Origin of the sequence: Aquabacter sediminis (assembly GCF_028863665.1) — a bacterium.
Taxonomy (GTDB): domain Bacteria; phylum Pseudomonadota; class Alphaproteobacteria; order Rhizobiales; family Xanthobacteraceae; genus L1I39.
Map to the genome: position 1 here is coordinate 1 of NZ_JARBFX010000006.1, position 56,706 is coordinate 56,706.

Annotated in this window: 50 protein-coding genes and 1 tRNA gene; 28 read left to right on the forward strand and 23 right to left on the reverse strand. The window is 67.4% G+C overall.

The features are described from left to right. The 7 genes from PV781_RS13510 to PV781_RS13540 form a co-directional block, all read left to right on the forward strand. A partial coding sequence (locus PV781_RS13510; RefSeq protein WP_489667329.1) for a coiled-coil domain-containing protein occupies positions 1 to 1,095 on the forward strand: 1,095 nt, incomplete at its 5' end. Between the two features lie 346 nt (positions 1,096 to 1,441). After that, positions 1,442 to 1,642 carry an AtpZ/AtpI family protein gene (locus PV781_RS13515; RefSeq protein WP_274776164.1) on the forward strand — a complete coding sequence of 67 codons (201 nt, stop codon included), beginning with the start codon at positions 1,442 to 1,444 and terminating at the stop codon, positions 1,640 to 1,642. Positions 1,643 to 1,703: 61 nt separating this feature from the next. Further along, positions 1,704 to 2,456, forward strand: coding sequence for a F0F1 ATP synthase subunit A (locus PV781_RS13520; protein WP_274776165.1), 753 nt, complete (start codon positions 1,704 to 1,706; stop codon positions 2,454 to 2,456). 47 nt (positions 2,457 to 2,503) lie between these two features. Further along, positions 2,504 to 2,731: a F0F1 ATP synthase subunit C gene (locus tag PV781_RS13525; RefSeq protein ID WP_209098783.1), complete on the forward strand. Its 228-nt coding sequence runs from the start codon at positions 2,504 to 2,506 to the stop codon at positions 2,729 to 2,731. A 71-nt stretch (positions 2,732 to 2,802) separates the two neighbouring features. Further along, a complete protein-coding gene (locus PV781_RS13530) occupies positions 2,803 to 3,522 on the forward strand; it encodes a F0F1 ATP synthase subunit B (protein ID WP_274776166.1) in 720 nt (239 codons plus the stop codon). 64 nt (positions 3,523 to 3,586) lie between these two features. Then, a complete protein-coding gene (locus PV781_RS13535) occupies positions 3,587 to 4,081 on the forward strand; it encodes a F0F1 ATP synthase subunit B family protein (RefSeq protein ID WP_274776167.1) in 495 nt (164 codons plus the stop codon). Positions 4,082 to 4,410: 329 nt separating this feature from the next. Continuing rightward, a complete protein-coding gene (locus PV781_RS13540; RefSeq protein WP_274776168.1) occupies positions 4,411 to 5,604 on the forward strand; it encodes an SGNH/GDSL hydrolase family protein in 1,194 nt (397 codons plus the stop codon). A 188-nt stretch (positions 5,605 to 5,792) separates the two neighbouring features. On the opposite strand, the gene PV781_RS13545 is transcribed toward PV781_RS13540, so the two are convergent. Further along, a complete protein-coding gene (locus PV781_RS13545) occupies positions 5,793 to 6,278 on the reverse strand; it encodes an Hsp20 family protein (protein WP_274776169.1) in 486 nt (161 codons plus the stop codon). A gap of 406 nt (positions 6,279 to 6,684) precedes the next feature. Between PV781_RS13545 and PV781_RS13550 the strand changes: the two genes are divergently transcribed. Next, positions 6,685 to 7,155: a hypothetical protein gene (locus PV781_RS13550; protein WP_274776170.1), complete on the forward strand. Its 471-nt coding sequence runs from the start codon at positions 6,685 to 6,687 to the stop codon at positions 7,153 to 7,155. 47 nt (positions 7,156 to 7,202) lie between these two features. Then, the gene (locus PV781_RS13555) at positions 7,203 to 8,261 is read left to right on the forward strand and encodes an alpha/beta fold hydrolase (RefSeq protein WP_274776171.1); all 1,059 of its coding nucleotides are present in this window, start codon (positions 7,203 to 7,205) and stop codon (positions 8,259 to 8,261) included. Positions 8,262 to 8,431: 170 nt separating this feature from the next. On the opposite strand, the gene hisN is transcribed toward PV781_RS13555, so the two are convergent. Both hisN and PV781_RS13565 read right to left on the reverse strand, forming a co-directional pair. Next, a complete protein-coding gene (hisN, locus tag PV781_RS13560) occupies positions 8,432 to 9,217 on the reverse strand; it encodes a histidinol-phosphatase (protein ID WP_274776172.1) in 786 nt (261 codons plus the stop codon). 1,153 nt (positions 9,218 to 10,370) lie between these two features. Beyond that, positions 10,371 to 11,261, reverse strand: a complete 891-nt coding sequence (locus PV781_RS13565) for an N-formylglutamate amidohydrolase (protein ID WP_274776173.1) — start codon at positions 11,259 to 11,261, stop codon at positions 10,371 to 10,373. A 281-nt stretch (positions 11,262 to 11,542) separates the two neighbouring features. On the opposite strand from PV781_RS13565, the gene cpdR reads away from it, so the two are divergent. After that, positions 11,543 to 11,902 carry a cell cycle two-component system response regulator CpdR gene (cpdR, locus tag PV781_RS13570; protein ID WP_209098765.1) on the forward strand — a complete coding sequence of 120 codons (360 nt, stop codon included), beginning with the start codon at positions 11,543 to 11,545 and terminating at the stop codon, positions 11,900 to 11,902. Between the two features lie 125 nt (positions 11,903 to 12,027). Then, positions 12,028 to 12,102 (forward strand) — tRNA-Val (locus PV781_RS13575). 92 nt (positions 12,103 to 12,194) lie between these two features. On the opposite strand, the gene PV781_RS13580 is transcribed toward PV781_RS13575, so the two are convergent. From PV781_RS13580 to PV781_RS13595, 4 genes are all read right to left on the reverse strand, one after another. Then, positions 12,195 to 13,043 (reverse strand): SDR family NAD(P)-dependent oxidoreductase, encoded by an 849-nt coding sequence (locus tag PV781_RS13580; RefSeq protein WP_274776174.1) that lies wholly within the window; start codon positions 13,041 to 13,043, stop codon positions 12,195 to 12,197. A gap of 68 nt (positions 13,044 to 13,111) precedes the next feature. Then, complete coding sequence (locus PV781_RS13585) at positions 13,112 to 13,915, reverse strand: heme ABC transporter ATP-binding protein (protein WP_274776175.1); 804 nt, start codon at positions 13,913 to 13,915, stop codon at positions 13,112 to 13,114. Then, complete coding sequence (locus PV781_RS13590) at positions 13,912 to 14,991, reverse strand: FecCD family ABC transporter permease (protein WP_274776176.1); 1,080 nt, start codon at positions 14,989 to 14,991, stop codon at positions 13,912 to 13,914. Before PV781_RS13590 ends, PV781_RS13585 begins: the two co-directional genes overlap by 4 nt. After that, complete coding sequence (locus PV781_RS13595; protein ID WP_274776177.1) at positions 14,988 to 15,938, reverse strand: heme/hemin ABC transporter substrate-binding protein; 951 nt, start codon at positions 15,936 to 15,938, stop codon at positions 14,988 to 14,990. The genes PV781_RS13590 and PV781_RS13595 overlap by 4 nt, the downstream gene beginning before the upstream one ends. Before the next feature lie 334 nt (positions 15,939 to 16,272). On the opposite strand from PV781_RS13595, the gene PV781_RS13600 reads away from it, so the two are divergent. The 4 genes from PV781_RS13600 to PV781_RS13615 all read left to right on the forward strand — a co-directional run bounded on the left by PV781_RS13600 (position 16,273) and on the right by PV781_RS13615 (position 21,067). Continuing rightward, positions 16,273 to 18,465, forward strand: coding sequence for a TonB-dependent hemoglobin/transferrin/lactoferrin family receptor (locus PV781_RS13600; protein WP_274776178.1), 2,193 nt, complete (start codon positions 16,273 to 16,275; stop codon positions 18,463 to 18,465). A gap of 40 nt (positions 18,466 to 18,505) precedes the next feature. Beyond that, positions 18,506 to 18,835 carry a heme-degrading protein HmuQ gene (gene hmuQ, locus PV781_RS13605; protein ID WP_274776179.1) on the forward strand — a complete coding sequence of 110 codons (330 nt, stop codon included), beginning with the start codon at positions 18,506 to 18,508 and terminating at the stop codon, positions 18,833 to 18,835. 255 nt (positions 18,836 to 19,090) lie between these two features. Continuing rightward, positions 19,091 to 20,167 carry a ferrochelatase gene (hemH, locus tag PV781_RS13610; protein WP_274776180.1) on the forward strand — a complete coding sequence of 359 codons (1,077 nt, stop codon included), beginning with the start codon at positions 19,091 to 19,093 and terminating at the stop codon, positions 20,165 to 20,167. A 444-nt stretch (positions 20,168 to 20,611) separates the two neighbouring features. Beyond that, positions 20,612 to 21,067 carry an acyl-CoA thioesterase gene (locus PV781_RS13615; protein ID WP_274776181.1) on the forward strand — a complete coding sequence of 152 codons (456 nt, stop codon included), beginning with the start codon at positions 20,612 to 20,614 and terminating at the stop codon, positions 21,065 to 21,067. Between the two features lie 27 nt (positions 21,068 to 21,094). On the opposite strand, the gene PV781_RS13620 is transcribed toward PV781_RS13615, so the two are convergent. The 3 genes from PV781_RS13620 to PV781_RS13630 form a co-directional block, all read right to left on the reverse strand. Next, positions 21,095 to 21,499, reverse strand: coding sequence for a (deoxy)nucleoside triphosphate pyrophosphohydrolase (locus PV781_RS13620; RefSeq protein WP_274776182.1), 405 nt, complete (start codon positions 21,497 to 21,499; stop codon positions 21,095 to 21,097). Further along, positions 21,496 to 22,737 (reverse strand): bifunctional glutamate N-acetyltransferase/amino-acid acetyltransferase ArgJ, encoded by a 1,242-nt coding sequence (gene argJ, locus PV781_RS13625; RefSeq protein WP_274776183.1) that lies wholly within the window; start codon positions 22,735 to 22,737, stop codon positions 21,496 to 21,498. Before argJ ends, PV781_RS13620 begins: the two co-directional genes overlap by 4 nt. Positions 22,738 to 22,999: 262 nt before the next feature. Beyond that, positions 23,000 to 23,977, reverse strand: a complete 978-nt coding sequence (locus PV781_RS13630; RefSeq protein ID WP_274776184.1) for a peptidylprolyl isomerase — start codon at positions 23,975 to 23,977, stop codon at positions 23,000 to 23,002. Between the two features lie 415 nt (positions 23,978 to 24,392). Between PV781_RS13630 and rpmF the strand changes: the two genes are divergently transcribed. From rpmF to PV781_RS13645, 3 genes are all read left to right on the forward strand, one after another. Continuing rightward, on the forward strand, positions 24,393 to 24,578 hold the full coding sequence (rpmF, locus tag PV781_RS13635; protein WP_274776185.1) for a 50S ribosomal protein L32: 186 nt from the start codon (positions 24,393 to 24,395) through the stop codon (positions 24,576 to 24,578). Positions 24,579 to 24,876: 298 nt separating this feature from the next. Beyond that, the gene (locus tag PV781_RS13640) at positions 24,877 to 25,281 is read left to right on the forward strand and encodes a hypothetical protein (protein WP_274776186.1); all 405 of its coding nucleotides are present in this window, start codon (positions 24,877 to 24,879) and stop codon (positions 25,279 to 25,281) included. Positions 25,282 to 25,651: 370 nt separating this feature from the next. After that, positions 25,652 to 27,370: a GGDEF and EAL domain-containing protein gene (locus PV781_RS13645; protein ID WP_274776187.1), complete on the forward strand. Its 1,719-nt coding sequence runs from the start codon at positions 25,652 to 25,654 to the stop codon at positions 27,368 to 27,370. 136 nt (positions 27,371 to 27,506) lie between these two features. On the opposite strand, the gene phaR is transcribed toward PV781_RS13645, so the two are convergent. Beyond that, positions 27,507 to 28,103, reverse strand: coding sequence for a polyhydroxyalkanoate synthesis repressor PhaR (gene phaR / locus PV781_RS13650; RefSeq protein ID WP_274776188.1), 597 nt, complete (start codon positions 28,101 to 28,103; stop codon positions 27,507 to 27,509). A gap of 231 nt (positions 28,104 to 28,334) precedes the next feature. On the opposite strand from phaR, the gene PV781_RS13655 reads away from it, so the two are divergent. The 4 genes from PV781_RS13655 (at position 28,335) to leuB (ending at position 32,661) form a co-directional block, all read left to right on the forward strand. Beyond that, entirely contained in the window at positions 28,335 to 29,513 is a 1,179-nt protein-coding gene (locus PV781_RS13655; RefSeq protein WP_274776189.1) for an acetyl-CoA C-acetyltransferase, read from the forward strand. Between the two features lie 155 nt (positions 29,514 to 29,668). Further along, positions 29,669 to 30,391 (forward strand): acetoacetyl-CoA reductase, encoded by a 723-nt coding sequence (phbB, locus tag PV781_RS13660; RefSeq protein ID WP_274776190.1) that lies wholly within the window; start codon positions 29,669 to 29,671, stop codon positions 30,389 to 30,391. 139 nt (positions 30,392 to 30,530) lie between these two features. Continuing rightward, positions 30,531 to 31,424 (forward strand): aromatic amino acid exporter YddG, encoded by an 894-nt coding sequence (gene yddG, locus PV781_RS13665; protein ID WP_274776191.1) that lies wholly within the window; start codon positions 30,531 to 30,533, stop codon positions 31,422 to 31,424. Between the two features lie 133 nt (positions 31,425 to 31,557). Then, positions 31,558 to 32,661, forward strand: coding sequence for a 3-isopropylmalate dehydrogenase (gene leuB, locus PV781_RS13670; protein ID WP_209098729.1), 1,104 nt, complete (start codon positions 31,558 to 31,560; stop codon positions 32,659 to 32,661). Positions 32,662 to 32,912: 251 nt separating this feature from the next. On the opposite strand, the gene PV781_RS13675 is transcribed toward leuB, so the two are convergent. Both PV781_RS13675 and clpB read right to left on the reverse strand, forming a co-directional pair. Then, complete coding sequence (locus PV781_RS13675; protein ID WP_274776192.1) at positions 32,913 to 33,287, reverse strand: (2Fe-2S) ferredoxin domain-containing protein; 375 nt, start codon at positions 33,285 to 33,287, stop codon at positions 32,913 to 32,915. 302 nt (positions 33,288 to 33,589) lie between these two features. Beyond that, positions 33,590 to 36,223: an ATP-dependent chaperone ClpB gene (gene clpB, locus PV781_RS13680; RefSeq protein ID WP_274776193.1), complete on the reverse strand. Its 2,634-nt coding sequence runs from the start codon at positions 36,221 to 36,223 to the stop codon at positions 33,590 to 33,592. Positions 36,224 to 36,690: 467 nt separating this feature from the next. Here clpB and hisS point away from each other — a divergent pair, with 467 nt between their 5' ends. Beyond that, positions 36,691 to 38,193 (forward strand): histidine--tRNA ligase, encoded by a 1,503-nt coding sequence (gene hisS / locus PV781_RS13685; RefSeq protein WP_274776194.1) that lies wholly within the window; start codon positions 36,691 to 36,693, stop codon positions 38,191 to 38,193. 217 nt (positions 38,194 to 38,410) lie between these two features. Here hisS and PV781_RS13690 read toward each other — a convergent pair whose 3' ends face one another. The 3 genes from PV781_RS13690 to PV781_RS13700 form a co-directional block, all read right to left on the reverse strand. Further along, positions 38,411 to 39,334, reverse strand: a complete 924-nt coding sequence (locus PV781_RS13690; RefSeq protein WP_274776195.1) for a DMT family transporter — start codon at positions 39,332 to 39,334, stop codon at positions 38,411 to 38,413. 490 nt (positions 39,335 to 39,824) lie between these two features. Beyond that, positions 39,825 to 40,718 carry a universal stress protein gene (locus PV781_RS13695; RefSeq protein ID WP_274776196.1) on the reverse strand — a complete coding sequence of 298 codons (894 nt, stop codon included), beginning with the start codon at positions 40,716 to 40,718 and terminating at the stop codon, positions 39,825 to 39,827. A 127-nt stretch (positions 40,719 to 40,845) separates the two neighbouring features. Then, positions 40,846 to 43,506 (reverse strand): HAD-IC family P-type ATPase, encoded by a 2,661-nt coding sequence (locus tag PV781_RS13700; RefSeq protein WP_274776197.1) that lies wholly within the window; start codon positions 43,504 to 43,506, stop codon positions 40,846 to 40,848. A 396-nt stretch (positions 43,507 to 43,902) separates the two neighbouring features. On the opposite strand from PV781_RS13700, the gene PV781_RS13705 reads away from it, so the two are divergent. Beyond that, on the forward strand, positions 43,903 to 44,115 hold the full coding sequence (locus tag PV781_RS13705) for a Trm112 family protein (protein WP_209098717.1): 213 nt from the start codon (positions 43,903 to 43,905) through the stop codon (positions 44,113 to 44,115). 7 nt (positions 44,116 to 44,122) lie between these two features. After that, a complete protein-coding gene (locus PV781_RS13710) occupies positions 44,123 to 45,091 on the forward strand; it encodes an alpha/beta hydrolase (RefSeq protein WP_274776198.1) in 969 nt (322 codons plus the stop codon). A 3-nt stretch (positions 45,092 to 45,094) separates the two neighbouring features. On the opposite strand, the gene PV781_RS13715 is transcribed toward PV781_RS13710, so the two are convergent. Continuing rightward, positions 45,095 to 45,862, reverse strand: coding sequence for an MOSC domain-containing protein (locus tag PV781_RS13715; protein WP_274776199.1), 768 nt, complete (start codon positions 45,860 to 45,862; stop codon positions 45,095 to 45,097). Between the two features lie 719 nt (positions 45,863 to 46,581). Next, entirely contained in the window at positions 46,582 to 47,790 is a 1,209-nt protein-coding gene (locus PV781_RS13720) for an ABC transporter substrate-binding protein (protein WP_274776484.1), read from the reverse strand. Between the two features lie 373 nt (positions 47,791 to 48,163). Between PV781_RS13720 and PV781_RS13725 the strand changes: the two genes are divergently transcribed. Then, positions 48,164 to 48,388 (forward strand): hypothetical protein, encoded by a 225-nt coding sequence (locus tag PV781_RS13725; protein ID WP_274776200.1) that lies wholly within the window; start codon positions 48,164 to 48,166, stop codon positions 48,386 to 48,388. A gap of 10 nt (positions 48,389 to 48,398) precedes the next feature. Here PV781_RS13725 and PV781_RS13730 read toward each other — a convergent pair whose 3' ends face one another. Beyond that, positions 48,399 to 48,773, reverse strand: a complete 375-nt coding sequence (locus tag PV781_RS13730; RefSeq protein WP_209101377.1) for a DUF423 domain-containing protein — start codon at positions 48,771 to 48,773, stop codon at positions 48,399 to 48,401. A gap of 370 nt (positions 48,774 to 49,143) precedes the next feature. On the opposite strand from PV781_RS13730, the gene acs reads away from it, so the two are divergent. Continuing rightward, entirely contained in the window at positions 49,144 to 51,096 is a 1,953-nt protein-coding gene (acs, locus tag PV781_RS13735) for an acetate--CoA ligase (protein WP_274776201.1), read from the forward strand. A 137-nt stretch (positions 51,097 to 51,233) separates the two neighbouring features. On the opposite strand, the gene PV781_RS13740 is transcribed toward acs, so the two are convergent. Further along, positions 51,234 to 51,572 (reverse strand): DUF6968 family protein, encoded by a 339-nt coding sequence (locus tag PV781_RS13740; protein ID WP_274776202.1) that lies wholly within the window; start codon positions 51,570 to 51,572, stop codon positions 51,234 to 51,236. Between the two features lie 506 nt (positions 51,573 to 52,078). Here PV781_RS13740 and PV781_RS13745 point away from each other — a divergent pair. After that, complete coding sequence (locus tag PV781_RS13745) at positions 52,079 to 53,092, forward strand: sulfate ABC transporter substrate-binding protein (protein ID WP_425532399.1); 1,014 nt, start codon at positions 52,079 to 52,081, stop codon at positions 53,090 to 53,092. A gap of 495 nt (positions 53,093 to 53,587) precedes the next feature. Here the strand turns inward: PV781_RS13745 and PV781_RS13750 are convergent, their stop codons facing one another. The 3 genes from PV781_RS13750 to PV781_RS13760 form a co-directional block, all read right to left on the reverse strand. Then, the gene (locus PV781_RS13750; RefSeq protein WP_274776203.1) at positions 53,588 to 55,075 is read right to left on the reverse strand and encodes an ammonium transporter; all 1,488 of its coding nucleotides are present in this window, start codon (positions 55,073 to 55,075) and stop codon (positions 53,588 to 53,590) included. Positions 55,076 to 55,103: 28 nt separating this feature from the next. Further along, a complete protein-coding gene (locus PV781_RS13755) occupies positions 55,104 to 55,442 on the reverse strand; it encodes a P-II family nitrogen regulator (RefSeq protein WP_209101364.1) in 339 nt (112 codons plus the stop codon). A gap of 274 nt (positions 55,443 to 55,716) precedes the next feature. Beyond that, the gene (locus PV781_RS13760; protein WP_274776204.1) at positions 55,717 to 56,616 is read right to left on the reverse strand and encodes an acyl-CoA thioesterase; all 900 of its coding nucleotides are present in this window, start codon (positions 56,614 to 56,616) and stop codon (positions 55,717 to 55,719) included. Positions 56,617 to 56,706 lie beyond the last annotated feature (90 nt).

Sequence of the window (56,706 nt, forward strand, 5' to 3'; positions counted from 1 at the left end):
GAACGGCGCTCCTGGACCGAACGCGCCGGCGGCGCAGGCGCCCGGATCGCAGCGCTGGAGGCCCGCCGCGACGAGGCGCAGGCGGAACTGGACGGGCTGGCCGACGCCCCCGCCGAGATCATCCTGCGCCGCCGCCGCCTCCTGACCGAAACCGAGCAAGCAGAGGCCGGCCGCCGCGCCGCCGCCGATCGCCTCGCCGAGGGCGAGGCCGCGCTGGCCGCCGCCGACCAGGCTGCCAAGGACGCGCTCGCCGCCCTCTCGGCTGCACGCGAGGAAGCCGCCCGCTGCGAAGCGCGGCTGGAGGCCGCGCGCCAGCGGCGGGACGACGTGGCCCGCGACATCACCGATGCCCTGGACGGGCCACCCGAAACCGCCTTCACCCTCTCCGGCCTCACCGCCGATGCCGAGCCGCCGCCCCTCGACACGGTCGAGGCGGCCCTTGAGCGGGCGCGGCGGGAGCGGGACCGCCTCGGCGCGGTCAATCTGCGGGCCGAGGTGGAGCTTGAAGAAGCGGACGGGCGCCTGGAAACCCTCACCCGCGAGCGGGACGACCTGGTGGAGGCCATCCGCCGCCTGCGGTCGGGCATCCAGAGCCTGAACCGGGAGGCCCGCGAGCGCCTTCAGGCCTCCTTCGCCGTGGTGGACGGACATTTCCGCAAGCTGTTCGACACGCTGTTCGGCGGCGGCGAGGCGCAATTGGTGCTGACCGACGCGGACGACCCGCTGGAAGCCGGTCTCGACATCATCGCCAAGCCGCCCGGCAAGAAGCCGCAGACGCTCTCCTTGCTCTCCGGCGGCGAGCAGGCGCTCACCGCCATGGCGCTGATCTTCGCGGTGTTCCTGACCAACCCCGCCCCCATCTGCGTGCTGGACGAGGTGGACGCGCCCCTCGACGACGCCAATGTGGAACGCTTCTGCGTGCTGATGGACGAAATGACGCGGCTGACCGACACCCGCTTCCTGGTCATCACCCACAATCCCATCAGCATGGCGCGGATGGACCGGCTGTTCGGCGTCACCATGGCCGAACGGGGGGTCTCGCGGCTGGTGTCTGTGGACCTGCAGCACGCCGAGCGCTTACGCGAGGTGAGCTGATCGGTGCCAAGGGTTTGAGTTCACTGCCGTTTTTCGCGTGATTTCAGGCAGTTAAATCGCTCCGCGCTTTCCTTGACACTCAAATATGCCGCAACTATGGTGCCGCGCGGTTTCGGGGGGCCGTGATCGCCTGATCCACACCCGCGAAGCCGGAGTTCGTAGCATGTCGAAACGATCGGATTCCGATCCTCGGAAGACGGGCCAACGGCAAGCGGACCACGAACCAGAGGTGGGTGATCCCGGACTTGCGGATCGGCTTCAGCGTCTCAATGCCGCGCTTGACAAGGCGCGGCCAAAAGACCAATCGCAGCCGACGGGACCGCAACGCAACAACACCGCCTCGGGCATGGCTTTGGCCTTTCGCCTGGGATCGGAGTTCGTGGCGGGGACTCTGGTGGGGGCCATGATCGGCTGGGGCATCGACGCCGTCTTCTCGGTGTCGCCCTGGGGCATCATCCTCTTCACCCTGATCGGCTTTGCCGCCGGCGTGCTCAACATGATGCGCGCGGCCGGCGAGACCGGTGGAAAGAAGCCTCCGCAGGGATGAGCCCTGTAGAGGATGTGGAATTGTGGCGGCGCAAGCCGCACGGAACAGAGGCGCGTGTCGGATGAACATCGATCCGATCCACCAGTTTCAAGTGCAGCGGTACGTAGAGCTGCTGCATGTCTCGGGCGTCAGCGTCTCCTTCACCAATTCCGCCGCCTTCATGGTCGGCATCGTCGCCTCCATCTTCCTGTTTCTGACCTACGCCACCCGCGGCCGCACCTTGGTGCCGGGCCGGATGCAGTCGGTGGCTGAGATGTCTTACGAATTCATAGCCAAGATGGTCAGGGATTCGGCCGGCAACCAGGGCATGGTCTTCTTCCCCCTGGTCTTCTCGCTCTTTATGTTCGTCTTCGTGGCGAATGTGGTGGGCCTGGTTCCCTACACCTTCACGATCACCGCCCACATCGTCGTCACTGCCGCTCTTGCGCTGCTCGTGATCGGCACCGTGATCGTCTATGGCTTCTTCAAGCACGGCACCCACTTCCTCCACCTGTTCGTGCCGTCGGGCGTGCCCTCCTTCCTGCTGCCCTTCGTGGTGCTGATCGAGGTGGTGTCCTTCATCTCCCGCCCCATCTCCCTGTCGCTGCGTCTGTTCGCCAACATGCTGGCCGGCCATATCGCCCTGAAGGTGTTCGCCTTCTTCGTGGTGGGCCTGGCCTCGCTCGGCGTCGCCGGCTGGTTCGGCGCGGTGCTTCCCTTCTTCATGATCGTGGCGCTGACGGCGCTCGAGCTGCTGGTCGCGGTGCTGCAGGCCTACGTGTTTGCGGTCCTCACCTCGATCTATCTCAACGATGCGGTGCATCCGGGCCACTGAGCCCTGCCCTCATCTGAACCCTCACGTGTTTCTCAAGGAGCAGTACTATGGACGCGAACGCTGCTAAGTTCCTGGGCGCCGGTCTCGCCTGCCTCGGCATGGGTCTCGCCGGCATCGGCGTCGGTAACATCTTCGGCAACTTCCTCGCCGGCGCTCTGCGCAACCCCTCTGCGGCCGACGGCCAGTTCGCCCGCGCGTTCATCGGCGCGGCGCTCGCGGAAGGTCTCGGCATCTTCTCGCTCGTCGTCGCTCTCGTTCTGCTCTTCGTGGCCTGATCGGCACGACATAAGCGGCGGCTTCCGGGTGATCCCGGAAGCCTGATGGACGAAGGACGGACAGGCGAGCCATGACCAAGACATGGAAGCTGATAGGTGCTGCGGCTGTGACGGGAGCCCTGCTGATGGCGGGGCCGGTGACGGTGGTGGCCGGCAGCGATACTGCACCTCAGCGGGTGTGGAACACGGTGACCTCCTTCGTCGTCGCCGAAGCCCATGCGGCGGCCCCCGGCACGGGCGAACTCGCCCATGCCGTGCACGGCGAACATGGCGGGGATGGTGAGCACGGCGGCTTCCCGCCGTTCAACCCCACCCATTTCGCCTCCCAGCTGTTCTGGCTGGCTCTGACCTTCGGCGCCCTCTATTTCCTGATGAGCCGCGTGACGCTTCCGCGCATCGGCCGCATCCTGGAAGAGCGTCACGACCGGATCGCCCGCGATCTGGAAGAGGCCTCGCAGCGCCGGGCGGAAAGCGAAGCGGCCCAGGCCGCCTATGAGAAGGCCCTGGTGGAGGCCCGCAACAAGGCCAACGCCATTGCCGGTGAGGCGCGCAACCGCCTCGCCGCCGAGACCGAGACCAACCGCAAGAGCCTGGAAGCGAGCCTCGCCGCCAAGCTCGAGGAAGCGGAGCGTCGCATCGGCGCCACCAAGACCGAGGCCATGTCGCATGTGCGCGGCATTGCCGTGGACACGGCCAACACCATCGTCTCCAGCCTGGTCGGCACCACCGCCCAGAATGCGGATGTGGAGCAGGCGGTGGACGCGGCCCTCGCCCAGAAGACGGGCGCGTGATTTTCCCTGTCACCGCGTGCCGTGGGCACGGGTGACGACCTGATACCGGCGATCGAGGACTGCCATGAACGAGATGCAATTGGCCGAGCTCTGGGTGGCCATCGCCTTCCTGCTGTTCGTCGCCATCCTGCTCTATTACGGCGTCCACCGCACCATCGCCGCGGCGCTGGACAATCGCGGCGCCCGCATCGCCGCCGAGCTGGACGAAGCCCGCCGCCTCAAGGAAGAGGCGCAGAAGCTGGTGGCCGAATACAAGCGCAAGCAGCGCGAGGCGGAAACCGAGGCGGAATCCATCGTGACCGCCGCCAAGGCCGAGGCTGAGCGCCTCGCCTCCGAGACCCGCGCCAAGCTGGAAGACTTCGTCGCCCGCCGCACCCGCATGGCGGAAGAGAAGATCTCCCAGGCCGAATCCCAGGCCGTGGCCGACGTGAAGGCCGTGGCTGCGGACGCGGCGGTGAAGGCGGCCGAGCGGCTCCTCTCCGGCATCGCCCGCGACGCTTCGGTGGGTGAGCGGCTGGTGGGTTCGGCCATTGCCGATGTACGGTCGAAGCTGAACTGAGGACCATCGGAGACCTGCACCCGCAGTCTCCCCGTATCCAACGCATTTCAACGCCGTCGCGGCCCCGGCCCGGCGGCGTTTTTGCGTTTGGCCACCCGGGGGGCGCGCCCCTGCGCCCTGGAGAAACAGGAAAGAGAGGAAGCGGCCGCCTGCCGCAGTGCGGGCTCAGTCAGGCCCATGCGGCGCAGTCTGCGCCGCGCCCCTGCGGGACATCCCGTCTTGAAACCGCCGGCAAGGTCGGCCATTGCTGATGCATGACGCCCGCTGACGCCCCTGTCCCCTGCCCCTTTGCCCTGTGGCCAACTGCGGCCGCGCGCCGGATTCAGGCCGTGGCATGGGTAGCGGTGGTCGCGAGCATTCTCTTTGGCGCGGCCCTCGCTCAGGCGCAGGATTTGCGGCCACCGGGCAGCATTCCTCGTCCGCCGGCCAATGTGGGCGGCGGTGGCGGTGGCCTCTTCGGCGGCTGGAATCCCTTCGCCCCGCTCTTTCCGCCCCAGCAGCAACAGCCGCAACAGCAGGTGCAGCCCCAAGCTCCCAAGCCACCGCCCGAGCCGGAAGGCACCGTTTATTCGTCGGCCGACGAGGCCGTGCAGGGCAAGAAGCAGCCGCCCACCAAGTTTGTCCTGGTGATCGGCGACCGCATGGGCGCGCAGTTCGCCAAGGGACTGGCGGACGCCTATGTGCCCGAAAAGGGCAGCCCGGCCGTGATCGCCCGCACGGACGATGACAGCGGCTACCTGCCCGGCGAGACACCGGACATCACCGACTGGATGGCCAAATGGCCGGAGGCGGTCAATGCCGCCCGGCCGGGTGTGACGGTGGTGAGCCTCGGCGCCAACGACATTCATCCCATTCGCGACGGCGACACGCAGGTGGAGCCCTTCACCGACCGCTGGACCGAGCTTTATGGCAAGCGGCTGGACGACTTCCTCGCCGCCCTTCGGGCACGGGTCGGCAATGTGGTGGTGGTGGGTCTGGCCCCGGTGCAGAACGCAGCCACCATGGCCGATTACGAACGCCTCAACGACATCCTCAAGAGCCACGCGGCGAAGGCCGGCGTCATCTTCGCCAATGTGTGGGACGGCTTCGTGGACGAGGATGGCAAATACACCGCTTCCGGCGCGGCCGTGGATGGGCAAAGGCGACGCCTGCGCCTGAATGACGGCATCCGCTTTACCCGGGCCGGCGCCCGCAAGCTCGCCTTCTTCGCCCAGAAGGACATTTCGCGCATCCTGTCGGAAGTGGAGCAGATGCCCGACACGGGCCCCGGCGCGGATGGCACGCGAGGGCCCATGTCCCTGAACGACCGGCCGCGCTTGGGCGCCAGCGCATTGGCCGGCGGCACCACGCCGCTCCCCGCTGCGGTTCCGGCTGCGGCCACGGCCAGCGAATCGCTCCGCGCGCTGAAGGAAGGGTTGCCGGCTGCGGCACCCGCAGGGCGCGCCGATGATTTCACGTGGCCCCCGCGCACGACCGGACCGGCATCGCCCCCGGTCTCTCCCGCAAAGCCGGCGAGCCCTTAGGCCGGTCTCCCAGATCCTGCCGGTGAACACGGCGGGCTGAGCCAGTGCCCCCTTGCATGAAAAAAGCGCCCCGCTTTCGCGGAGCGCTCTCAGACGCCCGGGACCCGCGGGCGGGGACGCCTCAAGTGCCCCCTGCCTCGCGAATCAGGATCGAAGGGAGGCCGGCTCAACCGGCCTCGCGGCGCAGGTCAGGCCGCCTTGGCGTCCGTCGCCTCGGCCGCCGCCGTCACGCGGGGCGCCTCGGACGGAGCGGTGGCGATGGAGATGGTGCGGGGCTTCTTCGCCTCGGGAATGTTGCGCACAAGCTCCACGTGGAGCAGGCCATTCTCAAGGCGGGCGCCGCGCACTTCCACGTGGTCGGCCAGCTGGAACCGGCGCTCGAACGCGCGCGCAGCGATCCCGCGATAGAGGACCTGGCTGTGCTCCGCATTCTCCGCCGTGGCCTTCTCGCCGCGAAGGGTCAGGCTATTTTCCTTGCTCTCGATGGAGAGTTCGTCGGCGGTGAAGCCAGCCACTGCGACAGTGATGCGATACTCGTTCTCGCCGGTCCGCTCGATATTGTAGGGCGGATAGGTGGGCGCCGCGTCCACGCCACCGACGGTGTCGAGCAGCGAGAAGAGGCGGTCAAAGCCGACGGTGTTGCGATACAGGGGGGTCAAGTCAAAGCTACGCATGGCATATCCTCCTAAAGCGATACGCTTGGATCTGCCGGGCCCGCCGAAGCCGGACCCGGTGGGGTCGCGCCGTCTGATGACCGACGCTGTCCGGGATGTGGGAAGCAGGTGGACGGGCGTCAAGACCGGGCGAACGGCCATTTCATGAACGTCAGCTGAACAGCCTGTCCGCCCCCCATTCAGGGGCAGGGCCTATAGTCTCGCCGGCCTGCCAATCCCCCGGATGTCGGCGGGCGACCGCGACACCCTGGACGTTCGCCCCTGGCGGAGGCGCGGGCATTGATATAACCACCCGTCCTGCCAGCTTCGGGCAGGGAGGCGGAGCATGCGCACAGGCGCCGGACTTCTCACCCTCGCATTGGCCGTCAGTCTCCCGGGCTTCCAGGCTCCGGGGCCTTGCCGACAGATGAAGGACATCGTCGCAGCGGCCCATGCCTCCGGTGCCGCCCAGGCCGACGAGGCGGACTGGTACGGCCCTCCCGGCACCCTCGTGCGCATTTCCGCGCCCGAAGAACCCTTCCTGCCCATGACCTTCCCGCCTGCCGTACCGGCCGCCCCGCCCCCCGTGGCTGCCGCCCCCGCGCCTGCCCCGCTCACCCATGCGGGGGACGGTTTGTCGCGGGCCTTCTTCATGGCCCCCGCTTTGTCGCCCTATGTCACGCGCGCGGCCAGCACGCCGCCGCGCTCGCTGGGGGACATGGAGCGGCAATTGACGGCTTGGGGCTTTACCGAGATCACCAGCCTGGAGATCCGGGGCGCCAGCTATCTGTGCGAAGCCACAGGCCCCCGGCGCGAGCGCGTGCGGCTCGTGCTCGATGCGCGCTCCGGCGAGATCAGCGGCATGGAAGTGATCGGCTTCGCGAACAAGCGCTATTGAGCGCGTTTGCCGGCCGCCATGGGCGCGCTATAGGCTCTGAGCCCGCAATGTCCGTCAGGCACTCCATGCCCCAGCCGTCCGCCTCCGCAGAAACTCGACCGCTCCCCGGCGATGCAGCGGGGCCATCGGTGCTGCGCACCATTCCCGGGAGCCCTGTTCCGGCGGGGGCGGTGAGCGGCCATCTCGTCACCGCCGATTCGATCCGGATCCGTTTCGCCCATTGGCCGCCCGCGCCCGGCACGCCCTGGCGCGGCACGGTGACCGTGCTGCCCGGCCGGGCGGAATTCATCGAGAAATATTTCGATGTGGTGCGGGACCTGACCGCGCGCGGCTTCGCCGTCGCGACGCTGGACTGGCGTGGCCAGGGCGGGTCGGAGCGCCTGCTGGCCAATCCCCGGCGGGGCTATGTGGGCGACTTCCTGGACTATCAGAGGGATCTTGCCGCCTTCATGCGGCAGGTGGTGCTCCCCGATTGCCCGGCGCCGCATTATGCGCTGGCCCATTCCATGGGCGGAGCGGTGCTTCTGGACGCCCTCCTGGCGGGCCATCGCTGGTTCGACCGCGCGGTGCTCGCCGCCCCCATGCTCGCCCTCCAGCTGGGCGCCATGACCGGGACGGTGGGCGTCGTGGCGGCGGCTGGCACAGCCGTCGGACTGGGGCGCGCCTATATTCCGGGCGGTGGGGACACGCCGATCAATTTCCGGCCCTTCCCCATCAATCGCGTCACCTCCGACCCGGTGCGCTATGCCCGGGCTGCGGATTTCATCACCGCGCATCCTGAAATGGGACTGGGCTCGCCCACCTTCCGTTGGCTCGCCACAGCCTTCGCAGCCATGCACCGCGTCACGGCGCCGGAAGCGCTGCGCGCCATTCGCCTGCCGCTGCTGCTGATGGCGGGTGGAGCGGATCGCATCGTGTCCAACCGCATGGTGGAGCATGTGGCATCCCGGCTGATTGCCGGCGCCCAATTGGTGATCCCTGCCGCCAAGCACGAGCTGATGATGGAACGGGATGCCCTGCGCAGCCAGTTCTGGGCGGCCTTCGACGGCTTCATTCCGCCCACGCCCTTGCCTGGCAAGGCCGGGCCGGCCGAGCCCGTGCTCTAGGGAGCGAGGCGGTGCAGACACCGGCGTCCCTGCGCCTCGTCCCCACGCCGAGCCGCAGGCGGGCGATCTCGAGGCAGCCCGCGATTCGCCGGCCGGAGAGGTCAGGGGTCGGAGCGCATGCTGAAGCCTGATCCGGCCAGGGTGAATCAAGCCGGTCGATGACTTGCCCTCTAAGCGCCCGCGAGGAGCTCAAGGGCGGCGGCGTGAACGGCCTTGCTGCCGGCCGCCACCACCCGCCCCCCTTTGGTGGCGGGCTCGCCCTCCCAGGTGGTCACCACGCCGCCCGCGCCTTCGATGATGGGAATGAGGGCGACGATGTCGTGATTCTTCAGGCCGCTCTCGATGACCAGGTCCACCAGCCCGGCCGCCACCATGCAATAGGCGTAGCAATCCCCGCCATAGCGCGAGAGGCGCACGCGCTCTTCCACCGTGCGGAAGGCCGCCCGGTCGGCCTCGTTCATCAGCAGCGGGCTGGTGGTGAAGAGGATGGCGTCCTCGATTCCCGCGCAGGCGCGGGTGGTGAGGCGCCGGTCGCCGGCGGGTCCGCGATAGAAGGCGTTGGCGCCGTCGCCGAAGAAACGCTCCTTGATGAAAGGCTGGTGCATCATGCCATAGACCGCCGACCCTTCCTTCAGGAGGCCGATGAGGGTGCCCCAGGCCGGCATGCCGGAAATGAAGGACTTGGTGCCGTCGATGGGATCGAGCGCCCACACATAGGGCGCTTCCACCTGCTGGTCGTCGAACTCCTCGCCAATGATGCCATGGTCAGGGAAGTGCTGCTGGATCAGGCGGCGCATCACCTGCTCGGCGGCGCGGTCCGCCTCGGTGACAGGATCGAAAGCGCGGCCGTGGCTCTTGTCCTCCACGCCGAGCGTGGTGCGGAAGAAGGGGAGGATGGCCTCGCCCGACACCGTGGCGAGCTGGTGGACGAACGTATCCAGGGCGACAGGGGTCATGGGAAGCCTTCCAGGAGCCATAGGGGACGCGCCGGCGCGCGTGGGACTTCTCTAGATCAGGTCCGGCCCGTTGGCATCCCAAACTGAGGGGGCGCTCTCCTCCGATCCTGGGAGGACCGCGACCGCCGGATGGCACCATTCGGATTGGAGCCGGCGCAGGAAGGGGCAAAACGTTTTAAGGCTGCGCCCTGACGTTAGGCGCGGCAAGGCCAAGGGCTTGGCGTCCAACGAAAGTTCATCTGCGAGGCATGCCTAATATATCAGCAGGCGCCAATCTTGCGGCAGAGGGGGCTGGAGCGCATATTGATGCGGCGCGGCATTGCGTGCTGCAGTGCCGCTGCCCTCCTTGGGCGTTTCCTCCCTAGACTTGGGCCGCTCCGGCATACCGTGAGCGGCCCCTTTCTTTTTGGGCGTCATTGCGCCGTGGCCGGCTGTGCCGTGCCGTTTCTGCCCCCTCAACACATGCGCCCGGCCAGCAGGCCCGAACCCTCGCGCCAGATCCGCGACAGGGACCGCTGCTGCCACCCTTGCGCCCGGCCCGAACCACCTTCCCCGGGCCACGCGTGCAGCGCAACGCGCCCCTACGGAAAACGCATTCCTACCGCCGGAGAGGTCTTAAATTACCTTTTCCGGTAATATCAGACCTCACAACCGATTTTGATTGTCTTTTTCCCGCGTGGCCATGGGGTCACTCGGGCTCGAATCCCGGAACATTTGCCGAACAAAGCCGCAGATTCGGCCACGAGGCTGCATCACCCCACACCCCGCTGCACGTTTTCTCTTTGTTTTTCAACCGCTTACAGCACTCCACCGCAATGCGACAAACCAGCACTTGATTTCTGGCACCGCAATGGGCTATTGCTGCATTGCGACATGGCGATTGGCGTCGCTGTGTCGCTGCCCTCCTTGGGCGTTTCCTCCCTAGACTTGGGCCGTTCGCTTCGGCGGGCGGCCCCTTTCTTTTTTAGGGCGACCGTTTGGGACAGACGGTCTGCACGCGGGGCTGCGAAGCAGCGAACCGCCATGCGCAAATTCGTATATCTGCCATTCTGAAAACGCAAGGCCGTCGCGCCGCCTTTGCTGCGCAAACTTGCCGCGCCCCTGCCTCGCTACCCTGGCGCGCAGTATACCACGCCGGAAGCCTTGGCCCGGCTCACTCGGCCGCAGCGGCCCGGCGAGGCACCAGCACCTCCAGAACGGCGCGGTTGAGACAATCGGCGATGGCGCTCATGTCCGCCTGGACCCGCGCAAAGCCCGCCGCCCGCTGGTAATGCGCCTCGTCCATATAGAGGCCGCGATTGATCTCGATCTGAACCGCGTGGAGGCCAGCGACCGGATTGCCGTAATGCTCGGTGATGTAGCCGCCCGCATAGGGCTTGTTGCGCACCACCGCATAGCCGCGGGCGATGAACTCCTTTTCCAGCACGTCGGTGACGAGGCCACAGCAGCTGGTGGCGTAGCGATCGCCGAGCACGATGTCCGCCCTCACCCCCTCCTCCCGCGTCGGGCCGGAGGGCATGGAATGGCAGTCCACCAGCACCGCCACCCCAAAGGCGCGGTGGCTGCGCGACATGAGGCGGCGCAGGGCCTGATGGTAGGGCTTGTAGAAGGTCTCGATGCGCTCCAGCCCCTCGGCCACGGTGAGCCGGCGCTGGTAGATTTCCTGCGATTCGCCCACCACGCGGGCGATGGTGCCGAGCCCGCCGGAGACGCGGATGGACCGGGTGTTCGCAAAGGCCGGCAGGCGGCCGTCGAACATGCGCGGATCGAGCTCGTAGGGCTCGCGGTTGAGGTCAAGGAAGGCACGCGGGAACAGCGCGCGCATCAGCGGCAGGCCGTGGCCCACCACATCCTGAAACAGCTCGTCCACAAAACTGTCTTCGGACCGGCGCAAGGTGTCGAAGTCGAGCCGCACCTGATCCATGAAGGCGCGCGGATAGATTCGGCCCGAATGGGGAGAATTGAACAGGACCGGCCCCTGCACCTCGTCGGGCATCAGGATCTCGAACGGCGGGTCGATGGATTCGGCAAGGCAGGCTGTCATCGAGGCCCGTTCATCCTTCAGCGCGCGGAGCGGTCGGCGTGCATGATGCCCAAGCGGGAGGCCGCTTGAGAAGATGCAGAAAGGTTCACTTCGAATTTACCCGTTTTGAGGCAAGAAGCCTATGGAGGAACCGCCGCGCCCTTTCTCGCGCGCGCAGTGCCTCGCGACGGGTTGATTTCGTCCCGCACCGGGGCCAAGAGCGGGCAGCGAGAGCAGCGGCGGCTGGGCTTTGGTGATCCTGCCTTGAGGCGCGGGATGTGGGCAATCGAGGGGTAAGAGGCGTGTCGAAGATCCTTTTGGCCGAAGACGACAACGACATGCGTCGCTTCCTGGTGAAAGCGCTGCAGAATGCGGGCTACAACGTAGCCTCCTATGACAATGGCCGCTCCGCCTATGAGCGGATGCGGGAAGAGCCGTTCGAGCTGCTGCTGACGGATATCGTCATGCCGGAGATGGACGGAATCGAGCTGGCCCGCCGGGCGACCGAGCTCGATCCGGACCTGAAGGTCATGTTCATCACCGGCTTTGCGGCGGTGGCCCTCAATGCGGACGTGGAAGCGCCCTGCGAGGCCAAGGTGCTCTCCAAGCCCTTCCACCTGCGCGACCTGGTCAGCGAAGTGGGCAAGATGCTGGCCGCCTGAGAGGCGGCCCCCGCGCGCCCCGGTACGGCCTTCGGCATACAGCCTGGGGATGACGCAAATTTCCCTTTTCGAGGCGCCTTGCTTCCGGCCGACCGAGCCGATATAGAGGCCTCCTCCTGGCGGATGGGCGCGTAGCTCAGCGGGAGAGCACTACGTTGACATCGTAGGGGTCACAGGTTCAATCCCTGTCGCGCCCACCATCCGCACCTCCTGACATGACGGACAAAGACGACCGAACCGCCCCGAAGGGCGATCCGGTACCCGTCATCGCCGCGCCTATTTCTCGACGCGCCTATTTCTCGACGAACGCCTTGAACGCCTCCGCATAGGCGGGATGCCAGCGCGACAGCGGCGGGCGATTCTCCACGATGTCGCCGGCCGCCCACAGGATGCGCCGTTCATCGAGGGCGCGGGGCACGTCATTGTCGGGGCACAGGATGTAGAAGTCGCCCGCCTCCAGCCGCTCCAGCATGAAGTCCACCGTCTCGTCCGGCGTCCAGGCGCCGGCCGGCTTCTCGCTGCGTCCACGCGCAGTGAGGCCGGTGAAGACGAAGCCGGGAATCAGCAGGTGGGCGGTGACCCGGCAGCCGGGCGTGTTGCGTAATTCGTGCTGGAGCGCCTCGGTGAAGGCCTTCACGCTTGCCTTCGAGACATTGTAGGCGGGGTCGCCCGGCGGCGTGGTGATGCCCTGCTTGGAGCCGGTATTGATGATGAGGCCCGGTCGCCCTTGCGCGATCATGCCGGGGGCGAAGATCTGGCTGCCCTCGATCACCCCCCACAGATTGACCGCCATGATGCGCCGCCACTGGCGCTCGGTGTCGAACGTGGTGCTGCCCGGCTGGATGCCCGCATTGTTCATCAGCACGTCCACCGTGCCGAACGCGCCCCGCACGGTCTGCTCCAGATGCTCCAGCGCGCCGGGCTCTGAAACGTCGGTGGGCACGGCCAGAACATGGGCCGTCCCGGGCGGGGCTTCTGCGTCCAGCGAGCGTTCCGCCTCGGTCAGTGCCTCACCGGGCAAGTCGGCGATGGCCACCTTCAGGCCGAGGCCGAGAAAGCGGCGGGCGGCCGCAAGGCCGATGCCGGACGCGCCGCCGGTGATGACGGCCACATGGCCGGGGGTGAGAGCGGGATGGGTCATGACGGCTCCTGCGATGCGGCAAGCGGACGAGCCGAAGGAAAGCCCGCCTCCACCGCCGCCGCAACCCATCAACGCGGAGCTTGGCTTCCAGATCCGAGGATGGACTGGGGCAGGAGGAAGGGGCCGGCCGGCACCGCATTCATGCGCGCGTTCACGCCAAACACCTTGCGCAGCAGATCGTCCGTCAGCACGTCGGCGGGCGGGCCGGACGCCGCAATGCGGCCCGTCTCCACCACCACCAGCACATCCGCCGCCATGGCCGCCAGATTGAGGTCATGCAGGATGGCCAGCACGCCGCCGCCCGCGCGCGCATGGCGGCGGGCGACATCGAGCACGAGAAGTTGATGGGACAGGTCGAGCGAGGAGGTAGGCTCGTCCAGGAGAAGAAAGCCCGTCCCCTCCCCGCCCCCATCCAGCTGGGCGAGAACCCGGGCAAGGTGCACCCGCTGCCGCTCGCCCCCCGACAATTGCGCGATGCGCCGGGACGCGAATCCCGCCAGATCCACCCGCGCCAGCGCCTGCTCGATGCGCGCCTCGACGCCGGCCCCGGCGCCCATCAGGCCGATGCCAACCACCTCCGCCACCGTGAAGGGAAAGGCCACCTCGGTGGATTGCGCCAGCACCGCCCTTCGCCGGGCCAGGAGTGCCGGCGGCAGGGTGAAGATGTCCCGCCCTTCAAGCGTCACACGGCCGCGCGCGGGGCGCAGCTCGCCCGCCAGCACCTTCAGCAAGGTGGACTTGCCGGCGCCGTTGGGGCCGATGACCACCGTCACCGTGCCGGGCGTGAGGGCAAGGGAAACGCCGTCCAGGAGCCGACGCCCGCCGCGCTCCAGGACGATGTCCGCCATCTCATAGGTGCGCGCCGCGCTCATCCCAGAGCCCCCCGCCGCCGCATGAGCAGCCACAGGAAGAAGGGCGCTCCGATGAGGGCCGTGACGACGCCGAGCGGCAGTTCGGCGGGCGCGGCCAGCATGCGCGCCGCCACATCCGCCAGGAGGAGCACGGCGGCGCCCAGCAGGGCCGAGGCGGGCAGAAGCACCCGGTGGGAGGGGCCGAGCGTCAGGCGCACCAGATGGGGCACCACAAGCCCCACGAAGCCGATCACCCCGCAGGCCGCCACCGCCGCCCCGACGCCGCCCGCCACCGCGAGAATGGCGATGCGCTTCAGCCGCTCCACGCGGATGCCCAGGTGGAAGGCTTCCGCCTCGCCCAGCGCCAGCGCGTCGAGCCCGCGCGCGATCACCGGCATGACCAGGAGAAGCGCCAGCACGAAGGGCGCCGCCAGCGCCGCCTTCGCCCAGGTGGCACCGCCCAGGCTGCCGAGCGTCCAGAACAGGAATTCGCGCGACTGCTGCTCGGTCGACAGGAACACCAGGAGGCCGGTGCCCGCGCTCGCCAACGCGCCCAAAGCAAGGCCGGCAAAGAGAAGGGTCGCCACCGAGATATAGCCTTCCCGCATGGCGAGGCGGCCGATCAGCAAGGTGGTCACCAGGCCGCCCGCGAAGGCCGCCACCGACAAGGAGAGCGGCCGCAGCGCGCCGGGCAGCATCAGCCCCAGATCCCCCGCCAGCACGATGAAGGCCACCGCCGCCAGCGCCGCGCCGGGCGAGACGCCGACGAGGCCGGGATCAGCCAGCGGATTGCGGAACACGCCCTGGAGGATGGCGCCGGAAACCGCCGTCGCGGCCCCAGCCAGCGCGCCCAGCACGGCGCGCGGCAGGCGCACATCCAGCACCACCACGCGCTCGCGAATGCCATAGCCGGAGGGCGCCGCGGTGCCGGTCATCGCATCGCGCAGCACCGCCCACAGGCGCTCGGGGGCGATGCTCACCGGGCCGAGGCAAAGGGCGGCGGCGAAGGCGGCAAGCGCCAGCACGGCAAGCACCAGAAGGCCGAGGCCGGCCGGCGGACGCGTGCGGCCGGCGCGTCCCGGCAAGGCGAGGCTCACTTCCCGCCCCCCGCCCAGGGCCGTGGGGGCAGCTCAGGAAGGCTCTCGCCGGGATGGAGGGCAAGAGCCAAATCGCGCGCCGCCTGAGGCGCGCGGGGCCCGAAGCCCAGAAGATAGGAGCCCGGCAGAGCCACGAGACGACCATCATGGGCGGCGGGGGTCCCCTTGAAGGCGGGCAGGGAGAAGATCACGTCGGCGGTGAGCTTCTGCCCGCCATCGGTCATCACCACCACGGCGTCGGGATCGGCGGTGAGCGCCACCTCGTCAACCGCCGGCTTGAAACCGGGAATGCCGGCCATGGCATTGGTGACGCCGGCCAGATGAAACATGGCATCCGCGCTGGTGCCCGCCCCGCCCACCACCGGCGCGCCGCTGGAGGCGGAGAGCACGAAGACGGCACGCGGCTTTCCCTTCAGCTGCGCCACCCCTTCCGCGAGGGCCGTGAAATCCGCGCGCACCGCATCCGCCAGCGCCCGGCCTTTTTCCGGCACGCCCATGGCATCGGCGATGATCTCGATCTTGCGCACCACGCTTTCGGGCGTGTGGCCATCGGGAACGAGCACCACCGGCACGGACGCCTGCTTCAGCACATCCAGCGTCGCGGGCGGGCCAGCGCCCTCGATGGCCAGGATGAGGCTCGGATCGGCCGAGAGCACGCCTTCGGGTGCGAGCGTGCGGGAATAGCCCACATTGGGCCGGCTGCGCGCTTCGGCGGGATATGTGCTGGTCTGGTCGACGCCCACCACGCGATCGCCGAGGCCGAGGGCGAAGAGGATTTCCGTCACCGCCCCGCCGATGGAGACCACGCGGCTGGTGTCACGCACCTCCACCTGCCGGCCGGCGGCATCTGTGACCTGATGCTGCGCGAAGGCGTAAGGCGGGCCGGCAAAAACCGGGGCCGTGACCGCCAGGGCCACCAGAGCGAGAGACTTCAACACGCTGCGCATCGGCGCCTGCCTTCCCGAAAACCGACCGCCCCTGCGCCGTCATAAATCCAGATGGCGAATTCACAAGCCACCAGACGTAGTTTGGAATTTGTAAAACTATTAAAAATGAGCGTATCTCTATTTTTAATACATCCAATTATATTTGCAACACTACGTATGATTCCGTAAGGTTAGAGCTATTCAACTTGACCCTAGCCTCACCAATTCAGTAGGCGGAAAGAGAAGGCGCTTTTGAGGCGCCAGAGCGCGACGCGGTCCCTTCGGATGCGGCGCACGGCCCGCAAAGCCCGGCCTGCCGGGCGGTAGCCAGCCCAAACCTGATTTGGAGGCTTCCATGACCCGCACCTCCGCGCGGCCGGTTTCGCGCGCCCTGAACCGTTCGGCCCTCCTGTGCGGCGCGGCGGGCGCGGCCCTGCTCCTGGCCCCGGTCGGCGCCTTCGCTCAGCAGGCCGCCGCCCCGGCGGCGGCGGCAAGCAGCGGCAACGAGATCGCGCTCGATGCGGTGACCGTCATCTCCACCTTCACGGACTTGCCCACGGTGGACACGCTGGCGGGCGTGAGCGTGCTGCGCTCCGACCAGATCGAGCAGCTTGATCCGGCGCGGGCGGCGGACCTGTTCTTCGGCATGCCGGGCGTGACCGCCATCCAGAACGGCAATTCCTCCCAGACCTCCATCAATATTCGCGGCTTGCAGGATTTCGGCCGCGTGGCGGTGTTCGTGGACGGGGCGCGGCAGAATTTCACCCAGCTCGGCCATGCCAATGCGGCCGGCTCCTTCTTCCTGGAGCCCGCCCTCATCAGCGCGGTGGACGTCTATCGCGGCCCCTCCTCCAACCTCTACGGCACCGGAGCCATCGGCGGCGTGGTGGCCTTCCGCACCAAGGATGTGCAGGACATCCTGAAGCCCGGCCAGACCTGGGGCGTGGAGGGCACGGGCGAGATCGGCAGCAACGGCCCCATGGGCTTCGGCTCGCTCTTCGGCGCCGCGCGGCTGGGCCAGAATGTGGACCTGTTCTGGGGCGGCACCTATCGCAAGGCCAATGACTACAAGGACGGCAATGGCGACGTGGTGCCCGGCACCGCCTATGACACCTGGACCGGCATCGCCAAGGCCACCTTCCGGCCGGCGGACTATCACCAGGTGAAGCTGACCGCCATCAACTACAATTCCACCTATACGACCAGCAACGAATACCCCACCTCCACCACCAGTCAGTATGGCACGCAGGTCATCAACCAGACCCTGACCGCCAACTACAATTACATGAACCCCAACGACAATCTGTTTGCCTTCGACGGCAACATCTATTGGAACCGGGTGAAGGAAGACCAGGTGAAGGTGGCGGGCTCGGCCTCCACCATCACGGGCGCGGTGGGCAATCCGCGCTCCTTCACCATCGACACCACGGGCTTCGACGCCAACAACACCTCGCGCTTCGACTTCTATGGCCTGCGCAACGCCATCACCATCGGCGGCGACTATTTCCATGACGATGTGAACAACGTCGACAATTACGGCTTCGGCGACGGCTACAATCCCTCCGGCACGCGGGGCGTGGGCGGCGCCTTCGTGCAGTGGCAGGGCAATTATTCCACCTGGCTCGAGGCCATCGCGGCCGTGCGCTATGACAGCTACAATCTGAGCGGCGACGGCGTGACCAATAGCGGCGACCATGTCTCGCCCAAATTCACCCTCGGCCTCACCCCCGTGCCGTGGTTTACCGTCTACGGCACCTATGCCCAGGCCTTCCGCGCCCCGGCCGTCACGGAGACGCTGGTGGCCGGCGCCCATCCGCCCGCCATTCCCATCGTGACCTGCCCGGACGGCTCGTTCGGCGTGTTCTGCTTCGTGCCGAACCCGAACCTGGCGCCGGAGGTGGGCACCAACAAGGAAATCGGCATCAACATCAAGTATGATGATCTCTTCATGCGCGGCGACAAGATCCGCCTGAAGGCGAACGTCTATCGCAACGACGTGTCCGACTATATCGAGCTGGTGCAATACGGCACCACCCGCTACGGCACCACGGCGTATGCGCAATACCAGAACATCGCCAATGCCAAGCTCACCGGCTTCGAGCTGGAGAGCATGTATGATGCGGGCGCCTGGTTCCTGGGGGTGAACGCCACCGTCACCAATGGCGAGAACACCTCCAACGGACAGCCGCTCTCCTCGGTGATGCCCGACAACATCGCCACCACCCTCGGCGTGCGGCTGTGGGACAACAAGCTGACCATGTCGGTGCGCTGGATGGCGGTGGCGGCGGTGACGGCGGCGGACCTGCCCACCGACGGCGTCTATGAGCCCACCCCGGCCTTCAACCTCGTCAACTTCTACCTGGGCTATACCCCCTCGCCCAATGTGCTGGCCTCGTTCTCGGTCGAAAACCTGCTCAACGAACAGTACACTCAGTATCAGCAATTCCTGCCCAGCGCGGGCATCACGCTGAAGGGCGCCCTGACCATCAAGTTCGGCGACGGCCAGCTCGCCTCACTCTCGCCGACAGTGGCGAGCCTCACCAAATAGAGCCCGCGCCCTCGCGGAGCTGATCGAGAAGGAGTGATCCATGTATATCGCCATGAACCGTTTCAAGGTGAAGTTCGGGTCGGAAGCCGAGTTCGAGCGCGTCTGGCGCGAGCGCGACAGCTATCTGGCGACCGTCCCCGGCTTCGTCGCCTTCAACCTGCTGAAGGGCCCCCAGCGGGAGGATCACGTCCTTTATTCCTCCCACACGGAATGGCGCTCCAAGGCGGATTTCGAGGCCTGGACCAAGTCCGAAGCCTTCCGCGCCGCCCATCGCGATGCCGGCACCAACAAGGTGAACTATATCGGCCCGCCGGAATTCGAGGGGTTCGAATCCGTGCTCGCCCTGACACCCGCCGAAAGCGCCGCCTGACCTCCGCGACGCTCTCCCCGGCAGACCGCCCGCCTCCCCCCGGAGGCGGGCGGTTTGCGTTTGCGGGCCTTGAGGCAGCGCATTGACGAGGCGGTCGGATGGGGCCATGTGGCAGGCAATAAGCGCGGAACGCCTCGGACCCCGCCCGGGACCCCGCCCGGCGCTGGTCCAAAGGCGGGTTTCGCGCGTAGCCTTCCCTGAAGGGCTTCGCCGCCGGCGCGGCGGCGGCCCGAACCGGTGAGCCCCATCCCCGCCATGACTGCCTCCTCGTCCGTGTCCTCCGTCCCGCCCTCCCCCGTCGTTCCGTCCGCCTTGCCCGCCGACCATCCGAAGGTGGCGTTCGGGCGCATTGGGGTGCTGCTGGTCAATCTCGGCACGCCGGAGGCGACCGATTACTGGTCCATGCGGCGCTATCTGAAGGAGTTCCTGTGGGACCGGCGGGTGATCGAGGTCAACCGGCCGCTCTGGTGGTTCATCCTCAATGCGATCGTGCTCACCAAGCGCCCGGGGCCCAAGGGCAAGGACTATGACACCATCTGGAACAAGGAGCTGAACGAGGGTCCCCTGAAGACCATCACCCGCTCCCAGGCCCAGAAGCTGGCGGAGCGCCTCGCGGGGCTGGATTCCCGCATCGTGGTGGACTGGGCCATGCGCTATGGCAAGCCGCCCATCAAGGAGCGCATCGAGGCGCTTCAGGCGCAAGGATGCGAGCGCATCCTGCTGGTGCCGCTCTATCCGCAATATTCCGCCGCCACCACCGCCACCGTCTGCGACAAGACCTTCGACGCCTTGAAGGCCATGCGCTGGCAGCCCATCCTGCGCGTCGCCCCGCCCTGGCATGACGACCCCACTTACATTGATGCCGCCTGCACGGCACTGGAGGGGCACCTTTCCAAGCTCGACTTCGAGCCGGAGGTGATTCTGGCCTCCTTCCACGGCGTGCCGCTCTCCTATCTCCACAAGGGCGACCCCTATCACTGCCAGTGCATGAAGACCGGCCGCCTCATGCGCGAGCGCCTGGGCATGACCAAGGAGCGCTTCCGCATCACCTTCCAGTCCCGCTTCGGCACCGAGGAATGGCTCCAGCCCTATACGGACAAGACCGTGGAGGCGCTGGCCAAGAGCGGGGTGAAGCGGCTCGCCATCGTCAATCCCGGCTTCACAGCCGACTGCCTGGAGACGCTGGAGGAGATTGGCGGGGAGAACCGGGAGATCTTCGAGCACAATGGCGGCGAGAAGTTCGCGGCCATCCCCTGCCTCAACGACACGGACGAGGGCATGCGGGTGATCGAGACCGTGGTGCGCCGCGAACTGTCCGGCTGGGTGGGCTGAGGCCCCTCCCGTCCCGATGTGGGACAGGTCCCTGGTGGCGCATAAAACGCAGCGGGAACGAAAGGCGCGCGAATCGCGGCCGGGCGGATGTTCGCCGCCCGTTCCATCCTCGGCGCGCGTCCGGACGCCTGTCCCGGTTTGAAACAGGGCACCCCCGGCCGGAAAACGCAGCGCGAACGAAGGGCGTCCGAATCACGCAAAGAGCGATGTTCCCGGCTCGTTCGATTCCCTGAGCCACTGCCGGGGTGAGGCAAGGCTGGTGTCCCACCTTGGGATGGGACGGCCGGCGGACACGAAACGCAGCGCGAACGAAGCCCGTCCGAATCGCGTGCCGTGCGCCGTTCCCGGCCTGTTCGCGGAATGCAGCGCCCATCCCGTGAAGCTCTGGCCTTCTCGCACGCCCTTGTGCGAGAAGGCGCAGATGTCTTCCACGCAGGGCCTGTCATGAGCGCTTCTTCCGCCACCGAACGCGAACGCCCCGGCTCCCAGGGCGACTATGCCCATATCCTGCCCATCACCACCCGGTGGGCCGACATGGACATCTATGGCCACGTCAACAACGTGGTCTTTTATTCCTATTTCGACACGGTGGTGAACGAATATCTGATGGCGCAGGGCGTGCTCGATCCCGAGCAGAGCCCGGTGATCGGCCTGGTGGTGGAAACCCGCTGCGCCTATTTCCGCTCGCTCACCTTCCCGGCGCCGGTGCGGGCGGGCCTGCGGGTAGCGCGGCTCGGCTCCAGCTCCGTGCGCTATGAGATCGGCATCTTCCAGGGCGCGGACGAGAGCGCCTGCGCCCAGGGCCATTTCGTCCATGTCTATGTGGACCGCCACACCCGCCGCCCGGTCTCCCTGCCGGAGCCGCTGCGCGCGGCGCTGCTGCCGCTGGTGAGGGGCTGAAAGCGCGCGGGGCTGCGCCCCCCGGCCTTACGGCCCAAGCAGGTCGATCAGCGGGGGAATGAGGGGCTCGTCGGCGGGCGGCATGGCCAGGTCCCGCAGCTTGCCGGCGCGCACCCATTTGAGCGTCGTGTGCTCGCGCGCTTCCACGCGGCCCTCCCACCGCCGACAGATCCAAAGCGGCATCAGGAGGTGGAAGGTCTCATAGGCATGGCTGGCGAAGGTGAGCGGCGCGAGGCAGGCTTCCTTCACCTGAATGCCCAGTTCCTCGTCCAGTTCGCGGATGAGCGTCTCCTCCGGCCGCTCGCCCGGCTCCATCTTGCCGCCGGGAAATTCCCACAGGCCCGCCAGCGCCTTGCCTTCCGGCCGCTGGGCCACCAGGACGCGGTTGTCCGCGTCCACCAGCGCGCAGGCCACAACGAGCGTCAGCTTCATGACCGGTAGTCGCCGTTGATGGCCACATATTCCTTGGTCAGGTCGCAGGTGAGCACCGTGTCCTTGCCCTTGCCGAGGCCGATATCCACGGTGACGTCGATCACGTCGCCGGTCATGTACTGAGACACCACGCCCTCGTCATAGGAGGGGTCGCGCATGCCCTCGGCGGCGACGCGGATGTCGCCGAACCAGATGGAGAGGCGATCGCGGTCCGCCGGCTCGCCAGCCTTGCCCACCGCCATCACCACGCGGCCCCAATTGGCGTCCTCGCCGGCCACCGCCGTCTTCACCAGCGGCGAATTGGCGATGGACATACCGATGCGGCGGGCGGACTTCTTGGAGACCGCGCCCTTCACATGCACGCGCACCAGCTTGCGGGCGCCTTCGCCATCGCGGGCCACCTGCTCGGCCAGATCCCCCAGCACCCGCTGGAGTTCCTTGCGGAAGGGGCCGACGCGCGGATCGTCCAGGCTCTTGATGGTGGCAACGCCCCGATCCTTGGCGACGCCGGTGGCGAACAGCAGCAGCGTGTCGGAGGTGGAGGTGTCGCTGTCGATGGTGATGGCGTTGAAGGAGTTCACCACGCCCTTGGAAAGCAGCGCCTGGAGCACGTCGGTGGCGATGGGGGCGTCGGTGAAGACGAAGGAGAGCATGGTCGCCATGTCCGGCGCGATCATGCCGGCGCCCTTGGCGATGCCGGTGATGACCACGTCCGTCTCGCCCATGGGCACGGTGGCGGTGGACACTTTCGGGAAGGTGTCGGTGGTCATGATGGCGCGGGCGGCATCGATCCACGGGCCGGGCGCCAGGCGCTGGGCGGTCTCGTCCAAAGCGCCGCGGAACTTGGTGGCGTCCAGCGGCTCGCCGATGACGCCGGTGGAGGCGAGCAGCACCTCGGAGGGCTTGCAGCCCAGCACGGCAGACGCCACCTCGGCGGTCAGTGCGGTGGATTCGCGGCCCTTGAGGCCGGTAAAGGCGTTGGCATTGCCGGAATTGACCACCAGCGCCCGCGCCTTTCCCTTCTTGAGCACGGTGCGGCACCACTCCACCGGGGCGGAGGGGCACAAGGAGCGCGTGGTCACGCCCGCCACCGTCGTGCCGCGCACGAAGGAGGCCATCAGCACATCGGTGCGGCCCTTGTAGCGGATGCCGGCTTCGGCGGTCGCAAAGGTCACGCCCGGCACGGGCGGCGCTTCCACCAGGACCTTGGGTGCGAGGGGAGAGACGGACGCGGACATGGGAGCCCCCGGGGCAAAGGTCGCCGCACAATCGGCGCTGTGGGTGTGCCGCACCTCGCCGGCCAAGGCAAGGGGCGTCATGGGACGAGGCGCGGGTGACAGCGCAGCTCCCCTGGGGCCTTCCTGCGCAAGGAAAGCCGGCAAAGCCGGACCGGCGGAACCCCTTGGACAGAAGCAATGAAAAAGGGCCCCGCCGGACACCGGCGAGGCCCTTCACACCCTTCAGGCGGCGAGAGATGGCGGCCGGCGCGGCCGCCGACCCTCAGTTCTTCGGCGCGGCCGGGGTCGCGGGCGCCGCAGGAGCGGCAGGGGCCGCGGGCGCGGCCGGGGCGGCAGCGGCGGTCTTCTCCACCTTGGCGTCGTTGCGCAGCTTGGTGACGAGCTCGGTCTGCGCCTTGCGCACAAGATACTGGTCGATCTGGTCCTGCACCTGGTCATAGGTGGGGACGGGCTTCTGCCGCTTATCCTCGACCTTGATGATGTGGTAGCCGAACTGGGTCTTCACCACGTCCGAGACCTGGCCCTTGTCGAGCTTGAAGGCCGCATCGGCGAATTCCGGGACCATCTGTTCCTTGGTGAAGTAGCCGAGATCGCCACCATCCTCGGCGCTGTCCTTGGAATTTTCCTTGGCGAGGGTGGCAAAATCGGCGCCGGCCTTGGCCTTGGCGTCGATTTCCTTGGCCTTCGCCTCGTTGTCCACCAGGATGTGGCGGGCGCGCACTTCCATCTCGGGCTTGGTGGACTTCACGAACTCCTCATAGGTGGCCTTCTTGGCCTCCTCGGTGACGGCCTTCTTGGCCTCGGCGTTCAGCAGCGCCTCCATGAGCGCCTTGGTGCGCGCATAGTTCATGCGCTGCTTGAATTCCGCGCTCTGGTCCAGCTTCTGCGCCTCGGCGGCCTGGGCCAGCACCGTCATGTCGGTGAGGAAGGAGATCACATATTCACGCCGCTGGGCGGGCTGCACCTGGGGCAGGCCGGGGCCGATGTCTTCCTCGGCCAGGGCCACCTCGCTGGCGCGGATGGGCGTGCCGTTCACCGTGACGACCACGGGATCGGCATCGGCTTGCGCGGCGGAAGCGGGAGCAGCGGGTGCGGGAGCAGCAGGAGCAGCTTGGGCAGGCGCAGCCTGGGCGGGCGCAGCCGCCTTGGGGGCCGCCGGGGCCTGAGCCAGCGCTTCACCGCCGAGAGCCAGAGCCGAGAGAGCCACCGCCAGGACTGCGGTGTGGGCGGGACGCATCATATCCTTTATCCTCAACCTTTCGAAGGCGCCCACCAGGAGGTGGGGCGGGCCTGGGCTGGCCGGAAGCGGGGGCTCGACAGTCCGTCGGGACCGTGTGCCCCTTCAGGCGCGCGCACCCTCGCTCAGCTTTCCACCGGACACAAGGGGACAGTGAGGTGTCCCCGTGGCCAACCCGCGGTGGCTTCGCGGCAAAGGTGGGGCAAGGGAACGCAAGGGAAGGGCAAGGGACAGCCGGTGCCTTGCGCACCTTGCGGGAGAGCGGCGAAGATTAGACCGGAGAATCCTCCCCCGGGGCCTTCCGCTTCGGTCCGCGAGCCTGTATAAGGCGCGCCTCCTATCGAGAAGACTGGTTTCGCTCGCCTGCGCGAACCTACGCGGCAGGAACACTGGCTTACGACGTTTCCGGAGTTTGGACATGGCCGTCCCGAAGAGAAAGACCTCCCCGTCCCGTCGCGGCATGCGCCGCTCGGCTGACGCCCTGAAGCAGCCCACCTATGTGGAAGACAAGGATTCCGGCGAGCTGCGCCGCCCCCACCACCTGGACCTGAAGACCGGCATGTATCGCGGTCGCCAGATCCTGAAGCCCAAGGTGGAAGCCTGATCGCTTCACACACGGCGCGGCACATGCCGCGCCGGCGGGTCGGCGCGCCGCATCGCGGCGCGTGATTGGGGGAGAGGCGCTTGCCGGAGGACCTTCGGGCAACCGGCCTCGCGCATCCATCCGGATCAGCGCCAATCGCTTGATCCATTTGCGGTTTGTCCCGGCTTCCCACAGGGAGCGATGACAGGGGGCCGCGAATATGCCACCCATCCCGACGTGACTTTTCGCCTGTGAGGCGCATCCGAGCCGATCGGATCGCTCCTGCGCGCGCAGGTCGCGACGGATGAGAGGAATGTGCATGCTCACGCCCATCCCGCTGCTGATCGTACCGCTGGCCGTCTACAACATCTTCGTCTTCCTCACCCCCGGCCTCGACTGGCACGCCATCCTGGCGACCGTGCCCATGATGTCCGGGGCGAGCTGGACCATCTCCATCGCCGATGTCTTCCTCGGCTTCACCCTGCTGATCCTGCTGGTGGAAGTGCTGAAGGCGACGCGCGTGTCCTCGCGCAACATCTTCGACCATATCCTGTCCGTGCTGCTGTTCGCCGTCGCGGTGGGCGAATTCCTGCTGGTGGCGCAGGCCGGCACCTCGGTCTTCGCGCTGATGGGCCTGGTCATGCTGTTCGACGTGATCGCCGGCTTCTGGATTTCGGTCCGGGTGGCGCAGCGCGACGTGGCGCTGGATTCCCGCCTGGACTGAAACTACGCGCGTGCAGCCATAAGGCAGCAACAATCCGGTTTGCAATGAAGCCAGCCGCCGCTCATCTTAGGCGCGACGGCACAGCTTTGGTGTGCGCCCGGCAATCGGGCGGCGCGGGATGGCCGTCTCAACGAAACAGCCTCGTGAACAGGCGGGACGCGTCAGTTTGAGCCAGAAGCGTGCCAACGGACGGGCCGGTCGGACGCCGGCAGCGCAGGTGGATGGAGAGCCCTCTCCGCCTCCGACCGAAGGCGCGGGCGCGGACGGGCAGCCTCTGCTGCCCACCTCCTCGCCCCATTCCGGCGCCCTCCCCCCGCGGTCCGGCGCCTCACAGTCTTACCCTCTGGAACCGACGAGCACCTTGCCGGCGGTGGACGACACTCTCGGCCTGCTCAGCGCCGCCGGTGTTGCCGGCTACCGGTGGGACGTCGCCTCGGACGCCCTGGACTGGACCGCCAATGTGGACACCCTGCTGGGCGCGAATGCCGCCGCCCGATTCGCCACCGGCTCCGCCTTCCTCGCCCAAAGCCGGCTCGATCCCGCCTTTCCCGGCAGCCTGCGGGCGGTGCTCGCGGCCGGCAACACGGATGCCGGATCGGGGGTACCCTATGGCTCCTCCTTCCAGCTCCAGGCCGAACCCGATCGCCTGGTCTGGGTGGCTCATTCCGGGCGCTGGTTCGCCGGAACCGGCGGCCGGCCGGCCCATGCGGTGGGCATCCTCCAGGTGCTCGGCCCGGTGGAAGCGCCCCTGCACGCGGCCTTTCCGGGCCATTTGGACGCCCTCACCGGCCTTCCGACCCGCACCCGCCTGATGGAAATCCTGGCCGAGCGCCTTGCCCAAAGCGAACACCGCACCGTGACGGGCGCCGCGCCCGGACCCGGCTGGGCCCTGTTCCTGGTGGGCATCGACCATCTGGGACGGGTGAACGACACGTTCGGCTTCGACGTGGCCGACGAGATCATCGCGCGGGTGGCCGATCGCCTGCGGTTTGCCGCCACGCCGCAGGACCTGGTGGCACGCTTCTCGGGCAACAAGTTCGCGTTGCTGGTGGAGGACGTGCCCGCGAGCCGGCTGTGGCAGCAGGCGACCGCCCTGATCGCGGATATCCGCCGCGCCCCCGTGCTCACCTCCGCCGGGCCCATTCCGGTGTCGGTGACCGTGGGCGCCGTCGCCATGCCGGAGAAGCGCTCCTCCCCGGCCGAAGTGGTGGCACGGGCGCGGGAAGCGCACAGCATCGCCAAGCGGCGCGAGCATGGCTCGGTGGAGATCTGCGCCCCCCACTCGCCGAGCGAGATGCGCCGCCGGCGCAATGTGCGCCTCGCCGAGGAGATCATGCGGGCGCTGGAAGAAGACCGCATCCAGCTCGCGGTTCAGCCGGTGGCCGACACCTTGACCCGTGCGCCCGTCTTCCACGAGGCCCTGGCGCGCATCCTGCCCGCGCCGGGCCTGGATGGGCAAGGCACCGGGCGAATCGTGGAGGAGGCGGAAAAGCTCGGCCTGATGGGTGTGTTCGACCGCAAGATCCTGCGCCTCGTCACAGCCGCCATGCGGCATGATCCGGCACTGACGCTTTCGGTGAACGTCTCGCCCTCCTCCCTCGCCGACCAGGCCTGGCATGACCTGTTCACCCGGGAAGTGACACCGGACCTGGCCGCCCGTCTCATCCTGGAGGTCACGGAATCGGTGGCGGTGCATGACTTCGACGCCGCCCGGGACTTTGTGGGGGAAGCGCACCGGCTGGGCGCGAAGGTGGCCATCGACGATTTCGGCGCGGGCTTCACCTCGTTCCGCAACCTGCGGGGCCTGGGCATCGACATGGTGAAGATTGACGGCAGCTTCGTGCGCAACATGGCCCGCTCGCCGGACGACCGCACCTTCGTGGAGGCGATGATTCACCTCGCCCGCCAGCTCGGCATCACCTGCGTCGCCGAATGGGTGCAGAACGAGCGCACGGCGCACATCCTGGCCAGCGCCGGCTGCCACTATATCCAGGGCGCGCTGACCGGCCTCGCCCGGCCGCTGTCAGGCGCGGCGGGCACGGACACGGCCCAGGGAAACGGGCATTGGGATGACGGGCATAAGGGCTGACGCGAGACGGCGATGGCCTGAAAGCGCAAGGGCCTGAAAACGCAAGGGCCTGAAAGGGCAGTGGCCTGAAAATGGAAAGGCCGGAGCCGCGATCCGGCCCCGGCCTTGCTCAGGCGCTTTGCTCAAGCCCGCGAGGTCACTGTCCCTCGGGCTTGGACACCAGCTTTTCCAGCTTCTGCTGCATGTCGGCCATCTGGCGCTTGAGCGCCTCGAGGTCGTCCGTCGGGCTGGCGGCGGGGGTGGGCGTGGCCGGCGCCCCGGGGGTCGCGGCATCGCCCTCGCCCTTGGGGAAGGGCAGGAAGATGTTGAAGGCGCGCTCGAACATTTCCATGTTCCGGCGCACGTGGTCGTCGAAGCCGCCAAGCGGGGTTCCGGTCAGGGTCTTGGCGACCTGGTCGCGGAACTTCTCCTGCTCCTTGGTGAAGCTGTCGATGGACATTTCCAGATAGCGCGGCACCATCATCTGCATGCTGTCGCCATAGAAGCGGATGATCTGGCGCAGGAAGGCGATGGGAAGCAGATTCTGCCCCTTATTCTCCTGCTCGAAGATGATCTGCGTCAGCACCGAGTGGGTGATATCGTCACCATTCTTCGCGTCGAAGACGACGAAGTCCTCGCCTTCCTTGACCATCGTGGCCAAGTCTTCCAGCGTCACATAAGTGCTGGTGCCGGTATTGTAGAGCCGGCGATTGGCGTATTTCTTGATGGTGACTGGCTCTTGCGTCTTGGCCATTGTCCGGTCATCCGTTTCCTTGGGTTCAGGTCAGGTTAGGGTGTTTCCAGGCACACGGCTACCCTTTTGTGCAGTGCATGTGGATCCCGTGCCGTGCAACCCCACATGGTCAAGCTGGCGTCATGCACCAGTCGTTGACATGGGTCATTGACAGGGCCGCGCTCACCAACCAACCATGCGCCTCAACGAGTGCGGCGCACGATATGAGCCGCCCGCCCGCAGGAGATCACCATGAAGGACGACGTCGTCATCGTCGGGGCCGCTCGGACCCCGGTGGGTTCGTTCAACGGAGCCCTGTCCACGCTGCCGGCCCACGCGCTCGGCGCCATCGCCATCAAGGCGGCCCTGGAGCGGGCCGGTGTTGCTCCCGATTCCGTCAGCGAAGTCATTCTCGGCCAGGTTCTCACCGCCGCCCAGGGCCAGAATCCGGGCCGCCAGGCCTCCATGGCCGCCGGCATCCCGATCGAGAGCCCGGCGTGGGAAATCAACCAGGTCTGCGGCTCGGGCCTGCGCTCCGTGGCGCTGGGCTTCCAGGCCATCCAGACCGGCGACAGCGACGTGGTGGTGGCCGGCGGCCAGGAATCCATGAGCCTGTCCGCCCATGCCGCCCACCTGCGCAACGGACAGCGCATGGGCAACCTGGAATTCACCGACACCATGATCAAGGACGGCCTGTGGGATGCCTTCAACGGCTACCATATGGGCGTCACCGCCGAGAACGTGGCCCGCCAGTTCCAGATCACCCGCGACGAGCAGGACGCCTTCGCGGTGGCCTCCCAGAACAAGGCGGAAGAGGCCCAGAAGGCTGGCAAGTTCAAGGACGAGATCGTCCCCGTCACCATCTCCACCCGCAAGGGCGACGTGGTGGTGGACCAGGACGAATATATCCGCCACGGCGCCACCATCGACGCCATGGCCAAGCTGAAGCCCGCCTTCTCCAAGGACGGCTCGGTGACCGCCGGCAACGCCTCCGGCATCAATGACGGCGCCGCCGCCGTGGTGCTCATGAGCGCCAGCCGCGCCGCCGCCGAGGGCAAGACCCCGCTGGCGCGCATCGTCTCCTGGGCCCAGGCGGGCGTTGATCCGTCCATCATGGGCACCGGCCCCATCCCCGCCTCCCGCGCCGCCTTGGAAAAGGCCGGCTGGAGCGTGGACGACCTGGACCTGATCGAGGCCAACGAAGCCTTCGCCGCCCAGGCGCTGGCCGTGAACAAGGACCTCGGCTGGGACACCTCGAAGGTGAACGTGAATGGCGGCGCGATCGCCATCGGCCACCCCATCGGTGCGTCCGGCACCCGCATCCTGGTGACCTTGCTGCATGAAATGCAGAAGCGCGACGCCAAGAAGGGCCTCGCCACGCTCTGCATCGGCGGCGGCATGGGCATCGCCATGTGCGTTGAGCGGGACTGATCCGCTCGACTTTGGTTGCGCGTCAGCACGACGCGCCAAACGCGCTCGAACCTCGCCGGGGCGTTTCGTAGAAGCGACCCGGGGATGGCCACATCCCCGGAGCGTGGATTGCGCGTCTTCGGCGAGGGCAGAGCCAAGACGGCAGGGAGGGTCAGATGGGGCGTGTAGCGTTGGTGACCGGTGGAACGCGCGGAATCGGCGAGGCCATTTCCGTGATGCTCAAGGACGCCGGATATAATGTGGCGGCCAATTATGCGGGCAATGACACCGCTGCCGCCGCCTTCCATGAGAAGACCGGCATTCCCGTCTTCAAATGGGACGTGTCCGACTTCGAGGCGTGCAAGGCCGGCATCGCCCAGGTGGAAGCCGCGCTCGGCCCGGTCGAAGTGCTGGTGAACAATGCCGGCATCACCCGCGACACCACCCTTCACCGCATGACGCTGGAGCAGTGGAGCGCGGTCATCAACACCAACCTGAACAGCGCCTTCAACATGTGCCGCAACGTGATCGAGGGCATGCGGGCGCGCAAGTTCGGGCGCATCGTCTGCATCTCGTCCATCAACGGCCAGAAGGGCCAGTTCGGCCAGACCAACTATTCCGCCGCCAAGGCGGGCGAGATCGGCTTCGTGAAGGCCCTGGCGCAGGAAAGCGCGGCGCTCGGCATCACCGTGAACGCCATCGCCCCCGGCTACATCGCCACCGAAATGGTGCGCGCGGTGCCCGAGGACGTGCTGAAGAAGATCATCTCCAACATCCCCGTCGGCCGCCTCGGCGAGCCGGAGGACATTGCGCGCTGCGTGAAGTTCCTGGTGGCCGATGATGCCGGCTTCATCACCGGCTCGACGCTCACCGCCAACGGCGCCCAGTACATCACCTGAGCGCCTTCACCTGAGCGGCGCGGCGGGCTGATACCCACGCAAGCCGTCAGAATCGGCTATCAGTGCTCGGCCGGCCCCTCGGGCCGGCCGATTTCGTTTGGGCCGCCGCGTCCGGCCCCGCCCCATGGACGACCCGGCAATGACCGCCCCCAACGCCGCTCCCCTCTCCTCCCGCGCCGCCACCCGCATCGGCCTCGTGGCCATCCTTCTGTGGGCAACCCTGGCGCTCTCCACCGCCTCCACGGGCAAGGTGCCGCCCTTCCTGCTGACGGCGCTGACTTTCGGGGTGGGCGGCGCGGTCGGGCTCGTCGCGGCGCTGCGCGGGCCGGGGCTGTCCGTGCTGCGGCAACGGCCGGCCGCGTGGGTGCATGGCATTGGCGGCCTGTTCGGCTACCATTTCTTCTATTTCACGGCCCTGAAGCTCGCCCCACCGGCGGAAGCCGGGCTGATCGCCTATCTCTGGCCCCTCCTCATCGTGCTCTTTTCCGCCGCCCTGCCGGGCGGGGGCTTGAGGGCCGGGCACATTGCCGGCGCGCTGCTCGGGCTCGTCGGCACGGTGGTGCTGCTCCTGGGCAAGGGCGGGCTTTCCGGCTTCGAGATGCGCTATGCGCCGGGTTATCTCGCCGCGCTTGCCTGCGCCTTCATCTGGTCGCTTTATTCGGTGGCTTCCCGCCGCTTCGGCGACGTGCCCACCGAGGCGGTGGCCGGCTTCTGCCTGGGAACCGCCGTGCTGGCCTTTGCCTGCCACCTTCTCACCGAGCCAGCCATCTGGCCGGCGGACATGGGCGAATGGATCGCCGTGCTGGCGCTGGGCATCGGCCCCGTGGGGGCGGCTTTCTATGCCTGGGACATCGGCATGAAGCGCGGCGACATCCGCTTTCTGGGGGTGGCCTCCTATGCGGCGCCGGTGCTCTCCACCCTGCTTTTGGTGCTGGCGGGCTTTGCCCCGGCCCATTGGACCCTGGCGCTCGCCTGCGCCCTCATCGTGGGTGGGGCGGCCCTGGCCTCCCGCTCTGGTCGACAAAATGCCTGAGCGCCATCGCGCGCTTGTCAGCGGCGGCGCGAGGTATTAGCACTCGCCGCGCCAATCCCATCCGGGCCCTTTCAACGGCCCGCACCAAGGCGCGACGCAGTTCAGCGAAACGCCGCCACACAGGAACATGCCCATGGCCACGCACAAGCTCCTTCTTCTCCCCGGCGACGGCATCGGCCCGGAGGTCATGGCGCAGGTGAAGCGCGTCATTGCCGCTCTGGAGAGCCTCGGCCTTGCCTCCTTCGCGGTGGAAGAGGACCTGGTGGGCGGCTGCGCCTATGACGCCCATGGCGCCGCCATCTCGGAAGCCGCCATGGACAAGGCCAAGGCCGCCGATGCGGTGCTCCTCGGCGCCGTGGGCGGCCCCAAGTGGGCGAGCGTGCCCTATGAGGCGCGCCCCGAGGCGGGCCTGCTGCGCCTGCGCAAGGACCTGGCTTTGTTCGCCAATCTGCGCCCGGCTTTGTGCTATCCCGCGCTCGCTGACTCTTCGTCGCTGAAGCGCGAAGTGGTCGAGGGCCTCGACATCCTGATCGTGCGCGAATTGACCGGCGGCGTCTATTTCGGCGAGCCCAAGACCATCACCGACCTCGGCAATGGCCAGAAGCGCGCCATCGACACCCAGGTCTATGACACCTACGAGATCGAGCGCATCGGCCGCGTCGCGTTCGAGCTGGCGCGCACCCGCCGCAACAAGGTGACCTCCTCCGAGAAGCACAATGTGATGCGCTCGGGCGTGCTCTGGAAAGAAGTCATCACCGCTTTGCATGCCCGCGACTATGCGGACGTGGAGCTGGAGCACAATCTCGCCGACTCGCTGGCCATGCAGCTGGTGCGCTGGCCCAAGCAGTTCGACGTGATCGTCACCGACAATCTGTTCGGCGACATCCTCTCCGACATCGCCGCCATGCTCACCGGCTCGCTGGGCATGCTGCCCTCCGCTTCGCTGGGCGCGGTGGACGAGACCACCGGCAAGCGCGCGGCGCTCTATGAGCCCGTGCATGGCTCGGCCCCCGACATTGCCGGCAAGGGCCTCGCCAATCCCATCGCCATGATCGGCTCGCTGGCCATGGCGCTGCGCTATTCCTTCGGCCAGGGCGATGTCGCCGATCGCATCGAGGCGGCCATCGCCCAGGTGCTCGCCGACGGCAAGCGCACCGCCGACATCCGCACCGAAGGCTCCACCGTCATCGGCACGGAAGAGATGGGCTCCGCCATCATCGAGGCGCTGAAGGCCTGAGCCTTCATCGGCCCTTGATTTGTGCGGGCGACCGACGCATCCGTCCGTCATGGCCGGGCTTGTCCCGGCCATCCACGGGGCGCCGCTAGGGGCTGACCTCGGGGAGAGGCGTGGATGCCCGGGCCAAGCCGGGCATGACCCTCGATCTGGAGGATTCGGTCTTTCCAGTGGGATGGCTGCGACACGATCGGCCAATGCCGCTCGACCTGAAAGACCACGACGGCCGGGGCCCTGCCCCGGCCGTTTCGCTTTCAGATGCGCGGCACCACCACCAGCCGCTCCACCAGCGTGCCGCCCACCAGGTGCGAGGTGACGATCTCGTCAATGTCCTCCACCGTGCGCGGCCGGTACCAGACGCCCGCCGGATAGACCACCATCAGCGGCCCCGCCTGGCAGAAGCCCAGGCACCCGGTGGCCGCCATGGCGATGTCCCGCTGGCCGGTGGCCTCGATGCGCCGGCCCAGATGCTCCCACAGCACCTTGCCCCCCGCCGCCGCGCAACTGCCGCGCGGATGGCCCTCGGGCCGCTGCTGGAAGCAGGCGAAGACGTGGTGCTTGAAGACTTGGGGGATGTCGGCGGGCGACAAGGGGGATTCGGCGTGGGCTTCGGCGGCGGCTTGGGTCATGAATGGGCCTCGGGTTCCAACGGACAAGGTTGGAACCGTTTCAAACTCCGTGCCGCGTGAGGGCCGGGCCGGGCGGATTACGACCGAGCGAAGGTCGCCGCTCCATTTCAGTCGCTCCGCCAAGCGGTTAGGCGTGGATGCCCGGGACGAGCCCGGGCATGACGGGCCACGCAGGGGAGCCTCAGCGAAGCCATCCGCCTGTCCGCTTCGCGCCCGCTTGGCCGGAACCCGACACGCGCGCAACAAAAAGGGCGGGCGCGGCCCTGCCGCACCCGCCCTCTTTTCAGCGATGACCTGAAGCCTCAGGCCGCCTGGCTGACCGGCGCCTCGGGGGCGAAGGTCAGGTGGCCGCCTTCCACGCCCACCTTCACCCGGGCCCCGTCCAGGATCTCGCCGCCGAGGATCTTCTCGGCCAGCGGGTCCTGCACCAGCTTCTGGATCGTCCGCTTCAGCGGGCGGGCGCCATAGGCCGGGTCGTAGCCCTTGTCGGCGAGGAAGGTCCGCGCCTCCGGGGTGAGGTCCAGGACGATCTTGCGATCCTCCAGCAGCTTGGCGAGGCGCTTCAACTGGACATCCACGATGGCGCCCATCTGCTCGCGCTTCAGCCGGTGGAACATGACGATCTCGTCGATCCGGTTGATGAATTCCGGGCGGAAGTGACGCCGCACGGCCCCCATCACCAGCTCATAGGCCTCGTCGTCCGACACCACCTTCTCGGTCTCGTGACCGGGCAGGCCGAAGCCCACCGGCTGGCGAGGATCGGCGAGGAACTCGGCGCCGAGGTTCGAGGTCATGATGATCAACACGTTGCGGAAGTCCACCGTGCGTCCCTGGCCGTCGGTCAGGCGCCCGTCGTCGAGCACCTGGAGCAGCACGTTGAAGACGTCCGGATGGGCCTTCTCCACCTCGTCGAACAGCACCACCTGATAGGGCCGGCGGCGCACGGCTTCGGTCAGCGCACCGCCTTCGTCATAACCCACATAGCCGGGAGGGGCGCCGATGAGCCGGCTCACCGAGTGCTTCTCCATGTATTCCGACATGTCGATGCGCACCATGGCGGTCTCGTCGTCGAACAGATATTCGGCGAGCGCCTTGGTCAGCTCGGTCTTGCCGACGCCGGTCGGACCCAGGAACAGGAACGAGCCGATGGGACGGTTCGGATCCTGCAGGCCCGCCCGTGCGCGCCGCACGGCGGTGGAGACGGCGGTGACCGCCTCGTTCTGGCCGATGACGCGCTTGGCGAGCTCCAGCTCCATCTTGAGCAGCTTCTCGCGCTCGCCCTCCAGCATCTTGTCCACCGGCACGCCGGTCCAGCGCGAGACGACGCCCGCGATGTGATCGGGAGTGACAGCTTCCTGGGCCGTGCCGGAATTGCCGGTGGCCTCGATCTCGGCCAGGCGACGCTCCAGCTCGGGGATGACCGAATAGGTCAATTCGCCCGCCTTCTGGTACTCGCCCTGGCGCTGCGCGATGGTCAGGTCGGCGCGGGCCTGGTCGAGCTTGGACTTCAGCGTGGTGGCCTCGGAGAGCTTCTCCTTCTCCGCCTTCCAGTTGGAGGTGAGCACGGCCGCGCGCTCCTCCAGCTCCGCCAGCTCCTTTTCGAGCTTCTTCAGGCGGTCCTTGGAGGCGACGTCGGTCTCCTTCTTCAGGGCCTCCTGCTCGATCTTCAGCCGCACGATCTCGCGGTCGAGATTGTCCAGGGCCTCCGGCTTGCTGTCCACCTGCATGCGCAGGCGCGAGGCCGCCTCGTCCACCAGGTCGATGGCCTTGTCGGGCAGGAAGCGGTCGGTGATGTAGCGGTTGGAGAGGGTCGCGGCCGCCACCAGCGCGCTATCCGTGATGCGCACGCCGTGATGCAGCTCATACTTCTCCTTCAAACCACGCAGGATGGAGACCGTGTCCTCCACCGTGGGCTCGGAGACGAAGACCGGCTGGAAGCGACGGGCCAGCGCCGCGTCCTTCTCCACATGCTTGCGATACTCGTCCAGCGTGGTGGCGCCGACGCAGTGCAGCTCGCCGCGCGCCAAAGCGGGCTTCAGCAGGTTGGACGCATCCATGGCGCCATCCGTCTTGCCGGCACCCACCAGCGTGTGCATCTCGTCGATGAACAGGATGATGCCGCCCTCGGCCGCCTCGACCTCGGACAGGATGGACTTCAACCGCTCCTCGAACTCGCCGCGATACTTCGCGCCGGCGATGAGCGAGCCCATGTCGAGCGCCAGAAGGTTCTTATTCTTCAGGCTCTCGGGCACGTCGCCATCCACGATGCGGCGGGCGAGGCCCTCCACGATGGCGGTCTTGCCGACGCCGGGCTCGCCGATGAGCACGGGATTGTTCTTGGTGCGCCGCGCCAGCACCTGGATGGTGCGCCGGATCTCCTCGTCGCGGCCGATGACCGGGTCGAGCTTGCCGTCGCGCGCCGCCTGGGTCAGGTCGCGGGCATACTTTTTCAGCGCGTCATAGGCGTTTTCCGCGGTCGGGGTGTCCGCGGTGCGGCCCTTGCGCAGCGCCTCGATGGCGGTGTTGAGATTCTGCGGGGTCACGCCAGCGCGCGCCAGAATCTTGCCCGCCTCGCTCTCCTTCTCGATGGCGAGGGCGAGCAGCAGGCGCTCCACGGTGACATAGCCATCGCCCGCCTTCTTGGCGGCCTGTTCGGCGGCCTCGAACACGCGGGCGAGCGGCTGGCTGAGATAGACCTGCCCCGTGCCGCCCTGCACCTTGGGCAGCTTCTTGAGCGCGGCTTCCACTTCCGCGCGGACCTGGGTGGGGTTGCCACCGGCGCGCTGGATGAGGCCCGAGCACAGGCCTTCGGGGTCGTCGAGCAGCACCTTCAAGAGGTGCTCGGGCACGAACTGCTGGTTGCCTTCGCGCACGGCGAGCGACTGGGCCGACTGCACGAAGCCGCGGGCGCGCTCGGTATAGATTTCAAAATTCATTCTGTTCTCCTCCTCGCCGCCAGTCCCGCCTCCATTGAGCACGGGACGACGTTGGGATGCGGCGCCGGTTCCCGGCCGCCGCAGCGAAGGCGCGCCGTGAGGGATCACGTGCGCCGCCGCTGTGGCTCATGTGGGTGTGGCCCCACCGGAGCGGAAGGGGGGCCTTTGGCGTGCGTTGCCAATTTTTGCGTCATCGCGCCCGGGCGCTTTGATCCGGATCAGTTTGGCACCAGCCAGAGCGTGGCAGAAAAGGATGCGTGCCGGGCGGAAGCGGGACCGCAGCCGACGTCCCCCACCCTCGGCGCGGGCCTTTGAGGTCCGCTCGGCACGCCGTTTTTTCCCGATGCCCCGCACGGCCCTTCCCCGCCCCCAAACTTGCCGCTGAGGCCATCGTCCTCTAAGACGCGCCAACCCTTTTTCGTGCGCGGGCGCGGTATGCCCGCGCGCTTTTCCTGAAGAGTTCTCCCATGGCCAGCGACACCAAACCCAAGGCACGTCTCCCGCGCGGTCTCGTGGACCGCCACGGCGCCGAGCTTTCGGCCACCCGCGCCATGCTGGAGAAGATCCGCGCCGTCTATGAGCTCTATGGCTTCGAGGCGCTGGAGACCCCGGCCATCGAATATACCGATGCGCTCGGCAAATTCCTGCCCGACCAGGACCGGCCGAACGAGGGCGTGTTCTCGTTCCAGGACGATGACGAGCAGTGGCTCTCGCTGCGCTATGACCTCACCGCGCCGCTCGCGCGCCATGTGGCCGAGCATTTCGAAAAGCTGCCCAAGCCCTATCGCTCCTATCGCTCGGGCTATGTGTTCCGCAACGAGAAGCCCGGCCCCGGCCGCTTCCGCCAGTTCATGCAGTTCGACGCCGACACGGTGGGCGCCCCCTCGGTCGCCGCCGACGCGGAGATCTGCATGATGGCCGCCGACACGCTGGAGGCGGTGGGCATCGCGCGCGGCGACTATGTGATCAAGGTGAACAATCGCAAGGTCCTGGACGGCGTGCTGGAGGCCATCGGCCTCGGCGGGGCTGAGAATGCCGGGCGGCGGCTCACCGTGCTGCGGGCCATCGACAAGCTGGACAAGATCGGCATCGAGGGCGTGCGCGACCTCCTGGGCAAGGGCCGGCTCGATCCGTCGGGCGACTTCACCAAGGGAGCGGGGCTTGATCCCGCGCACATCGACAAGGTGATCGCCTTCGTCAGCGCGGGCGCTGGGCTCGACGGCCTCGACAAGCTGGAAATCGTGGTGGGCGACAGCGCCACCGGCCGCGCCGGCCTCGACGAATTGCGCCAGATCGGCCTCCTCGTCTCCGCGGCCGGCTATGATGACGGCCGCATCCTCATCGACCCCTCGGTCGTCCGCGGCCTCGAATATTATACCGGCCCGGTCTATGAGGCCGAGCTGACCTTCCAGGTGAAGGACGAGAACGGGCGCCCCGTGCGCTTCGGCTCGGTGGCGGGCGGTGGGCGCTATGACGGACTGGTGGCACGCTTTAGGGGCGAGCCGGTGCCGGCCACGGGCTTTTCCATCGGCGTCTCCCGCCTGCTGCACGCCCTCGCGCACCTGGGCAAGATGGACACCGACGCGGAGATCGGCCCCGTGGTGGTGCTCGCCATGGACAAGGAGCCCGCCCGCATCGCCGACTATATGAAGATGGTGTCGGACCTGCGCGCCAACGGCATCCGCGCGGAAATGTATCTGGGCGGCGCCGGCATGAAGGCGCAGATGAAATATGCCGATCGGCGCGGCGCCCCGGCGGTCATCATCCAGGGCTCCAACGAGAAGGAGGCCGGCGAGGTCCAGATCAAGGATCTGGTGGAGGGCGCCAAGATCGCCACCTCCATCTCCGACAATGCCGAATACCGCGCCGCCCGCCCCGCCCAGTTCGCTGTGAAGGAAAGCGAGCTGGTGGACGCCATTCGCGGCATCCTGGAACGCCGCGCGGCCCCGACGCTGGGCCTCGACGACTGACGGCACAGCGCCCCCCAAACGCAACGCGCCACTGCTGCGACGGGGGAATGGAATAGGGATGCGCGCCCCTGATGGTCATGGCCGGGCTTGTCCCGGCCATCCACGGGGACCGGCCTGGAGCGGCCATGGCCGGATCCTCCACGCAGCGGGGCGATAGGACCGGGTCAAGCCCGAGCACGACGGATGTCGGCTAAAAAGCGGCCCCGGGCGCCTCCCCTCACCCCGGCGCGGTGCCCTTCACCTTGGCCTTCTGCCCAAGCGCCACCACGGCGATGACGAGGCCCATGAAGAGATAGGTCTCCAGGTCCGGCGCCTCGCCATTGATGGGCCAGGAGAAGACCACGATCAGGAAGGTCTGCATCAGCTGCACCTGCCCGACGCGGGCAATGCCGCCCAGCGCCATGCCCTTGTTCCAGAAGAAGAAGGCGAAGAACTGGCTGACCGCCCCCACATAGATGAGCGCCACCCAGGCTGAGAGGGGCACGGCGTCGAAATGGCCGTAGGGCGCGGTGACGAGCGTGCCGGGCACGGTCACCACCAGCGACACCGCCACCACCCAGCAGATCACCTCCCAGCCGGGCATGTGGCGGGAGAGGCGCCCGGACACCGCATAGCCGAAGGCGCAGATGATGGCGGCCAGCGCCAGCAGGCTGTCGCCCGCCCCGAGGCTCCCCGCCGCGCCATTGCGGAAGGCGAAGGCCATGACCAGCCCGCAGCCCAGCGCGCTGATGGCGAGGAAGGTGAGGGTGGGCCGCTCACCCGCCACCAGCATGGCGCCGAGCGTCGTCATCAGCGGCAGGATGGCCAGAACCACCCCCGCATGGGAGGACGGCACGGTGAGGCTGCCATAGGCCATGAGCAGCGGAAAGCCGAAGACGAGGCACCCCGCCACCACCACGATGTCCCGCATGCGCGCGCCCCGGGTGTGGGGCCAGCGGGCGCCGCGCATCACCAGGATGGAAACGCCCAGCACCCCGGCGAGCGTGGCCCGCGCGAAAGTGAGAAAGGCCGGGTCCAGCCAATGCACCGCATAGCGCGTGGCCGGCACGGTGACGCCGAACAGGCACACGCCGATGAGGCCGAGCAGCAGGCCGAGAGGAACGGAGGACGGGGCCGAAGGGGTCGAAGGGGGGGACGACATGAAACCATCCGCCGCCCAGCCTCCCCCCGCCCTCGCGGGCGGGTTCGCCCGGAGCGGGGGCGGCTTGCCCACGCCGGACACTGGCGCGATCGGGTCGCGCTTTTTCCGCACGCACCGGGACGTGTGCTGCCCCGCGCACTGGGACCCGAACGGGACCGGCAGTGCGTGCAAGGCGGCGGGACGGCGCCGGTACGAAGCTAACGCTCTGAAGACACTCGCAATTACGCAAAGCCCCTGGTCGCGGGCGCGACTCGGCTGGCTTGCGTCCGGCTATAGCCGCCGCCCGGCGGGAGGGGAAATAAATCCCTGGCATGAAAGGTATCAATTCAGGAGATCTAACGCGCGCGCGGCCCCCTCTAATCGGGAAAAACTCGAGCAAAATAAGTAGTTTAATAGGTTCCAGGAAGGGCCTCGAACGGGCCGACCCATCGCCGGGCCGGCCCGTTCACATGTGGTTGCAGGCTCTTGCAGGTCCCTAGGCCTGCGCCCCCTACCCCGGATCGGGCACGATCAGCGCGTCGCACCGCACACCCTCCAGCACCGAGCGGGCGGTGCTGCCCACCAGGAGGTCCATCAGCAGGCCCTTGCGGCGGGTGCCCATCACCAGGAGGTCCGCCTCCACGGCCTTCAGATAATCCGGGATCAGCAGCGCCGGGTCGCCCCGCTCCACCAGCACCTCCTGGATGCGGGCGGCGCCGAGGCCGCTCTGCGACAGGAAGGCGTCGAGATCCTCGGCCACCCCCTTGCCATAGGCCTCCCGATAGGCGACCGGATCGGCGGCAAGGGCGGAATGGGGCGCGCTATAGGCGTGGAATACCCGCAGCGGCAGGTCCGGGAAGAAATCCACCGCCCGGTGCAAGGCCCGGCGGGAGGCCTCAGACACATCAGTGGCCACCACGATGCGCCGATAGGGCGCGCGGGGCCGCTGGCGCACGATCAGCACCGGCACGGTGGCCTCCTTCAGCAGCCGGTCCACGGTGGAACCGAGCAGCAGGCGCTCCAGCCCGTCGTCGCGCGCCACGGCGGTCACGATCAGGTCCGCGCCGCGCGTGCTGGCGGTCTTGAGCACCACCTCCGCCGGCGCGCCTTCCGCCACCACGACCGCGATGGGGCGGGTGGTCTCGAACGCATCCTGCTGCAAGCGGGCCGTGGCGAGGCGCAGCGGATCCGGCCCTCGCCGCCAGGACGGCAGGTCCGCCTCCCCCGCCGCGTGCACCTCCGCCCGAGCGTGCAAGGCATGGACAGCGATGAGATCCGCCTTCCACCCGTCCGCCAGCGCCACGGCGCGGTCGAAAGCCCGGTCGCAGCGGGCACCGAGATCGGTGGCGAAAAGGAGGGTGCGGGGCACGCCTTGGGGCGCGTCGGGCGCGGGATTATGGCTCATGCTGTCTCCATGATCTGGAGGAGGAAGCGCACCTTGTGGTGCGCGGCGGGCCGGACGCACGTCGTCGGGCCTGTCCGTCCGCGCTCCCCGCGCCGCTGGGACAGGCCGACGGCGTCGGCGTTAAGCCTCAGGGCGCAAGGCCCAGGCGGCGGAGCACGGCCTTCTCGCCCTCAAGCACCACCATGAGCGCCATGCCGGCCGAAAGGATGAGGGCGCCATCGGCCCACGTCACGGGGCGGGTGTCGAACACGGCCTGCAGAACCGGCAGATAGGTGAAGGCGATCTGCGCCAGCACCACGGCGCCCACCGCAAGCAGCACCGCCGGCGTGCCAAGCGCGCCCTGCCAGGTGAACGAACCGGCGCCGAGATAGCGCACGTTGAACAGGTAGAAGACCTCGAACACCACGATCAGATTGACCACCAGCGTCCGCGCCGTGGCCAGGTCACTCCCCCGGCCCAGCGCATAGAAGAACAGGCCCAGCACCCCGGCCGTGAACAGGCTCGTCACGAACAGGATGCGCCAGACCATGAAGGGCGAGAGGAGCGGCGCCTGGCTCGGCCGTGGCGCGCGCGCCATCACCCCCGGCTCGGACGGCTCGAAGGCGAGCACGAGGCCGAGCGTCACCGAGGTGACGAGGTTGATCCACAGGATCTGAACCGCGCTCATGGGCATGACAAAGCCGATGAGCAAGGCGGCGATCACGGCCACCACCTCGCCGCCATTGGTGGGCAGCGTCCAGGCGATGACCTTGCGCACATTGTCATAGACCGTGCGCCCCTCCTTCACCGCCGCGACGATGGAGGCGAAATTGTCGTCCAGCAGCACCATGTCGGCGGCCTCCTTGGCCGCCTCTGTGCCCTTGTGCCCCATGGCGATGCCCACGTCCGCCTGCTTCAAGGCGGGCGCGTCGTTCACCCCGTCGCCGGTCATGGCCACCACAGCCCCGGTGGATTGCAGCGCCCGCACCAGGCGCAGCTTGTGCTCGGGGCTGGTGCGGGCGAACACATCGGCCCGCCGTGCGACGGCCGGCAGGTCGGCATCGGCCGTGCGATCGAGGTCGGCGCCGGTCATGACCTCCGGATTGTCGGTGAGGCCCAATTGGCGGGCGATGGCGCCGGCGGTGGCGCCGTGGTCGCCGGTGATCATCTTCACCGCCACCCCGGCCGAGCGGCATTGGGCGATGGCGGCCATCGCTTCCGGGCGCGGCGGGTCGATGAAGCCCACCAGGCCGAGAAAGACGAGGCCGTCCTTCAGGTCGGCGGGCCCGAGTTCACCCGTCCCGGTGGAGGCCTTCAGCGCAAAGCCCAGCACCCGCTCGCCCGCCAAGGCCGACGCCTGGAGGGCTTCGGTCCAGCGGTCCGCATTCAGCGGTGCCGGCCCCTCCGGGCGGGCCTCGCGGGTGCACAGGGAGAGCAGGCGCTCGGGCGCGCCCTTCACGAAGATCACGGCGCCACCGTCGGGCGTCACATGGCGGGTGGCCATGGTGCGATGGCGGGCATCGAAGGGGATCTCGTCGCGGCGGGGCCATTCGGCGCGCAGATGGTCGGCATCCAGCCCCGCCTTGGCGGCGAGCGCCACCAGCGCCCCCTCCATGGGATCGCCGATCACGCCCCAGCCTTCGCCGCGCCGTTCCAGGCGGGCGTCGTTGCACAGGAGGCCGCAGCGCACCAGTTCCTGCGCCGCCTCCAGGGCCGCCACGTCGTCGGTGCCGTCCTGCGTGGTGAAGAGGCCGACCGGTCCATAGCCCTCCCCCGACACCGCCATGAGATGGCCGGCGGTGACAACCCGCCGGGCGGTCATCTCGTTGCGGGTGAGGGTGCCGGTCTTGTCGGAGCAGATGATGGAGGTGGCGCCCAGCGTCTCCACCGCCGGCAATTGGCGCACCACCGCCTTGCGGCCGGCCATGCGCTTGACGCCGATGGCGAGCGTGATGGTGATGACCGCCGGCAGGCCCTCGGGGATCGCCCCCACGGCGAGCGCCACCACCGCCATGAGCGCATCCTCCCAGGCGAGGCCCCGGCCCCAGGTCGCCACGGCGAACAGCACCAGCGATGCCGACAAGGCCAGAACCGTGAAATGCCGACCGAAACGGTTGATCTGGCGCAGCAGGGGCGTGGAATTGGGCTCGACCTCGGCGATGAGGGTGCTGATCTGGCCGATCTGGGTGGCCGTCCCGGTGGCGACAGCAACGCCCGCCCCGGTACCCGCCGCCACCAGCGTGCCGGAAAAGGCCATGGAGGTCCGCTCCGCCAGCGGTGCCCCCTGGGCCACACGAGCCACATGCTTTTCCGCCGCGACCGCCTCTCCGGTGAGCATGGATTCGTCGACCCGCAGCGCATGGGCGCGGATGAGCCGCAGGTCCGCCGGCACCCGGTCGCCGGCCTCCAGAAGAACCACGTCGCCGGGCACCAGCTCGGCGACCGGAATGGCGCGGCGCGTGCCCGCGCGCATCACCACGGCGCGGGGTGAAATGAGGGTGCGGATGGCATCCAGCGCGCGCTCCGCCCGTCCCTCCTGGACAAAGCCGATGATCGCATTGACCAACACCACCGCCGCGATGACGGCGGCATCCACCCCGTGGCCGAGCACGCCGGCCGCCACCGCCGAGGCGAGGAGGAAGAAGATCAGCGCATTGTTGAACTGAGCCAGGAACCGGCGGAAGGGACCCGGCCGGGGCGGTGCGGGCAGGAGGTTCGGCCCGCCCCGCGCGAGGCGTTCGGCAGCCTCCGTGCCGGAAAGGCCATCGGGTCCGCTGGAGAGCCGCGCCATCGCGTCCGCGTGAGCCATTGCATGCCAGCCGGCCTGCGCGGGCATGGCCTGGCTTGCGGTCGGCTCGGGAGACGGCGCGGGCGGAGGTGAGGACGCGACGGCATCGCGGTGCGGCAGAGGCGCGGAGGCAGGCTTGGGTCTCAAGGTGCATCCCCGTTTTGGCGGCGCAAGTGACCGTTTTACAACAAACGCCGAAGTCCAAGGGGTTACGGCCTTCCCCAAGGTAATAGCATGCGGGCGCCCGGCCTTGATCCGGGTCAACGTAGCCGCAAGGCTTTAGCCTAGCCCCTTGTGCGACGGCTTTATTTCGCCCCAAGCGGGCTCTAGATTGCACCCGTTGAAGCATCCGGCCGCAAGTGTCGGAGCACATAAAAACGAGCGATGGCCTTGCTCCGTCGCCGCATGGAGTTGTCGATGACACAGTCGCCGCGGCCCGGGCACGAGGTCGATCCCAAGCTGTTGGAAATTCTGGTCTGCCCTCTGACCAAGACACCGCTGACCTATGACCGGGCGCGCCAGGAATTGGTGTCCCGCGCCGCCAAGCTCGCCTTTCCCATTCGCGACGGCATCCCGATCATGCTGGCGGATGAGGCGCGCCGGCTGGACGAAAGCGAGCTGAACGGCTGACCATGCCATGATCAGCCGCCGCGCCGTCCTCGCTTCAGCCGCGGGCGGGCTGCTGCTCACCGCCTCCCGCCGGCTCGATGCCGCCCCCGCCTTCGAGGTGGTGGAGGAACCCTGGCGGGCGGGGGGCCTTTCCGGCACCCTGTCCTCCGCGCGGAACGGGCCGCGCACCTCGCCGGCGGTGCTGCTCATCGCCGGCTCCGGTCCCACCGACCGCAACGGCAACGGCCCGGGCCTTGCCACCGACCTCTACCGCCAGATCGCCCAGGGCCTGGCAGGCGCTGGCTATCGGGTGCTGCGCTATGACAAGCGGGGCGTCGGGGAAAGCCGGGCGCTGGTGCAGCGGGAAGAGGATCTGCGCTTCGACCAATATGTGGACGATGCCGCCTTCGCCCTCACCGCGCTGGCCGCCCGGCCGGACGTGGACGGGCTTCTGGCCATGGGCCACAGCGAGGGGTCGAGCGTTGCCATCCGCGCGGCGGGGCGCGTGCCCGTCGATGGGCTGGTGCTCCTGGCCGGGCCCGGCCGCCGGCTGGATGCCGTGCTCCAGGAACAATTCGAGGCCATGAACCTGCCGGATGCGGTGCTCCAGCGGGCGCTGTCCATCCTGCGCACTGTGGCGGCGGGCGGGCGGGTGGACAATGTGCCACCCGCGCTCAACATGGCCTTCCGGCCATCCGTTCAGGGCTTCCTCGCCTCCGAATGCGCCATGGACCCGGCGGCCGAGATCGGGCGGGTGCGGGCGCCCACCTTGCTTGTGCAGGGGCTGCGCGACCTCCAGGTGGGGACGGCGGACCTTAACGCCCTTCGCCGGGGCCGTCCGGATGCGGACGTGGTGGAACTGGCCGAGGCCAACCACGTGTTCAAGGCGGCGCCGCCCGAGCGGGCGGCCAATTTCGCTCTTTATAGGGACGCCTCGGCGCCCCTCCATCCGGGCCTTTTGCCCGCTTTGGTGCGCTTCATCGCCGCCACTGTGTAGCCCTCACGCCTCCAGCGTGACGGCATCGCCGGGGGCGATGCGCCCGCCCGTGAGCACCTTGGCATAGATGCCGCAATCGGTGTGGCCATAGGCCTTGTGGAGGCCCTTCACCACATTGAGGTCGCGCTCGGCAGTGTCGGGATTGACCGAGGTGGCGGCGCAGCGCTCGGTGCGCTTGAGCACCTTCAGCCGCACGGGGCCGATGGCGAGCGTCCGCCCCACCAGATCCAGCTCCGCGCCGGGCGCCCAGCCGTCCAGATGCAGGTTCATGCGGAAGCGGATGGGATCGACCGGCGCGCCCATGTGCGCCTCCAGGTCCCGCACGCTGGCCAGATTGACCAGCGAGACAAAGCCCGAGCGCAGGCTGTCTGTGAAGCGATGCCCCTCGGGCGCGGCCAGCACCTTCAGGGGGCCGCGCGCCGCCTCGCCCATGAAGGCGGTGAGGAAGGCCTCCACCTGTCCACGGCCCTCGGGCGTGCGCAGGTCGCCCGCCACGCCGACCTGAGGGCCGTTCAGACTGAAGACGTGGCTTTCGGGATCAAGATGCGTCTTCAAGGCAGCGATGCGGGCATTGCGCATCAGCACCAGGAAGGAGGTCTTGTCCTTGTAGGCGGGGGCCTCCGGATCGAACCCGCTCGGCCCGTTCTCCACCGCATAGAGCCGGTCGCCGGGAAAGAAACGCCCGGCCTCCAGCGCCACGTCCGCCAGGGTCTCGGCGGAAAAGCCCTTCACCGGATAGCGATGGATGGAGACGAGGCTGGCGGAGGGCATGGTGGCTCCTTGAATGACTCCTTTGCCGTCGCATGGCGGCAAGGGAGGGTCAAGGGAGGGTCAAGGACGCGATATAAGAAATATATCCTAGACCATATTCCTAATTCCTCGCGCCTCTGTTATGGTGGTCTCACCTGGCACCAAGGAGGGGCGCGTCCGGAGCGGCCTGACGGGTGGTGTCGGGGGCGGGTGTCCGACGGGACGGGGAGTAACGCACCTCGCGCCCGTTAGCAGAGGAGGCTGAAGGCCCAGGCGCACCGATCCGGTTCTGGTTCGGCCGGTGCTGATGGGAGAACCTGTTGCCCACGCGGCGCAGGGCCGAGGCCATAAATCCCCGCGCGGGGGCGGACGGAGCGAGGCTCCGACGTCATCCTACATTAACCCTGGCGCGCCGCCGCGCGCCGGCCGCTCCCGCATCCCTCCACCCCTGCCATTGGCGGGGATGGTGGCTCTGGAGGCGTCAGAGGGGCGGGCTTGCGCGTGGCGTGGCGTCCATGCCCCCTCCCCTGCCCTCCCCCGCTTTGCGGGAGAGGGGGCCGGTCACGCCGGGGGAGAGGTCGAGATGACGGGCGCCGATGGCGATCAAAGCCACCGCCCCGACCGGACCCACCAAAGTCCCCTCTCCCGCAAAGCGGGGGAGGGTTAGGGAGGGGGCAAGGAGCCGGGGGAGGGTTCCCGAGGGGGCAAAGGAGGGCTCGACCCGGGAGAAAAGCCGAATGTCAGCTCTTCTTCACCAGCGTGCAGGTGGACTCCGCCAGCGGCTTGAAGGCTTCGTTGCCGGGAATGGTGCGCAGGATCTTCATCAGGTCCCACTCATTCTTGGAGTCCGCCGGCGCCTTGGCTTCGGCCAGATACATGTCGTGCACCATGCGGCCATCCGCCCGGATGACGCCGTTCTTGGCGAAGAAGTCATTGACCGGATTGGCCTTCATCCATTCCGAGACCTTCGCCGCATCCTCCGAGCCCACCGCCTTCACGGCGTTCAGATAATGCATGGTGGCCGAATAGGCGCCCGCCTGCACCATGGAAGGCTGGGCATTGTTGCGGGCGTAATACTTCTTGGAGAAGGCGCGGCTCTCCTCGTCGCGGTCCCAATAGAAGCCGGTTGTGAACTTCAGGCCCTGCGCCACCTTCAGGCCCAGCGCCTTCACATCGGTGATGAAGACCAGCATGGCGGCGAGATTCTGCCCCGCCTGGGTGATGCCGAACTCGCTCGCCTGCTTGACCGAATTGACGAAGTCGCCGCCCGCATTGGCAAGGCCGATCACCTGCGCCTTGGAGGACTGGGCCTGGAGCAGGAAGGAGGAGAAATCGGTGGTGGAGAGGGGGGCGCGGGCATTGCCCAGCACCTTGCCGCCATCGGCCAGCACCACGCGGCTTGTGTCGGCTTCCAGCGCATGACCGAAGGCATAGTCGGCGGTGATGAAGAACCAGCTCTTGCCGCCCTCCTTCACGATGGCCGAACCGGTGCCGGTGGCGAGCGCATAGGTGTCGTACACGTAGTGGACGCCATAGGGCATGCAGCCGGCATTGGTGAGGGCCGTGGTGGCCGAGCCCGCGCCGATGATGACGCGCTTCTTCTCGTCGCCCAGGCGGAACAGCGCCAGTGCCGAGGCGCTGTCGGTGGATTCGATCACCATGTCGACGCCTTCATTGTCGAACCAGCGCCGGGCCACGCCGGAGGTGACATCCACCTTGTTCTGGTAGTCGGCGGACAGCACCTCGATGGGCTTGCCGTTCACCTTGCCGCCGAAGTCCTCGACCGCCATCTGCACAGCCGAGACCATGCCGGGGCCGCCGTGGCGGGAATAGACGCCGGTCATGTCGACGATGGCGCCGATCACCACCTTGCCGTCGGAGGCGTTCTGCGCGGCGGCAGGCAAGCTGGCGAGCGCGAGCGCGCAGGCGGCGGCGCCGGCCTGGCGCAGAAGGGTTGTGGGAAACGTCACGGCTTTCCTCCTTGGGTTCCACCCTTGTTGTCGCGCACCCCCTCGGACTGGTCCGGCGGGTGCGACGGGTGGTGTTTGTTCAGCAACCCTCGTGCCAAACGTAACACATTGAAAAATATAGAGTTTGAGTGTCCTCATGGTGGACACGTGTCCACCCGGAGGTCAGTTCCGCACACCTCCGTGTCTTCAGTGAGGACGACGGCGCGTCAGGGTAAACAATCGGTTTTTTCGCCGGGAACCACAGCCATACCGCCGCGTTGTGAAGGGCAGACGGCGTGCTCGGCGCGCCACATGACAGGGCCGGGTCGCTCAATCACCCGGCGCCGGCACAGGGATCGGAAAGGGAATTCAGATGGGCTCGTATTCCAAGATCACGCCTGCCACCACCACGGCTCCGCTCCGCATCGTGCTGGGCGCCCGCGAATGCGAGGTGAACTCCGTGAAGGAAGCCCGCGCCTTCTTCGAGGCGGAGCATGCGGACGAGGTGGCCGAGTTCCTCCTGTCGGATCTCGGCGACGATCCGCGCTCCCTCATCGCCTTGCGCGCGAAGCTCAACATGATGCGCGCCGCCCTCTGAGGCGCGCGCCTTATTCCTTCAGGGCAGCCAGAAGGCCCACTGCGGCCACGTCCAGCCAGCCCACGATCATCAGGACCCCGCCGAAAGGCGCGGAACCGCCCAGCAGTTTGACGTCCATCAAGGCTCGCGCCGCCAGGTCGCCCGAGAATAAAATCGTGCCGAGCGCGATGGCGAGCCCGCCCACCAGAAGCGTTGCCCGACCTCGCCCGAGGCGCGCGCACGTGGCGATGATTCCCATCAGCGCCGCGGCGTGGAACAGCAGAAACTGCGCCGCCGTCATGAGCGATGCGCCGCCGGTCACGTGGGCGGACATGGCTGCAAGGGCGACGCCGCTGGCGCCGAACAGGCCGGCGAGGGCGATGACGAGACGTGTCCAGGGCGACATGATCCCCTCTCCAGCGGTTCGGCCCGAAAGGGCGCTGCCGCCTCATAGCGCAGACGTCCGTCGCTTCCCAGCCAGGGGCGCGTCGGACGGCTGCGTCATGTGCGCCGCAGACGGGTGTCGCGGCCGCTTGACGTTAAGGGCCTTCGCCCAAAGTCTGCCCCGCCCCCGCCTTGTGGCATCCGAGGCTGCTCCCCATAATCCAGCCAAGTTCGCGCAGCCGCGAAGGCTGCGCCCCGGAGCCGGGGACATCAGCCCCGCGCGCTCCGGCGAAAGGGAGAGATGGCCCGCACGCCCGCTGTCACATGACGGCCGCGAAGCCGTCGCTAAACACGAAGCGCTTGCAGCGCGCTGCAAGGGGGAGACGAAGCCGATGTCCGAGAAGATCTATGAGGTTCCCGCCAATTGGAGCCAGCGCTCCTATGTGGACCATGACGAATACAAGGCGCTCTACACCCAGTCCGTCACCCATCCCGAGCAGTTCTGGGGCGAGCACGGGCTGCGCATCCACTGGTTCGAACCCTTCACCAAGGTGAAGAACACCTCCTTCACCCCCGGCAGCGTCTCCATCAAGTGGTTCGAGGACGGCGTCACCAACGTCGCCTATAATTGCGTCGACCGGCATCTGCCGCACCGCGCCGACCAGGTGGCCATCATCTGGGAAGGGGACGACCCGTCCGAGAGCCGCAAGATCACCTATCAGGAACTGCACGACGAGGTGAACCGCTTCGCCAACGTGCTGCGCAACCGCGACGTCCAGAAGGGTGACCGGGTCACCATCTACCTGCCCATGATCCCCGAAGCCGCCTTCGCCATGCTGGCCTGCGCGCGGCTCGGCGCCATCCATTCGGTGGTGTTCGGCGGCTTCTCGCCCGACAGCCTGGCCGGCCGCATCGCCGATTGCGGCTCCAAATGCATCATCACCGCCGACGAGGGCCTGCGCGGTGGCCGCAAGGTGCCGCTGAAGGCCAACGTGGACGCGGCGATTGCCCATGTGGAGGGCGGGGTCGACCATGTGATCGTGGTCCGTCGCACCGGCGGCAAGGTGAACATGGAGCCGGGCCGCGACGTCTGGTACCATGAGGCGGCAGATCTGGTGACGACTGAATGCCCGGCCGAGCCCATGAACGCGGAAGACCCGCTGTTCATCCTCTATACGTCCGGCTCCACCGGCAAGCCAAAGGGTGTGCTGCACACCACGGGGGGCTATCTGGTCTATGCCTCCATGACCCACCATTACGTCTTCGATTATCACGAGGGCGACGTCTATTGGTGCACGGCGGACGTGGGCTGGGTGACCGGCCACTCCTACATTCTCTATGGTCCGCTCGCCAACGGCGCGACCACGCTGATGTTCGAGGGCATTCCCAACTACCCGTCCGTCTCCCGCTTCTGGGAGGTGATCGACAAGCACCAGGTGAACATCTTCTACACCGCGCCCACCGCCATCCGCTCGCTGATGCAGGCGGGCGAGGAGCCGGTGAAGAAGACCTCCCGCGCCTCCCTGCGCCTGCTCGGCTCGGTGGGCGAGCCCATCAATCCGGAAGCCTGGGAATGGTATCACCGCGTGGTGGGCGAGGGCCGCTGCCCCATCGTCGACACCTGGTGGCAGACCGAGACCGGCGGCATCCTCATCAGCCCGCTGCCTGGCGCCACGGCGCTGAAGCCCGGCTCAGCCACCTTGCCCTTCTTCGGCGTGAAGCCGGAAGTGGTGGATGCGGCCGGCGTGGTGCTGGACGGTGCCACCGAGGGCAACCTCGTCATCGCCGACAGCTGGCCGGGCCAGATGCGCACGGTCTATGGCGACCATGAGCGCTTCGAGCAGACCTATTTCTCGGCCTATCCCGGCAAGTATTTCACCGGCGACGGCTGCCGGCGCGATGCGGACGGCTATTACTGGATCACCGGGCGCGTGGACGATGTCATCAACGTCTCCGGCCACCGCATGGGCACTGCCGAGGTGGAAAGCGCCCTCGTCGCACATCCGAAGGTCTCCGAGGCGGCGGTGGTGGGCTTCCCCCACGACATCAAGGGCCAGGGCATTTATGCCTATGTAACCCTGATGGCCGGCGAGCAGCCCACCGAGGAACTGCGCAAGGAGTTGGTGGCCTGGGTGCGCAAGGAGATCGGCCCCATCGCCTCTCCCGACCTCATCCAGTTCGCCCCCGGCCTGCCCAAGACGCGCTCGGGCAAGATCATGCGCCGCATCCTGCGCAAGATCGCCGAGGACCAGTTCGAGAATCTCGGCGACACCTCCACCCTGGCCGATCCCGGCGTGGTGGATGACCTCGTGCACAACCGCCAGAACAAGCGCACCGCCGCCTGATGGGAAAATCCCCTGGCGCCGGCTTCGGCTGGCGCCAGGGCGTCAAGATAGAAGGAAAGGCCACATGTCTGGGTCAGGCCGGCCGCACCAGCTTCAAGCCAGAGACGGGCGGTGCCGAACGGCCCCATGGGCGTGCCTCACATGGCGTCGATGCCGACCGCAAGGTCACGCAGGGATGACATGACGGGAAAGCCATAGCCCTTGTCGTGGTCATAGACGCGCAATCGCCCCTCGCGGTGGTACGTCGTGGTGTAAATGTCCGCCGCGATAATTTGCAAAGCTGACATGAGGGCTTGAAGCGCATCGACGCCCGCGCCCTCTCTCTTCACGGGTCCGTCCGGCCAGTCGATCTCATACCGACACGACCAAGCCGTGCCGACAGGAACCTGGAGCTGCACCGGCTGAAAAACGCGGATGTCGAACGCCCGCTCGCCCTTGCGGGTCTTCAGATAGAGGCGATGCGTCAGCACCAACATGATGGGACCTCCTGGATCGAGGCGGGGCAGCCCCACCTGAGTAGATCGCCTGCAGGACAATCCTACCGCGATCCTGGACGAGACCAAGTTCCTTCCCGCCGAGCAGGGATGTCACCGAGGGTGACCGATGCCGCCCGGCTCGCCTCCTCCTTGACCTCCGTCATATAAGATATTATTCTTATTTTGATTGATGGCAGGGAACATTTTGCTAGACGCAGGAGCGCATGCCGGTTCCACAGAATGCAGATCACCATGGCGCCCCCCGCCCGGTGCGAGAGATAGGCGTCCCAGCCTCCCTCCAGGGCTCATCCGAGGCGCTTGGGCTTGACCGGACATCGATGGGCCGAGCCAGCGGCCCATTGGCAATCCAGAATTCACGCATATTCTTCGTCAATTATACCTCAGCCACGCGGAGTGCGGGAAATAGGGTTTCGCTCCGTCAAGGCCCATGCTAATTTGCCGTGAAATGCGCCAAATCGCATAAACGGGATGTAAATGGAGAGCCCATGCTGAACCGCCGCACTTTTCTCGCGCTCGCCGCGGCCTCCTCGGCGGCCATGCCGCGCCTGGCCTTTGCGCAGCAGGGGCCGAACTCCATCCTCAATGTCTCCTACGACATCTCCCGCGAGCTCTACACCTCGGTGAATGAAGGCTTCGTCCCCGCATGGAAGCAGAAGACCGGCCAGCAGATCACGGTGAACCAGAGCCATGCCGGCTCGTCCCGCCAGGCCCGCGCCATCATCGAGGGGCTTGAGGCGGACGTGGTGACCTTCAATCAGGAACTGGACGTGGAAGTCCTGGCCAAGGCCGGCTTCGTCGCCAAGGACTGGAAGAAGAAGTTCCCCAACAACGCCTCGCCCTATTATTCCTTCCCCGCCTTCCTGGTGCGGGCGGGCAACCCGAAGGGCATCAAGGACTGGAACGACCTGGTTCGGGATGACGTGAAGGTCATCTTCCCGAACCCGAAGACCTCCGGCAATGCGCGCTACACGTATCTGGCCGCCTATGCCTATGCGCTGGAGCAGAACAAGGGCGACGTGGCCAAGGCCGACGCCTTCGTGAAGAAGCTGCTTTCCAACGTGCCGGTGTTCGACACGGGCGGACGCGCCGCGACCACCACCTTCGTGGAGCGCGACACCGGCGACGTGCTTGTGACCTTCGAGGCCGAGACCCGGGTGATCCAGGACCTTTACAAGGACAAGAAGCTCCAGACCGTGGTGCCCTCCGTCAGCCTCCAGGGCGATTTCCCCGTGGCGGTGGTGGAGAAGGTGGTCGACAAGCGCGGCTCACGGGCCGTCGCTACCGCCTATCTGGAATTCCTGTATTCGCCGGAAGGCCAGACCATCCTCGCCAAGGGCTATAACCGCGTGGTGGACCCCAAGGTGGCGGCCGAGTTCAAGGACCAATTCCCGCCCATTCGTCTGCTCACCGTCGACGCGGTCTTCGGTGGCTGGGAAAAGGTCCAGGCCGAGCAGTTCGCCTCGGGCGGAAAGCTGGACCAGCTCTTTACCGGGCGCTGATCGGCCCGAGCCGGGACAGCCCTTCGGAGCGGCCGATCGGAGCAGCTCTTGGGGAGCCATTCTTGGAAGCCATTCTTGGAAGCCATTCTTGGAAGCCATTCTTGGAAGCCATTCTTGGAAGCCGCTCTTGGGAGACGGTCCGCTTGGAGCATGCGCCGATCAGCCTGCACCGCAGGCTGATCGGATCACGCATTCTTTCTCAATAAGTGAGAGGGCGATTCACCGATCAGATTGGTTCAATCTGATCGGTGAATCGCCCTAAACATTCGAAGGAGCGGCCCTGCCGCTCCTTTTGTTTTGCGCACTGCGTGCTGGGTTGCCGCAAGACCCAGAAACATGCCCCAAAACGTGACGAAGCCCCGGCCCTTGCGGACCGAGGCTTCGTCTTCCCCTCTTCTTATCCTTTCGCCGGAAGACCGGCGTCCCTTGACGGCGGCCGGCCCGACCGGACCGGCGCCGGGGAAAGGGCGGAGCCGGAACGCTCCGCCCATCCCATCAGCTGTGGTAGGCGCGCTCGCCGTGCTCGGTGATGTCGAGGCCCTCGCGCTCCTTCTCCACCGACACGCGCAGGCCGACGACCGCGTTGACGATGAAGTAGATGATGGCGGAGCCGATGCCCGACCACACGACGGTGATGAGCACGCCCTTGATCTGCGCCATCACCTGGGTGGCCATGCTGTAATCGGCGACCGCACCGGTGGTGTAGTCGTAGATGCCCGTGCCGCCGAGAGCGGGGCTGACCACGATGCCGGTAGCGATGGCGCCGAAGATGCCGCCGACGCCATGCACGCCGAACACGTCGAGCGAGTCGTCATAGCCGAAGGCGTTCTTCACGGTGGTGCAGAAGAAGAAGCACACCACGCCGACGCCGAGGCCGGAGATCAGCGCGCCCATGATGCCCGCAAAGCCTGCCATGGGGGTCACGGCCACGAGGCCGGCCACCGCGCCGGACACCACGCCGAGCATGGACGGCTTACCCTTGGCCAGCCATTCCACCACCATCCAGGAGAGGGCAGCGGCGCAGGTGGCGATAAAGGTGTTCATCATGGCCAGGGCGGTCAGGCCGTTGGCTTCCAGGTTGGAGCCGGCATTGAAGCCGAACCAGCCGACCCACAGCAGGCCGGCGCCGACCAGGGTGAGGGTCAGAGAGTGGGGCGAGAGGGCTTCCTTGCCGTAGCCGGTCCGCTTGCCGATGATGATGCAGCCCACGAGAGCGGCGATACCGGCATTGATGTGCACCACGGTGCCGCCGGCGAAGTCGATGGCGCCCAGCTTGTAGAGATAGCCGGCATCGGCGAGCACGGCGTCCAGGGCCTCCTGGGCGGCGGTCTTGGCGGCACCGTCAGCAGCAGCGGCAACCGCCTTGGCAGCGGCGTCCACCGCGTCCGGGCCGGCCCAGTACCACACCATGTGCGCCATGGGGAAATAGATGAACGTGACCCAGAGCGGCACGAACAGCACGATCGCCGAGAACTTCACGCGCTCCGCGAAGGCGCCGAAGATCAGGGCCGGGGTGATCATGGCGAAGGTCATCTGGAAGGCCACGAACACCAGCTCGGGAATGGCAACGCCAACCGAGAAGGTGCCGCCGGCGGACTCGGTGGTCACGCCGCTGAGGAAGGCCTTGGAGAAGCCGCCGATGAAGTCCGAGCCGCCGGTGAAGGCCAGCGAATAGCCGTACAGAACCCAGATGATGCCGACGATGCAGACGGAATAGAACACCTGCATGAGCACGGACAGCATGTTCTTGGAGCGGACAAGGCCGCCATAGAACAGGGCCAAGCCGGGCACCGACATCATCAGAACCAGTAGGGCGGACACCAGCATCCAGGTGGTGTCGCCCTTGTTGATCACCGGAGCGGCCGCGGCGGCGGGAGCGGCATCGGCACCGGGCGTCGCGGTCTGCGCCAGCACCGGCAGGGCGATGGCCGCTGCGGTCAGGAGGGTTGGCAGTCCCACACGGGACCAGGTCTTGAGCGTCATGGAAAAGGGCTCCGTGAAATGAGAAAGGTCAGAGCGCGTCGGCGTCGGTCTCGCCGGTGCGGATGCGCACGGCGTGATCGATCTGGAAGACAAAGATCTTCCCGTCGCCGATCTGTCCGGTCTTGGCCGCAGCAGAGATCGCCTCAACGACCTTGGCCACCTGATCGGAGGACACCGCCACCTCGATCTTCAGCTTCGGCAGGAAGCTGACGGCGTATTCGGCGCCGCGATAGATTTCGGTATGGCCCTTCTGCCGGCCGTATCCCTTCACCTCGGTCACGGTCAGCCCGTGCACGCCGATACCGGTGAGGGCGTCACGCACCTCCTCCAGCTTAAATGGCTTGATAATCGCCATGACGATCTTCATGGATCGGTCCCTGTCCCCGTGATGCCCACCCGCCAGAAAGCGGCCAAAGGCGTTTTCTTCCCGGCTGTGCCGTGCGGGACGGGGAAAAAATCCGCGCAACGGCGACCTAGCCTGCACAGGACTGAATCAAGGAACGTGCCAATCCCGCAGAGTCAGGGCGTGGGCGTGCTTATTTTCTCGCCAGAAGACCTGCCGTGACGGCATCGCCCCCCTGATGCCCAATTCTTCGCACAAAAAATAGGCGAAGAGCACAAGATTACGTCAGGCTATCTCGCTATTGCGAGACAGGCCGCATCAATCCCTCTTGCGCTGCCGAAGCCACCAGCACGCCCTCGCGCGTGAAAAGCTCGCCGCGGCAGAAGCCACGCCCCCCGAAGGCGGCGGGGCTCTCCTGGACGTAAAGGAGCCATTCATCGGCGCGAAACGGGCGGTGGAACCACAAGGCATGGTCGAGGCTTGCCACCTGAAGGTCCCGGTCGAACACGCTGCGGCCATGAGGCAGGAGGGCAGCCTGGAGGAGGGACAGGTCGGAGGCATAGGCGAGCACCGCCTGATGCAGAGGCAGCCCCTCGGGAAGCGGTCCGCGGGTCCGGATCCAAAGGCTGGGTCGGGACGTATCGCCGGTCCGGCCGCTATAGGGTGCATCCAGGCCGGTCGGCTTTACCTCCAAGGGGCGGAGCGCCATCCAGTCTCGCTTGGAGGCATTTGGAAAACGGGCGATGAGCTTTTCGCGCCAGACATCGTCTGACGGAAGGTCTTCGGGCATGGGCACGTCGGGCATGCGCCCCTGGTGCATCAACCCGCCCTCCTCTACTTGAAAGGAGACCGACATGGAGAAAATGGCGCGGCCCCGCTGGATGGCCACCACGCGGCGCGTCGTAAAGCTGCGGCCATCGCGGATGCGATCCACCTCGAACACGATGGGCACGGTCGGATCACCCGCCAGAAGAAAATAGGCGTGCAGGGAATGGGCGATGCGGTCAGGCTCCACCGTGCGCTGGGCAGCGATCAAGGATTGTGCGATCACCTGCCCGCCGAAGATCCGCCCTCCGGACGCGCTGACGCTGCGACCCCGGAACAGGTTGATCTCCAGGGGCTCGAGATCAAGGATGCTCAGCAGAGCATCCACGTCGGTGGCGGGGCGGGACGTGGAATCGGAGGCGGGCTGGTCCATGAGGGTCGCTCGTTGGCGCGGGTCCGAGAAATCCGGATCGGCGCATGGGTTCGGTTCGCGCCCAACGAGCCATCCCGGGTTGCGCCCGTC

Bases quoted from the DNA above. Each gene is read 5' to 3' on its own strand.
- PV781_RS13515 (WP_274776164.1), top strand. From the start codon at position 1,442: ATGGCTTTGGCCTTTCGCCTGGGATCGGAGTTCGTGGCGGGGACTCTG.
- PV781_RS13520 (WP_274776165.1), top strand. From the start codon at position 1,704: ATGAACATCGATCCGATCCACCAGTTTCAAGTGCAGCGGTACGTAGAG.
- PV781_RS13525 (WP_209098783.1), top strand. From the start codon at position 2,504: ATGGACGCGAACGCTGCTAAGTTCCTGGGCGCCGGTCTCGCCTGCCTC.
- PV781_RS13530 (WP_274776166.1), top strand. From the start codon at position 2,803: ATGACCAAGACATGGAAGCTGATAGGTGCTGCGGCTGTGACGGGAGCC.
- PV781_RS13535 (WP_274776167.1), top strand. From the start codon at position 3,587: ATGAACGAGATGCAATTGGCCGAGCTCTGGGTGGCCATCGCCTTCCTG.
- PV781_RS13545 (WP_274776169.1), bottom strand. From the start codon at position 6,278: ATGCGTAGCTTTGACTTGACCCCCCTGTATCGCAACACCGTCGGCTTT.
- PV781_RS13550 (WP_274776170.1), top strand. From the start codon at position 6,685: ATGAAGGACATCGTCGCAGCGGCCCATGCCTCCGGTGCCGCCCAGGCC.
- PV781_RS13555 (WP_274776171.1), top strand. From the start codon at position 7,203: ATGTCCGTCAGGCACTCCATGCCCCAGCCGTCCGCCTCCGCAGAAACT.
- hisN (WP_274776172.1), bottom strand. From the start codon at position 9,217: ATGACCCCTGTCGCCCTGGATACGTTCGTCCACCAGCTCGCCACGGTG.
- PV781_RS13565 (WP_274776173.1), bottom strand. From the start codon at position 11,261: ATGACAGCCTGCCTTGCCGAATCCATCGACCCGCCGTTCGAGATCCTG.
- PV781_RS13580 (WP_274776174.1), bottom strand. From the start codon at position 13,043: ATGACCCATCCCGCTCTCACCCCCGGCCATGTGGCCGTCATCACCGGC.
- PV781_RS13585 (WP_274776175.1), bottom strand. From the start codon at position 13,915: ATGAGCGCGGCGCGCACCTATGAGATGGCGGACATCGTCCTGGAGCGC.
- PV781_RS13595 (WP_274776177.1), bottom strand. From the start codon at position 15,938: ATGCGCAGCGTGTTGAAGTCTCTCGCTCTGGTGGCCCTGGCGGTCACG.
- PV781_RS13600 (WP_274776178.1), top strand. From the start codon at position 16,273: ATGACCCGCACCTCCGCGCGGCCGGTTTCGCGCGCCCTGAACCGTTCG.
- hmuQ (WP_274776179.1), top strand. From the start codon at position 18,506: ATGTATATCGCCATGAACCGTTTCAAGGTGAAGTTCGGGTCGGAAGCC.
- hemH (WP_274776180.1), top strand. From the start codon at position 19,091: ATGACTGCCTCCTCGTCCGTGTCCTCCGTCCCGCCCTCCCCCGTCGTT.
- PV781_RS13615 (WP_274776181.1), top strand. From the start codon at position 20,612: ATGAGCGCTTCTTCCGCCACCGAACGCGAACGCCCCGGCTCCCAGGGC.
- PV781_RS13620 (WP_274776182.1), bottom strand. From the start codon at position 21,499: ATGAAGCTGACGCTCGTTGTGGCCTGCGCGCTGGTGGACGCGGACAAC.
- argJ (WP_274776183.1), bottom strand. From the start codon at position 22,737: ATGTCCGCGTCCGTCTCTCCCCTCGCACCCAAGGTCCTGGTGGAAGCG.
- PV781_RS13630 (WP_274776184.1), bottom strand. From the start codon at position 23,977: ATGATGCGTCCCGCCCACACCGCAGTCCTGGCGGTGGCTCTCTCGGCT.
- rpmF (WP_274776185.1), top strand. From the start codon at position 24,393: ATGGCCGTCCCGAAGAGAAAGACCTCCCCGTCCCGTCGCGGCATGCGC.
- PV781_RS13640 (WP_274776186.1), top strand. From the start codon at position 24,877: ATGCTCACGCCCATCCCGCTGCTGATCGTACCGCTGGCCGTCTACAAC.
- phaR (WP_274776188.1), bottom strand. From the start codon at position 28,103: ATGGCCAAGACGCAAGAGCCAGTCACCATCAAGAAATACGCCAATCGC.
- PV781_RS13655 (WP_274776189.1), top strand. From the start codon at position 28,335: ATGAAGGACGACGTCGTCATCGTCGGGGCCGCTCGGACCCCGGTGGGT.
- phbB (WP_274776190.1), top strand. From the start codon at position 29,669: ATGGGGCGTGTAGCGTTGGTGACCGGTGGAACGCGCGGAATCGGCGAG.
- yddG (WP_274776191.1), top strand. From the start codon at position 30,531: ATGACCGCCCCCAACGCCGCTCCCCTCTCCTCCCGCGCCGCCACCCGC.
- leuB (WP_209098729.1), top strand. From the start codon at position 31,558: ATGGCCACGCACAAGCTCCTTCTTCTCCCCGGCGACGGCATCGGCCCG.
- PV781_RS13675 (WP_274776192.1), bottom strand. From the start codon at position 33,287: ATGACCCAAGCCGCCGCCGAAGCCCACGCCGAATCCCCCTTGTCGCCC.
- clpB (WP_274776193.1), bottom strand. From the start codon at position 36,223: ATGAATTTTGAAATCTATACCGAGCGCGCCCGCGGCTTCGTGCAGTCG.
- hisS (WP_274776194.1), top strand. From the start codon at position 36,691: ATGGCCAGCGACACCAAACCCAAGGCACGTCTCCCGCGCGGTCTCGTG.
- PV781_RS13690 (WP_274776195.1), bottom strand. From the start codon at position 39,334: ATGTCGTCCCCCCCTTCGACCCCTTCGGCCCCGTCCTCCGTTCCTCTC.
- PV781_RS13695 (WP_274776196.1), bottom strand. From the start codon at position 40,718: ATGAGCCATAATCCCGCGCCCGACGCGCCCCAAGGCGTGCCCCGCACC.
- PV781_RS13700 (WP_274776197.1), bottom strand. From the start codon at position 43,506: ATGGCTCACGCGGACGCGATGGCGCGGCTCTCCAGCGGACCCGATGGC.
- PV781_RS13705 (WP_209098717.1), top strand. From the start codon at position 43,903: ATGACACAGTCGCCGCGGCCCGGGCACGAGGTCGATCCCAAGCTGTTG.
- PV781_RS13710 (WP_274776198.1), top strand. From the start codon at position 44,123: ATGATCAGCCGCCGCGCCGTCCTCGCTTCAGCCGCGGGCGGGCTGCTG.
- PV781_RS13715 (WP_274776199.1), bottom strand. From the start codon at position 45,862: ATGCCCTCCGCCAGCCTCGTCTCCATCCATCGCTATCCGGTGAAGGGC.
- PV781_RS13725 (WP_274776200.1), top strand. From the start codon at position 48,164: ATGGGCTCGTATTCCAAGATCACGCCTGCCACCACCACGGCTCCGCTC.
- PV781_RS13730 (WP_209101377.1), bottom strand. From the start codon at position 48,773: ATGTCGCCCTGGACACGTCTCGTCATCGCCCTCGCCGGCCTGTTCGGC.
- acs (WP_274776201.1), top strand. From the start codon at position 49,144: ATGTCCGAGAAGATCTATGAGGTTCCCGCCAATTGGAGCCAGCGCTCC.
- PV781_RS13740 (WP_274776202.1), bottom strand. From the start codon at position 51,572: ATGTTGGTGCTGACGCATCGCCTCTATCTGAAGACCCGCAAGGGCGAG.
- PV781_RS13745 (WP_425532399.1), top strand. From the start codon at position 52,079: ATGCTGAACCGCCGCACTTTTCTCGCGCTCGCCGCGGCCTCCTCGGCG.
- PV781_RS13750 (WP_274776203.1), bottom strand. From the start codon at position 55,075: ATGACGCTCAAGACCTGGTCCCGTGTGGGACTGCCAACCCTCCTGACC.
- PV781_RS13755 (WP_209101364.1), bottom strand. From the start codon at position 55,442: ATGAAGATCGTCATGGCGATTATCAAGCCATTTAAGCTGGAGGAGGTG.
- PV781_RS13760 (WP_274776204.1), bottom strand. From the start codon at position 56,616: ATGGACCAGCCCGCCTCCGATTCCACGTCCCGCCCCGCCACCGACGTG.